Source organism: Syntrophomonas sp., from assembly GCF_028707975.1.
In the GTDB taxonomy this organism is placed as follows: Bacteria; Bacillota; Syntrophomonadia; order Syntrophomonadales; family Syntrophomonadaceae; genus Syntrophomonas.
This window is the reverse complement of the sequence record NZ_JAQVZX010000002.1, coordinates 1-57,671: the sequence shown is the minus strand read 5'-3', so window position 1 is coordinate 57,671 and position 57,671 is coordinate 1. Positions and strand designations below refer to the sequence as shown.

Sequence of the window (57,671 nt, the reverse complement as noted above, 5' to 3'; positions counted from 1 at the left end):
CCAGCCTGGTCGGACCCTTTTTGCTATCCCAGCCTACCAAGGACTGCTCGATTTGCCCCTCTTCGTTAAGCAAAAAGCTGGTAGGCAGGAACTGAATCCGGTAGATTCTGCCCGCTTCACCCCCTGGGTCCATTAACACGCTAACTGCCTCCAGCGGGTTCTCCTCCAGAAAAGCCTGCATATCCTCGGCTGCATCAGAACTAACCAAGACCACCTGGAAGTTGTCTTTTTGACTCCACTCCTTGATTAATGGCTGCAACTGCAGCACTTCGTCCACACAGCCGGGTCATCCCAAAGAGAAGAATGTAAGCAGGATCTTTTGCCCCCGGAAATCAAGCGGGAAATCCGTCTCTTCCCCGCTCCCCAATTGAGACAGGGTAAAAGCCGGAGCCTCCTCCTGGCTCTTCCCCTCTTTATCCTTTGGCAGTTCCTCCTGCTGCTCACCGGTCGGCCCCGGGCTTGAGTTCCCGCACCCGCCAAGAGATAGCAGCGAGAAACAAAATATGAAGATAAGCGTCAAGAGGGTAAAAACTTTTCTTCTCATGTTAATAAGCTTCCTTTCATAAACGAACAGACACCAAAAATAAAGCATTTTCTTTTTAATCTGTATTTCTGGGGGATTAATAGCGGTACCAGTTTACCATCGGCTTATCTTTTTCGCCTTCTGATAAAAATAAGTGTTGAGGAATAGGATAAGCGTCCGGTCAGCTTATCTCTCCGGCCACTCCATTCTTGCCAGCAACGCTTCATCCCTGCGACCAAAACTTATAGCCCGGCCCGGGCAGTTGTCTCTGCAGCGCAGGCAACGGATGCATTCCGGGCTGTTCGGGTCTTCCCGCACATTTATCTCTACCGGGCAGACCTGGCTGCAGCAACCGCAATCAATACAGTCTTCGGGGTTAATTTCCAGGCGCCACCAGCTAACCCGGTTAAACAAAGCATAATAAGCCCCCAACGGGCAAAGGCTGCGGCAAAAGGGGCGAAAATATATAATAGACAGAAACAAAATCAAAAATAAAACCGCCGCTTTCCAGGCAAAAAGACTCCCCAGGAGAGCCCGCAATTCCGGCCGCCCCAAACCCAGAGGAAGCCCAGCCTCCAATGTTCCAGCCGGACAGATAAACTTGCAGAAATAAGGACTCCCCAGCCCGGCTTGATTGACCCACAGAACCGGAAGCACTACGGTTAAAAGTAAGACCAGATATTTTAATTTTTTTACTAGCTCTGGCAAATGAAACTTGCGCTGGGAAAACCGGGCCAGTAGCTCCTGAACCAGGCCGAAAGGACAAAGCCAGCCACAGGCCAAACGCCCGCTGGCCGCGCCGACCACAGTTAATAAACCCGCTACATAAAAGGAGAACTGCTGCTTGTACCCCCCCAGGAGGGATTGCATGGAACCCACCGGGCAGGAACCCAGAGCACCGGGACAGGAATAGCAATTTAAGACCGGCACGCAGACTCTCTTACCCACTCCCTGATATATACTCAAGCTGGCAAATCCCTTGAAATAAGCATTGGAGATAATAGCGGAGAACCATTGCACCAGACGGCGGGTATCCATCAGCAAGCATCGCTCCTTCCCATCCTCCAGAAACCCCGCTCATACCCGCTTGCATTCTTACGCTAGGTTTGTAGCATTCACCAATATGTTGATAAGAAAAGTGACGGGTTAGGAAGTAAGGGGTTAAGGTTTTTTTACTACATCATACTATTCCAAATACCTAAAAACTCACTTTTCATCAGTTGTACCCCTCGGTCATGGGGGGTTGATAGTCAGTGCTTGTGTCCTCTGGGTATGGAGGGTTTAACAACTAATTGCCTGGCAGCGGGCTAATATTATAGGCCTATGCATTCCAGGCAGATGCGGGCCCCTTTAAGGAAAACCTGTCCCGCCTCACCACGCCAGAGCCCGTAAATCAGGGCCACAAGACCGGCGAAGATTAGTGATTGGGTCACTTTTCTATGTCTCAAGCTCATTCCCCCATACTGAGAATTCCCTATCCTCAATATTTCTTATCCTATGCTCTATGCTCTTCAACTGGCAGTACTTCTCATGAATATTTTTTTCCTCGAGCCCACGGCATTGCCCCCACGGGCATTTCATTTAAGCCGTCTTCACCGCGGTTCCGCTGGCGGCCACCATCAACATCCCATCGCGAATAACCTCGTAATCAATGTCAATTCCAACCACGGCATTGGCCCCCAGACGGCGCGCCTGTTCCTGCATCTCCCCTATGGCAATGCGGCGCGCATCACCCAGCTTACTCTCATAGGCCCCGGATCGTCCTCCCACAATATCTGTAATACTGGCAAAAATGTCCCTGACTACATTGGCGCCCATGATTGCTTCTCCGGTTACCAGGCCCAGGTATTCAAGTATCCTTTGCCCCTCGATGTTCGGGGTTGTGGTCATAATCATCGCTCACTACCTCCTTCTTGATTTACTCAATATTATCATAAATACCTTCGACAAAAGGACCACATATTATACTGAAGGCAAATATCTTGCTTTCGTGACTTTTTTGTATTGAACCGAAAGTAAACTGACCAGCCGAGCATGATGCTAGCAATAAAGTAAGACTTGCCTCAGATGGAGTTTTAACTCCATCTGAAGCTTAGCCGCACTTATCCAGGGGCTTAGTCGCTCTTACTCCTGCCTATAGAGGCGGGAGTCTTAGAGCGAGTTAGTCATCGGATGAATAAATTACTTTGACACGGCTCCCCCCATAAGTTATGCTCGTATTAGCTAATTTAGCTAAACTAGCTAACAAAGGAGATGACGCTGTGAAAGTCAACTCAACGGAACTACAAAACAACTTCGGAAAATATCTGATGCTGGCGGCCCGGGAAGACATCATCATTACCCGGAACGGTACGGAGATAGCAAAATTATCGGCCTTAAGCGATGTACCGGCAGAGTACGACCCGGAAACCGCTGCCACCATAAGGGAGAGGGCGGAAGAATACCGTTATGGCGGGAGAAAGGCTTCCTACGAGGAGTTTTTGGAACTGAGCCAGAATTCCGAAGAAAGATACGAATACATTGACGGTGAAATCTACCTGCTGGCCTCACCCAAAACCGCGCATCAAAAGGCTTTGACCGAAATCCTTGTTCTTTTTTACAACTGGTTTCAGGGGAAAAAGTGCACCCCTATGATCGCCCCTTATGACATTACTCTCAGACGAAACCCGGAAAATATCAATGTTGTCCAGCCCGATATCATGGTAATCTGCGATTTGGAGGAAAACCTGAATGAAAACGATTATTACATGGGGGTCCCTTCCCTGGTCGTGGAAATATTGTCGGCCGGAACCCGCAGCAAGGATTTGATAAAAAAGCTCGACCTTTATATGTCCTGCGGGGTGAGGGAGTACTGGATCGTAAACCCGTTAAACAAAGAAGTAAGCGTTTATCTTTTTGAAGACCAAAATATCATCGACAACATCACCTACCGGAAATCCGAAACCGCGCAATCATTTATCTTCCCGGGATTATCAGCCGAGCTCGACCAAATCCTGAAATAAATAACCTTAAACGCCGGCTCGCAGCTTAAGCAGTTGGGTAATTTGCATCTTTTATCGACTGTACTAATTCTTACAATTCCCGTTGTCGTTTATCCGCTTCCGCCTGCAAGCGGCGCAACATGGTAGCCACAGTAAGATCGCGCCTAGGCCCACGCTCCCGCTTCACTAATACCAAAGAGGTTGGAATTCAACCCCTCGTTCCTGCCTACCAGGCTATGCAAAAAAACCGTCTTCCAGGTATATTCATAGAGGGGATACCCAGCTGGATGGGGATTCCTGACATCAGCCTGTTGGGCGTTGCTGCGTCCGCCCTCCAGGTCTTGCGTATCAATGCTGCCCACATCGGCATTCAAAATAAACATTAGATTGGAGCTGCCCGTGCGGCCCAGCAGTTCGTTCACCACCCGATCCGAACGCATATCCAGGTGACAGGCATGAATCATCGGCACCGCAGCCTGTTCCAACCACAGGTTGCGCACCACCAGGGCCAGAACCCGCAAGACGCCCCGGGTCCCTTGGAAGTTCTCGGCACTGGTCAGTTTGTGGGTAAGGAAATCAACCAGTGTAGGATGAAATGGATAATTGGCCCGTATGCGTTTATTCATATTATCACTGCTGGCTTCCTCGGGCAGACTGTGCTGGTTGCGTTTATAGAGCTGCAGGTATTCGTCAGCCGTAATGTGCGCTGCCTCGCGGTCAACCGATATAAAGAGCCGTTTGGCAAAGACCGAGGATATTTCAGCCGCCTGAACCGGAGTCACCTGTACGGCATCGCGGGCCACCACACTGCTTATCCCTTTAACCGCCTGCTCCCCTAAACCTAATGCGGCATCCTCGCTGACCTCTTCGCCCTTGACCTGACTAATCAATAGCGCCAGCTGGGCGGTTTGCCGGGCAAAGGCGTCCGCCGCACTGGCTAATGTGAGTATGACAGCGATGCCTGGATTATTTCGGGCATAACCGATTAAGGACATTAGAAAGGCGGCTAATTGTTGTGCTCCTTCCGGATGGGCTGCTTCCAAGCGGGCGGCATATTGAGCTAACTCATCCAACATAATAAGTACCCGTCTACCGCTAAAAACCCTTTCTAAATAAGGTAGCCCCGGGGCAGCGTGGGAGGCAGCTTCCGCCTCAACTTCTTTGTACAGGGTCTCCCCACCGATCTGGTAGGCGATCTCCCCCCACAGGGTATAGGGTATGAGACGATCCCCCTGTGGTTTATGTACGGGTATTTCATCTCCGGCTATGCCCACTACATTTACTGACCCTGGGCTTGGAAGTAGCGATTCATCTATAATCCCGGCCACATCTGCAGCCAAATTAGTGCCCTGATAGGCTATATGGGTACAGGCAATCAGGGTGTGGGTTTTACCTCCGCCAAAAGCGGTTTCCAGCCGATGTATGGCCGGGACGGTCATATCACCACTGAGACGAGCAAAGACTTCGCTTAATGCCTGCTTTAACCCCTGGGTAGGATAAGTGGCATCTTTGAAAAAAAGGCTGGCATTGGTATAGACGTTGTCAACCCCGCTACCACCCTGTGCATAATACTTAATAATCGGGCTCAGTGATACGGTAAAAACTTCCGGATTAAAGGTTCCTGCCAGAATCTCCGGTCGTGGCTGGCAGGTTTCCAGTATGGACAACATATTATCCCCCCAGTATTAATTTTTTCCTGTTCACAACACCGCCTGGTATCCGCAAATATTTATCAATTAATCAAACTGATCCGGATAAGGAATCATGAATCTTATCAAGATTCTGGACTACACTAAGACAAACAATACTTTCTCCTGGTAAAAAGGCTTATTTTATTTAATTCTTCTTATATTTGGGTAATTCCTTCCGTCTTATAATATGTTTCCATTATTTTTCTGCCAAAATCCCTTCGGCTTCCTTTCCTAAAACCACTCTACCCCCCATAGCCGAGGACCGCAACCACCGATAAAAGTTGGTTAGACGCCGGACGAGCAATCACTCCTCCCCTTCCGTCTTCCGTCCTCCGCCGCCCAATGCTACTTATGATACGGTTCACCCTTTAAAATCTTGAAGCCCCGGTAGATTTGCTCGGCAAGGATTAGCACTGCCATCTGGTGGGGAAAGGTCATTCTTGAAAGAGAGATGGTTTCCTGGGCCTGTTGCTTTATTTCGTTGGCCAGGCCATGGGCAGCACCGAGCAGGAAAGTGACCCGGCTTTTCCCGGAAGCATTCCATTTCTCCAGTTGCCGGGCTATTTCTTCCGAACTACGAACTTGGCCTTCCAGGTCCAGCACCACCAGGATTTCATCTTTATCGAGCCATCTCTTGATTTTTTCCGCTTCTTTTTGCAGGATGGCTTGAACCTCTTTTTCTCCGGCCCGGGGGCCTATCTTTTCTTCCAACCCATCGATAAGCTCAATGCTGGTGTAAGCACCCAGCCGTTTCAAATATTCCCTAACTCCCTCCAAATAAAAGGGCTCACGAATCTTTCCCACGGAAATAATGCGGTATTTCAAATAGTATTCCTCCTCGCAGCTTGCTTCCAGTGTTCTGGGTTGGATAAAGGATTTTCCTGCTCTGCACTATATCATCTAATGGTTGTATAAAGTAAGACTTGCTTCAGGTGGAGTTTTAACTCCATCTGAAGCTTAGTCGCACTTATCCAGGGACTTAGTCGCTCTTACTCCTGCCTATAGAGGCGGGAGTCTTAGAGCGAGTTAGTCATCGGATAAACATATATTTCCTGCTCTCTTTACTGAACACTTTCTGGTCATTTCCCATAGTATAAACCAGCATTGGTAATATGTTCACCAAAAGGGGGAATATTAATGGCTGTACCTGGACAAAAACCATTAAACTTTGTTTCTTCAGTGCCGGCCAATGGGGCGCGTAATGTTTCTACCCGCCTCAAAGAAATTAAACTGGTTTTTGATAAGAATGTAGTGAACGACCTGGTTTGGAGTAATAATCGCAAACAAATAAGAATGTTTAAAGGAAGTGAAAGAATTGCTATCCGGGTAAGGAGGATTCCCGATACCGTAGATTTTAGCAAGCGCCGGAATATCTATGTCAAACCGGTTAACGCTCTGGCACCCAACACCAAATACACTGTAGTAATACTGGCTGATCTCGCCTCCAAAGCCGGAGAAAAACTAGGTAAATCTGTGGTAATTTCCTTTACCACCGGGAAAAAAGCGGCGGTTACACCAACAGTGGTAGTGCAGGAATAAACTTTTTGCCAAAACATAAGGGAGGAGTGAAATGTTAAACGCATTTCATTCCTCCCTTCTTGGTAGCGTGACAAAGCGAAAGGGTGCTTTGATTCACCTTCTATTTCGTTTTTACTTGGGCCCCAAGTTGGCTGAGCTTTTCTTCAATGTTCTCATAACCCCGAAAAATATGAATGGCATTTTCGATGGTGGTTTCTCCCCGAGCAGCCAGTGCTCCCAGGATAAGGCCAGCTCCAGCCCGCAGGTCGGTGGCTTTGACCCGAGCCCCAAAAAGGGTTTTCACCCCTCTTACCACGGCGGTATGTCCCTCCACCTGTATACTCGCACCCATACGCTTCAGTTCATCCACAATTTGAAAACGGTTCTCAAAAACATTCTCTACTATGACGCTGGAACCCTCCGCCAGAGACAGCAAGGCCATCATCTGGGACTGCATGTCGGTAGGGAATCCTGGATAGGGTAAGGTTTTAATGTCTACCGGTAGAACCTGCCGGCCCGCTCTCACCCGTACGCCCTGGTCGGTCTCTTCTACCATAGCTCCGGTTTCCTGCAACTTGGCCACTATAGGATGAAGATGGGTAGGGATTACATTTTCCACTTGCACATCTCCCCCGGAAATAGCTGCCCCCACCATATAAGTCCCGGCTTCAATCCGGTCAGGAATAATAGCATAACGACAGGCCTTGAGTTCCGGTACTCCTTCAACTTTTATCAGATCAGTTCCGGCTCCCCGAATCCGGGCCCCCATGGAATTGAGGAAGTTAGCCAAATCCACGATTTCCGGCTCTTTGGCCGCATTCTCGATCACGCTCTGTCCTGGTGTGCGGGAGGCCATCATCATTATGTTTTCGGTGGCCCCTACGCTGGGGAAATCCAGGTATACCCGAGCTCCCGACGGCGTTTTGCTGCGGGCATAAATAAAACCGTGTTCTATATCCACTTCTGCTCCCAGGGCTTGAATCCCTTTTATATGCAAATCCATAGGCCGCGAGCCGATATCGCAACCTCCCGGCAAGGAAATAACTGCTTCCCTTTCCCGACCCAGTAGTGCACCCAATAACAAGTTAGAAGCTCTTAATTTTTTGGATAATTCATATGAGGTTTTGACCTTCATGCTGCCCAGTGGCGGCGGGCAGATAGACAGACTTCCATCCTCATTCCAACGCGCATTAACCCCAAGCCCATTGAGAATCTGCACCATCACTTCAACATCCCTTATCCGGGGCATGTTATCCAGTATAGTCTCTCCATCAGCCAATGTACTGGCTACCAGTAATACCAGTCCGGCATTTTTAGCGCCGCTTACCCGAACCCGGCCATTCAAGGGATGCCCTCCCTCGATAATTAAACAGTCTTTCAAGAACTACACCTCTCGCCTTATTTCTTTTGCAAGTACTGGTAAAATCCTTGCTCAAATCCCTGGTAACTTGTTCCCAGGCAAATTTCCAGAGCAGTGTTCAGGCTGCTCCCCTTTCCTTGCTCCGCCAATACCGCAAACAACTTTTCTTCCCCATATATATCAACTATATACTGTACTGCCTGCAAAGATTCCCAATAAGCAATCTGTTGATCAACTTCATCAAATTTTTGCTCCAGGGTCAAAAGTTCATAATACTCCAATTCTCTCCCCCGGGCAAAAGGGTCAGCAAATTCAAAGCCTGTGATCTTCTTCTCTAAATACTGGGCAATTCCCTCTGTCCACCAGCGATTATAGTTCCCCTTCGTGATTTCGTCAACCATCAGGTGGGTAAACTCGTGTACCATGGGTCCTTCCTGTTTGAACTGTTTCTCCAGTTCATCGCCTTTTATCCACTCACCCGGCGACAGGATACGGATGGAACCTGCCCAGTATACTCCCATAGCACTCTCATTCCGGTTCCAGCCAATACTACCGGCCAGGCTGGCGGTATCAGGATAAACCACCACTATGGTTTTTCCGGCCGGTTCCCGGCCAAATTTTTCCACTACAGCCGAATAGGCTTCTTCTGATACCTGGGCAATCATTTCTATATGAGCACTATCTTGGGCCATGTATCTGATATCAAAATGTTCGCTTTGTAACTTTTCAAACCCGGCGGTCTTTAACTTGACTTCTTGTCCTACCATTACGCGCATGATGCCATAGCCATGCTTATTTATCAGCAGCGTAAGCAGCAAGGCCAGCAGGAGAAGCAAAATAAGACCCTTGCCAGCATCAACCGACTTTATTCCCCACATTTCCCCCTCTCCTCTCTGAGCCTCATTATACTATGGGCTTGATGGCAGAGGGGCAAGCAAATAGTGGTTTCTATTCCTGCAAATACTCACTTACGGCTATTCCTGCCAGAGCTCCTTCCCCAACGGCGGTTGCCACCTGCCGTTCCTTTTTGGCGCGTACATCACCGGCGGCAAAAATTCCGGGAATAGAGCTCATCATATTATCATCGGTTACTATGTACCCCTCCCTGCTCTCCAGCATGCCGCCAAGCAGCTCAGTTCCTGCTACCAGTCCTATGCTAACGAAAAGCCCTTCTACCTCCAGCCTTTCCTCTTCCCCGGTTTTTAGATTCTTTAGCAGTAGGCTTTTCATCAGGGCATCGCCTTCTACCTGTTTTACCACCCGGTTTAATCTGAGTTCTATCTTCTCGTTATTCATCATTTTCTCCAGGGCTGTCTGGTTGGCTCTAAAGCCTTCTCTACGGTGAATAAGATAAACCTTGGAGGCAATTCCGGCCAGATATAATGCTTCTTTTACTGCCGAGTCTCCACCCCCGACAACCGCTACCGAGGTCCCTTGAAAAAAAGCTCCATCGCAGGTGGCACAGTAAGAAACGCCGCGCCCCAGGTATTCCTTCTCTCCATCTACCTCCAGTTCCCGGCGCTTCGCTCCCATAGCTATAATTACGCTTTTGGTCTGGTATTCTTGCATATTTGTTACCACTGTTTTTATTGCTCCAGACGCATTTTGCAAATCTATAACTTCCTCCATGCGGAGTTCAGCCCCGAATCGTTCCGCCTGAAGCCGAAAGTTCTCCATTAAATCTGCCCCACTTATGCCAAAGGGAAATCCCGGATAATTATCAATATGATCGATTAAAGCCGCATTGCCGCCAAAAACCGATGATTCCAATACCAGGGTTTTTAATTTGGCCCGGCTGGTATAAATAGCTGCCGTTAAACCGGCGGGACCGCTGCCAATTATCACCACATCATACGGGCATGGGGACGGTTCTTTTACCCGCATTATTGCCACATCATTCATAGCTATTACCCCCCTAAAAAATAAAAACCCCGACCCTTACGGTCAGGGTACAAGCCTTCTTAAGGCAAGTAGTTCAACGGATTTTGAAAAGACCCACCGGACAGTACTTCAAAATGCAGGTGAGGACCGGAACTTCTCCCGGTGGAACCCACTGCACCAATCACTTCTCCCCGGGAAACACTCTGTCCTTCAGATACTGCTATACTGGAACAATGTGCATAGCGGGTGACCAGACCATTATTGTGGTTGATAACAATGAACTTACCATATCCTCCTTGATAGCAGGCCGAAGTTACATAACCGGCATCCGCGGCTCTTATACTGGTCCCACTACGAGCTCCAATATCTAATCCCGTATGGCCTCCTCCGCGATAATACTGGGTGATTGGGCCATAGCTAGGCCATTCCAGATTTCCTGAGCCGGAACGGGAAGCAACTTGTACTACCCGATTGCCTTTGATAATTATCTTATCCACAGCTGCCTGCAAAATCTTTTCGCTTTTTACATCCTTTTGCTGGAGTACGCCATTGAGCTTGGTAGCCTGATAAACCACTTGTTTCTCCCCGTTTTTACCCTCCTGTTTGACCCGCACCGCAGTACCGGCTGCGGTGTCCACTACCACCTTGGTCTGGAAAGGAATGGCCTCCACTCTTTCCCCTTTAACCTGAGTCATTACCGTTATATAGGGCTTGCTTTTAACCAGCAGTAATTCCTGTCCCAGAGATAGCTTGTCGGAATTCAGGTTGTTGGCCACCACAATATCATTAACATACATATCATTGCGCCGGGCTATCAACCAGAGGGAATCCCCCTCTTTAACCAGGTATTTCTCCGGATTATTAGTGCCAATCTTAATCAATTGATAAGCCTGTGGGGGTTCAATTATCTCCTGGGAAGGCACTTTGGTATCTCGCAATTCTACCTTTTCCGCAAAGGTAACTTCCAGCAGTTCTTCCCCCTCATCCAGCCAGGAATATTCCCTTTTTAAATTGTTCAATATTTTTTGCGCCAGTTCCCGACTTTTAAGTGAAGCTATAGCCTGGCCATCTACCACAATGGCGGTGGCCTGGGCTTCAAACTGCAGGTTTTTACGAAGCTCTTTTTCCACTTCTTCCGCCGGAATAATATTCTCCCGGTTGGCAAAAACCTTTTCTATTTCCACCTGGTTAACCAGGTCTATGTCCTGCTGACATCGGTTTCTTTCCTGAGCTATTATATGTACCAGCGCCAGATTAACCGCCTCGGGGTCATCGGTTTGGAACTTTTCCTGCTGGTCAATATAGACTGAATAAGCTGGCATCTGCACTCCCAGTGAGGACATCACAAAAAGGAAAATAAGTCCACCTAAAATCAGTCCCAAGGGCGTGTAACGGCGATACTGCTGCAAAAATTTCCACATTTTAAATCTCCAATTAATATTTTTCTTTTTTATCTTGCTATTGCTTCGACCAATCGGCTATAAATTCCTGCTTTTTTACCCTTTTTTTCTCCCGGCGGGATTTACTGGCCTGATTTCCAGGGCTCCCTTCCACAATATATTGTATGTGGCCTTGGCATCTTAGGCATATTTTGTTGTCCGTGAGAAGATGTCGAAATATTTAAAAATATTTATATTAAAGGCAACTTTTTAAACAAATCTAGATAAATAGCCCCTTCGATTCTCTTTTTATGCATAATACAGCTAACTTCATGAGGTTTGCTTATATCACCCTGAAAATAAGCCCCGGCATGGCAACCGCCCCCACAGAAATACCGAGCCCAGCAATTTCGGCACTCTTTATTAACCAGTTGGTTATCTTCAAAGATGTGGCGAACCGAGTGGTCTATTTCAGCATTTTCTATATTACCCATGAAAAAACGGGGTTCCCCCACAAATTGGTGACAGGGATAGAGATCCCCTTCCGGGGTTACTACCAGATACTCGATTCCGGCGCCGCAACCGGTGACTCGTTTAGCCAGGCAAGGGCCTTTCTGCAGGTCCAGGTTATAATGGAAAAAATGAATATCCTGCCCTGGTTCCCGGTATTCCAGCAAGATATCCGTCAGGCGGTCGTACTCCTTTAGTACCCGGGGCAAATCGTCATGGCTAATAGCCAGAGGGTTGTCCGCTCCCACCGCCGGTTCCAGCGAAACACAGGTAAAACCCAGTTCCAGCATATGGCGCAAGTCCTCGCTAAAGTCCAGGTTGTCCCGGGTGAAGGTACCGCGGACATAATAGCTGACCGGTTCTTTCGCCAGCATTTCTCGTATTTTTGGTAAAACCAGCTCATAGCTCCCCTGTCCGTTATGGATAAGCCGGTGCCGGTCGTGGGTTTCTTTCCGGCCATCCAGGCTCATTATTAGCCCGATACTATGATCAATGACAAACTCCTGCACCTCTTCGTTAAGCAAGAGACAGTTAGTGGTCAGGGTAAAACTAAATCTTTTGCCTGTTTCCTGTTCCCTTTCCCGGGCATAGGCCACCAATTCCTTAATAACCGGAAAGACCAGCAAAGGCTCACCACCGAAAAAGTCCACCTCCAGGTTTTGCCTTTCCCCACTTTGCTCCAATAAAAAATCCAGGGCCTTTTGGGCCGTTTCCAGCGACATCAATGCTGGTCTTTGCCCAAAATTGCCCTGGCTGGCAAAACAATAGCTGCACTTCATATTACAGGAGTGAGCCATATTAAGACATAAAGCTTTTACAGATAACCGGGAAAGCTCCACTAAGGGAATTGCAAATTCACTGAACAGGCTGCCGCTTTCCCAGGCATCTTCAATTTCCTGGGCAGCCTCAGCAATCTCTTCTGCCGGGAACTCCGCTTCCAGCTCAGCTAAAGCCCTCTCCCAATCACCCTGAAGAACGGCCAGTTTTTCCAGCAGCTGATAGGCCAGCTCATCCAGCAAGTGAATAGCCCCCGAGTTTACATCCAACAGGATATTCTGTTCTTTATAGCGGTACAAATGAATACCTGCCGCAAAATCATATTCCCTCAAACTCCGCAAGTGTTTTCCTCCCCCATGCTATCTCCCGTTTCCGGGCATAAAAAAAGGGGCTTTCGCCCCTTTCGCCAGGACTACTGTTTCTTACAATGCTGATTGCCTACTGTACAAGAAGTCTTACAGGCCGACTGGCAGGAAGTAGCGCATTCGCGGCAATTTGTTTCCTCCTGCTCTCGGCAAAAAACCGGCTTTACCACTGTCACCAGATGCTTCTTCATAGTTCTAACCTCCCCCTATGTAAAAGAAAAATATCAGGTAGCAGAAATCATCGCTTGCGTTAAATAATTGGAGCGGGAAAAGGGGTTCGAACCCTCGACACCCGGCTTGGGAAGCCGGTGCTCTACCACTGAGCTACTCCCGCATCAACGTCATTATACACTATTGAAATTAAATTTGACAGAAGTTTTGACAGAAGTTTTAAATGCACTGATGCATCCCGATAAAAAAGCCTCCGTCCGAGGCGCGGAGGCTTTAATACGATTGATATTTACTTCACCAATACTACATTAATAGCTTTAATCAAAGCAGTTGCCGTATCCCCTTCTTTAAAGTCTACCTGTAGCAGTGAATCGGTAGTCATTACTGAGGTAATTTGATTATCCCCTACTTGGATTACAACTTCGGACATTATATCGCCTGTTTTTATTTCTATTATGCTGCCGCTTAATTTATTGCGTACCCCTGCCTGCATATTTTCACCCCCTTTTGACACTATTATACTAGTATTTAACATTTACCACAAAATTGGCTAAAGACATATAACATAATATTATGATTAGTATGCAGGTAAATTTATCTATAACGAGAATTAATATTGATAATAGCTCGGTGTATTTACGGTTAAAAAAGGGGATAAAGACATGAAGCGGGAGGAAATTCTGGAGGCACTGGCCCAGGCGGTAGTGGTGATGGACGAAGAGGATGCTGTAAGGATCTCAAGATTGGCGTTACAGGCTGGAATAAGTGCCGAAGATGCCATCGAAAATGGACTTTCACAGGGAATGGCCAAAGTGGGCGAGCTATTTGACAGCAATGAATATTTTATTCCTGAAGTTGTGGTCTGTGCTGACACCATGTACAAAGGTCTGGAGGTTTTAAAAACGGCTGTCACTAAAGCACCGGAACCAAAGGGGCGAATCGTAATCGGTGTAGTAGAAGGCGACACCCATGACATCGGCAAAAATATCGTTGCAATGCTGTTGGAGTCAGCCGGTTTTGAAATTCATGATCTGGGCCGCAATGTACCCGCAGCGCAATTTGTAGATCGAGCTTTGCAGGTTGACGCTGACATCGTTGCCATGTCGTCACTTATGACTACCACTATGGAAGAAATGAAGATTGTTATCGAGAAGCTTAGAAAAAATGGTGAGGGGCAACGACCTTATTGCATGGTGGGAGGAGCACCCATTTCCAAGTCTTTTGCGGATTCGATCGGAGCTGATGCTTACGCAGCCAATGCCCCGGCAGCGGTAAAGATGGCCCGGCAGCTGATGGAGCGAAAAGGAGAAACGCGATGCGACTGATTGATTACATTTCCGGAAGAGACCGCTATCTTAACTTTCCCTGGATGGCCACGGCCGGTTTGCGTCTTTGTGGATGCACCCTGTATGATGTCTATCTTTCTCCGCAAAAACAGTTGGAAATAGCCCTGCGGATGGATCAGGAGTTCGATGCCGATTTTACGTATCCCATGGATGACGGGGTTATTTTTGTCGATACCCTGGGTCTCCCCTTGCTCAAACCGGATTTTGACTTCCCCAGTGTTTTGGAGAATCCAGTTAAAAGCATCCCGGACCTGGAATTGCTTCATGTCCTCAATCCCTATACAGATGGGCGCATGCCCCTTCACCTGGAAGCCCTTGAGCTCATTGCCAGCCGGATTGATAAGCCCCTGGCACTATCAGTTCAGGGACCTTTTACGCTGGCCGTTGAGTTGGTTGGAGCCACGGACTTTGTGCGGGCGATTATCCGCAATCCGGATTTTGTAGAAAAAGTCCTGGATTTTACGACCCGGGTCGTAGGTGAATATGTTCGAGCTACAGTCAATATGGGTACAAAATTCTTATGTATTTGCGAACCGACCGCAGTTATTTTATCTCCCGCGCGTTTTGAAAAGATGGTGGCCGGCAATCTCCGGGAGATATACAACAGCCTGGGCCCGGATGTTTGGAAGGTGCTGCACATCTGCGGGGATACCAGCTTGCTCTTGCCGCAGATGCTCAACTGTGGGGCTGAGGGCTTGAGCCTGGATCAGGTTATGGACCTCCCAGCGGTAATGGCAATGGTTCCTGAGGATATGGTTGTGCTCGGCAATCTCGATCCCATCCATGTCTTGCGGGAGCTTTCCCCCGGCCAGGTTCGGGAGCGCACCCTGGAGCTCCTGCGCAGTATGAAAGGCCGGCCCAATTACCTGTTTTCCTTCGGCTGCGACTGCACTCCCGACACCCCGCTGGACAATATCCGAGCCGCCATGGAAGCATCCCGGACTTGTTTCAGCAATTTGTAAGCTTTAGCAATAACACTTGAACAGAATTTGATTAATCTATCTATGCAGGATACTATCATTTGCATTTGTTCAACCACAAAATAAGAACAGGAGGGTTTAAGATTAAAAAGGAATAGAAGTCTCACATTCCATGCTATGTTTTACCGGTTGCGGCACAAAAGACAATCAGGCCGACCCTGCAAAAGAAGCCGGTGCTAACAAATTGGCGGGCATCCGCATCACCGTTCTCCTCCCGCCCTGGTATGAATTTTCTCCAAGCGGAATCAAAGTAGATCTCCAGATTATGGACTGGGATTGGGTCAGAAAATTCGGGGCGGCTGGCTGGTGTGAGCCTCTAAATGATCATTTTACAAGTGATTTTTTTGAGGACATTAGTACCAAAGATCTTTTCAAGTACAAGGATCACTATATAACCATTCCCATCTACAATGATTTCCCGGTTACCTACATAAACAAGGATTACAAGTTCTTTAACCCTGCTCTTATCGCATTGATTGTGCTTTGGTCCCTGCTGCCGGTATACTGGGGCCTGCGTACCAGCCTATTGCCGAAAAGCGAGCTTATGCTCAATCCTCTCAAATATCTGCCCTTATTTTTAGTACATATTTAACATCTTCCCTGTTCTTTTTGATTGCTTTGTAGAAGATCATTGGATCTACAAGAGAAGTTATTACCGTAAACGGCCCCCCCACATTGAGAGCCACGATTTCCCCGGATTGGCTCAAAGCCTCAACCGCATCAAGCACCTCCTTGATCCTGCCGGAGGCAAAATCCATCATTCCTATTTCTTTAAGCTCTTCAATGCTGTTATTGGAAAAAGTGCTAATCCGGGGTCCTGCCTTTTCATTGCCGAGATTCACATGGGCACCAAGCGCTTCAGACTCCACCGTCAAACAGAACGGCAGCATGCAAATGGTGTTTTTACTATGCTGTTTGATCTTCCTTGCCAGCCTCGCCATTTCTTCGCAGCTGTTATGAATCTCGGGAAAATTAAATCCCCCGGTTCTCAATACTTCCCCGGGTATTTCAAGCGTATCTCTTCCCGCGCAAATAAAATCGATTCCGCTAACCGTCATATTTTCACCTCCCCTTCTCCCGACCAGAGCTCAAATAGTTGTATTATACCTTCCATCCTAAAGGATTAGCCCTTTTATGATTGCCCAGGAAAAAGCAATTAATCTGCACCCAGTTTGTTCTAGATAGATGACATTGACTCATACAATTACCCAATTAAAAAGATCCTCGGCTTTATTTGCCATAAGTGTGGAAGCCAGATCTTCCTTAACTTCTTGGAGTCTTATTGCTTCCTCTTCAGTAATTGTTTGGGCAGTTGCTTTTCTCGATAGAATCATGAATTCTTCGGGAATAAGTCCATCTTTCAAAGCAATGGCAATTTTAGTCCCATCGTAAACTAACTCATAATAATACTTGCCTCCATTAGGAAGGTCAGGGGCAGGAATCCTTGGTACTAGACCAGCATCTGCAATAAATTTGCCTCTAGTCCAGGTTCTGGTTATCATCTCTACCGCGTCAATTACCCCCATTCCAGCCAATCCCATCGCTGATGCAAAGCTGATTTTTTCTCGTGCAGGAATCTCCCCCGGTGTCAATTTGGCAAATGCCAGTTCCAGAACTTTATAAGCTATAGCTACGCCACCAATGTAGTAACGTCCGTGATATTTGATCATATCATCATAAGAAATGTTTAAAGCAACATTTCTGTCCTTAATATTAAAACTATTCATTACACATATCTCCTTGCTGTGCTTCATTATTGCTCAGCCAAAAATCTGCTATTGTTGGCTAATTGTCTGGATAAAGCTATATTGTACGAGCCCAATTTAGAACATTGTCAAGAAATTTTTGAGTCTTTTTAACAACTCCATACCCTGCATGAACCTCAGGGTCGAGGGTTGTGGCTAGAATCCTTCCCTTAAAATTTTTTGCATCCAGGTAGATTATGTCTCCTTCCTCCCCGTATTTTAATAAGACATCGGTATTATCGGCGGCATGAAACATTCCATGAAAATGCCATTGCAGGTCTTCTATCTCCAAGCCCTTAAATAAAGGATGTTTAGGAATCATCATTTTATAGGGCTTACCGTCCAGTTCACCCTTATCCCACCTGCTCTTACCATCATACATAAACCGAGGGTTTTTATCTTCCCATGTACATTTGGGAAGCCAGGGCCTGGTTACTTCCCCAAAGGATATTACTGTGCCGCCATTATCAAGGAATTGAATGATTTCGTTTTTTATCAACAACAGCATTTCTTGATTTGATTCGCGCGGTACTACCAGCACATCGCAATTGGACAGGGATTCTTTTTGCAGATTGCAGGCATGAATTACAGTATCAAAATAAGGGCGGTATTTTCCTGAATAAAACAGATCATATTGCCATTGACTTCCGGAATATACTGCAGCGATTTTTCCCATACTAAGCAACTCCTCTCGTTCTTTCGCCTTCTGTCCTTACCCAATCCAAAATATTATCAAATAGAAGCTCTGCAGCTGGAATTCCATGATAAAGATGGCAGTCGGCATCTAATTGACTCAAGGCTAAGATTAAGCCTTTGGTTGATTCGCTATCGACATATACTATGGGATCTCCGATTTCGTTGGTCACCAATACTTCTGAAGTGAGCGATTTTTTGAAATGACCATGGCAGCACCAACCGGTTACTCCCTTATGCCAGTGCAGGTCGTCAGCACTCAAACCTTGAAGAATTGGATGTACTTTAGTAATTACCAGGGGGCCATCATCCTCAGGTATCACCCCGTCCCATTCGCAAGCTGGCAACCATGGTTTAGTGACTTCGCCAAAAGAAATCAGAATTTTTCCTGCATCAAGAAAATCTTTGATCTTTTGCTGAATGGCAAATACCATCTCTTGATCGGTGCCTCGTGGGAAAACCAGGGCATCATAACTTAACAGATCTACATCTGCCAACAAGCAAACCGGAATAATGTTTAACTGCTTTTGATATTTTTCTTTATCCAGCAGTCCACTCTGATAGCTTATTCCAGAATACACAAAACCTATATTGACTGGGGAATTTACTTCTTTCATCTTTCGATACCTCCCATTAAAAATTAGCTATTTTTTTATTGAAATCTATTGGAACAACAGTTTTTATTTCCATTCCTTCAAAGATTAAAGAAACTATTTTTACGTCAACAGCAAAGAAGTTTCGAAGGTTTTGTTCAGTAATAACCTCATCCACCTTACCAAAAACATGTTTTTGACCTTTTCCCAGCATCAAAGCCTTATCTGCAATACGCAGAGCATGGTCTGGATAATGAGTATTAATTATGCAGGAAATCTTATTTTCCTTAGCCAATCTTTCCAATATTCGAAGGATCAACATCTGATTTTTGAAGTCCAGGTGTGATTCGGGCTCGTCCAGAACCAGTACATCAGGCTCAGACGCTAAGGCTCTGGCAATCAGAACTAGTTGCATTTCTCCACCGCTTAACTCTGAACAGGGCTTGTCAGCCAGATGAGATATTTCTATTGTTTCGATTGACTTTTTAGCAATCTTCAAATCCCTGGATGAGGGCATGGCAAATAAGGACAAATGCGGGGCCCGTCCCATAAGCACCATTTCCAATACAGTGTAGGCAAAGACCACCTCGTGGCTCTGAGGAACATAAGCAATATTTTTCCATACATCTGCCATTTTCATGGATTCCAGTTCCTTTTCATTAATTACTGTCTTCCCGGATCTCCACTTCAAGATAGAAATTATGCATTTGAGAAGAGTGGTTTTCCCAGCTCCGTTGGGCCCAACTATAGCCAGAATCTCTCCCTCTTTTAATGTAAAAGATAAGTTTTTAAATAGATTTTTCTGATTGGCATACCCAAACTCACCGGATAAGACCTCAAGTTTCACATCCAGCTACCTCCTGACTTCATTAATAGATAAGCGAAAAAGGGTGCCCCGATTATAGCCGTAAGTATTCCAATAGGTATCTCCGCAGCGGTGGCGGTCCGAGCAATAATATCGATAAAAACCATAAATGATGCACCTAATATAGTGCTTACCGGCAGTAATATTTTATGATCGGGCCCAACCAGTAATCTTCCGATGTGGGGAATTACCAGGCCGACCCATCCAATTATGCCTGAAACAGTAACCGCCGAGGAACACACCACGCTTACAGCGCCAATAAGTAACCACTTCAATTTCTCGATATTAATCCCCAGAGATTGGGCCTCTTCATCACCCAGAGACAAAATATTTATTCTCCACCGCAAAAGCAATAAAAAAACTATTCCGCTTATAATTGGCAAGAAAACCAGCCTGAGATCGGAATAAGAAGTGCTAGCAAAACTTCCCATTAACCAATAAGTGATGGTTGGTAATTTATTGAATGGATCTGCAATATATTTTATAAGCGATATCAAGGCGGTAAATACTGATGACACCACGATCCCCGTTAATACCAGGTATAAACGGGATGCAATCTGCCGATTTCTATTCATGGCATAGATCATAAACACACTCAATAATCCAAACGGTAAGGCAACAAATGGGATGATTGCTAATTGCCCGAACAGGAGTAGTGCCAGTATGGCCCCAAAACTGGCACCCTGGGTCACACCAAGTATATCAGGACTTACAATCGGGTTCCTGAAGAGCGCTTGAAACGTTGCTCCCGATACTGACAAACCTGCCCCTACCAACATAGCTAATAGAACTCTTGGCAGTCTTTGACCGAGAACAACGGATTTTTCTATGTCCAATATTCCCGGTTCAAGTGGAAAAATGGGAGAGAGAAGAATCTTGAACACATTCTCGATTGAAACCTGGTATCTTCCCAAAAAAAGACCCAGAAATAATGCTACCAGAGGTAATAGATAAATTAGAGCAAGTTTTATTGAAAATACGGAACTGGAATTTGTTTGCACATACGTTTTATTAAGCATTAATTATTTGTCCCCTATGCTCTAAATTCTTCATTGTAATTTATTCCAATTGACTACTACTTGGAATGATGCCTTATCAAAGAAGGAAGGGAGCGACTGTTTGGTTACAGCCCCTCCTTATGTCCATCATCGATGCGTTGATTATTGCTTAGATATATTTAGGATTTCAGCGGCCTTTTCGTTAGAAAGATCATATTTATAGAAAGTAGAACAGAAGTTTTTCAACTCATCGACCATGGAATAATCCTTAAAAATATCTGAGTACTGCACTTGCGCCAACCATTTTAACATCAGCGGTGATTCAACCGAGGGAGCATCCCATCTATAGCCTGCTAGAGGAATCTTATAGACTTTTTTGTTTTTAACAGCATCTATTTTGCTCCAGTCCTGCCCCTTGATCTTGTTTTGAAGAATATCGTCAGGTTGCAGATCAGTGAAATTGCTGATTAGGATTATATCCGGATTCCATGTTTGTAGCTGTTCCATATTAACATTCGGAAATCCATTGAGACTTGCGGCCACATTTTTTCCGCCGGCAATACCAATCCAGTTATTATGGTGTGTACCTGTACCTGCCGTTTGCAGATTTTCATTTAGAAAATAATAGACTTTAGGTTTCTTTTCAGCGGGAATACTGGAAGTTTTTGACTTGATGTCGTTGATGGTTTTCTGCTGAAACGCTATTAGTTCTGAGGCTCGGTCTTCTTTATTAAGTATTTGCCCAATAATTTTTATCCAACCTTCAAGGTCACCCTGGGTTCCCTGTGTGAGTGCTATTACGGGTAAACCTGCAACTTCCATTTTTTTGATTTCTTTTTCCTCGGTACCCCATTGAATTACCACATCCGGTTTAAGTTTAAGCAATTCTTCAATGTTAACCGTAAATCCCTCTTGAACAAAAGATGTAGGTGTCTTCTTTAATTCGGGGGCAAGGGTAGCCAGGATTCCGGTATTAAGAGCTTTTGCAGAGGTAGGGTGCATGCCCACAACCTTACTGCCACTCCCATCTACGGCATAGATAATTGAAGGCAATGGCATAGGCAAAGTAACAATTCGTTCTACTTTATTGGGTATTTCAACTGATCTACCTAATTGGTCAATTATCGACTTTTTATCATTAACTTGACTTGTCTGGGTTGTTGTCTTGCTACAACCTGCGCCGACAAATATCAACCCGATAAGTGCAATAAATAAGATTAAAGTCATTGGTTTACTTATCCATTTCATTCGTTATCAGCCTTTCTTTTTTAATTATTATTTAAATTATCTTGACTCACATAATGACCAATTAAAAAGATCCTCGGCAGCATTGGTCATAATTAAGGAAGCAAGGTCTTCCTTTACTATTTGGATTCTTATCGCTTCTTCTTCCGAAATTGTATTGGAAAGTGCTTTTCCCGATAGAATAATAAACTCTTCAGGAATAAGTCCTTCCTTTACTGCAATTGCAATCATCGTCCTATCATAATTCAACTCAAAATAATACTTGCCGCCATTAGGAGCATCAGGAGCTGGGATTTTGGGAATTATTCCAATGTCTGCAATCAACTTTTCTCTGGATCTGGCTCTAGTAACCATTTCCACTCCATCTATTACTCCCATTCCCTCCATTCCCATGGCTGTCGCAAAGGTTATTTTCTCTCGCGAAGGAATCCCCAAATGAGGTAGCTTAGCAAAGGCAAGCTCCAAAGCCTTATAGGCCATAGCTACTCCTCCGATATAAAAACGACCGTGGTATTTAATCATATCCTCATAAGATATATTTAAAATAACGTCCCTGTCTTTAATAGATATAGTATTCATAGTGCCTGCCCCCATGGTGTTGATTTACTCAAACAGATTTAGGGATTATTTTACTTCAGCTATTAAATCTTCAATATTTATAGTTTTGGTTTGCATTTTTGTATTGATTAAAAAGTCCTGTGTGTTTTTTAACTCTTGTATATCACTTGGCTTTATGGTCGGGTCAAAATCATACCAGGAATACATTCGCTTCACCTCGTCAACGGTAATTCCCAATTGTTCAGCTCCCATTTTATATGCCTCTTCAGGATTATCTTTAATAAACTGTAGACTAGCTAAGTGAACCTGTTTGAATCGTTTTACAAAGTCAGGATGCTCTTTAAGAAACTTCCCGCTTACTGCAACTACGCTGGCCCCATCTACAAGTCCTTCACCATTAATTAAAACCCGTCCTCCAGCCTTAATGGCTTGCTCAGCAGATCCGCCGGCAGCCAAGACAGCATCAACGCTACCATTAATCAAAGCTGCCACTGCTGCAGGCTGTTCCATCGCAACATGTTCAACATCTTCCGGTTTTATATTGTTTTTTACTAATGCGGTTAAAAGCATCTGATGAAGAACCGTACCTTTTGGTCCGGCTACTTTTTTACCTTTCAGATCAGCTATCGTCTTTATGTTGGGGGACTTGGTTATTATCATAAACGCCTTTGGAGCGCGGCTATACATGCTGATAATTTTAAGATCAACCCCATTGGATGCAGCCAAAATACAGGATGTCCCCCCAACTGCGTTACAGATATCGACAGAACCGGCTGCAAGAGCCTCCGTCTGCTTGGCACCCGAGGTTATTTCCGGATAATTAATTTGCAACCCTTCTTTTGCAAATTCTTTTTCGACAATTCCTTTTTGTTTTTCTACAATAGAAGGAACATTTAGCGGGGATTTTACATAGGTAATGTTTATTGCACTCAATTTACTGGATTTATCTGTTGCTGGGTTGTTGTCTGATGTCTTAGAGCTTTTTTGACATCCTCCGGCCAAAAGAGCGAACGCAAGCAAACAGGTTAATAAAATTACAGGATACTTTTTGCCTTTCAACATGAATAGAAACCCTCCTAATATATTACTTTCACTAAAATGTCTGTATGGACTGACAAGTTAAACATTTGCCATCAACTCAAGCAATAATAGCTTTATAAATACCTTCCGTAATATTAAGGAATTCTGGCGAGTTTGTCTTTCGAGGATAAGGCAGTTCAACCGGTAATTCTTGAACTATCCTGCCTGCCTCCAGAACAATAACTTTTTCGCTCAAGTAGACCGCTTCTTCAATATCATGGGTAACAAATACAAACGTCTTTTTTTGGTTAAGAAATAGACTGACCATTTCATTCTGTAACTTTTTACGAGTAAAATAGTCCAGGGCACCAAACGGTTCGTCCATCAGAATTATATCGGGATCATAATAGAGGGCACGCCCCAAAGCGGTTCTTTGAGCCATACCTCCGGATATTTGCCAGGGATATGCATCCTTAAATAGCTCCAACCCCAGTGTTTGCAGGTGCCGATCGGCATCCTTCTTTATCTCCTTTTGCTTGGGGAATAATGAAAAAGCAATGTTCTCCCTTATGGTAAGCCAGGGCATCAGACGGGGCTCTTGAAACATTATACCTATGCGCATTTCATCTGAACCATTGCTTTCGCTACCACGGTTGATAAATTTAATGTCGCCGGAAGTCTTTTCTTCCAACCCACACAATAGTCGCAACAATGTTGTTTTACCACATCCGCTTTTTCCAACAATTGCTGTAAAACTTCCATCCTCGATAAATAAATTCATTTTTTCAAGAGCAAAAAATGCCTCCTTTCCAATTACATACCTTTTACTCAAACCTGTTATTCTAACCCCAGCCATTCTGTGTCTTTTCACCTTCTTTCCATATAACAAATACATTTGTTATTCTAAAAAAGACAAAGTCTATAAGCGTCCCTAAAATGCCTATAGTAAGTATCCCTACTATCATGATGTCAGGTCGGGACAATAGCTCTGCATCAAGAATCATATAACCAATGCCAGCGGTGGCGGCTATGATTTCTGCACCAATCAAGGCTCTCCAACTGTATCCAAGCCCCAGCCTCATGCCCATGAGTATATAGGGGAAAGTGGCGGGAAAAATTATGTATTTAAACCTGTCCCTAGCTGCAAACCCGAAAGATTCTCCTACTTCCAGTAAATGCTCATCACAGCGTAGGACTCCATCCAGGGTATTAAGAAATATTGGGAAAAATGAAGCCAATACGATTACAACTAGTTTAGAAATCTCACCTATTCCGAACCAGAGTATTAACATGGGAACCGTAGCCAACGGTGGAACATGGCGAACAAATTCAATAATAAGTTCGAAATAGTCTATAAGCTGTCTTTTCATGCCCAGAATTATTCCTAATGGAAAAGCCAATAAGAAAGCTAACGCAAATCCGGCAAAGACCCGATAGAGACTTATCAATACATGTTTAAGCAAAATACCGGAAGTAATTAAGTATTGCCCAGTTTCAAAGGTTTGAACGGGAGAAGGAAGAATAAATGAATTCCAAATTCCCGACTTTGATCCGGTATACCAGATTGCCAATACCACGAAAGGAATTAGTAAACCCTTTAAGAATCTCAAATAATACTCACCCCTTTTCCTGGCGGTTTCTCTCGTATTTAATCAAACCCCAATACAAGCCCACCCACTCATACTTGGATTAGAAGCTAACCGGGAAATTCATATTCTCCACAAACATCTTTTCAAACCCCGGACAGGATTCAAGTTCAATATAGCGAACCCTTTGAGCTGTTTCCTCCATACGAGAACGGGTGCTGCTTGATAAGAGAGCCATAACGGCACCCATCCTGGATGTGTTGCCAACAAAAATTATGCGATCACGCCAGTTGTCAGGAAAAAACCCCAGGCGAATCAGGCTGGCCGGCTTGAGATAGGCACCAAAAGCCCCGGCAACATATACTTTGCTTACCATGCTTTCATCCAGTTCGGTCTGTTCCATCAGGATTTTTATACCCGTGACTATGGCGCTTTTGGCCAGCTGCACCTGCCTGATGTCGGCCTGGCTGATAAATATCCCGTTGGGGCAATTTCCTGAGGGTGGTATCAGCCAATATCTTCTCTTTCCAGCTATTTCATCAATCTGACCGGCTAGAGGATTCTGCGGATAGATCGATGCGAATCTATTCTTGTCAGTAATTCTTCCGTTCGAGTTGAGCAAACCACAGTCCAGCATAACCGCCACCAGATCCAGTAGTCCACTGCCACATAAACCAAGCGGCGGGGCATTGTCAATGGTTCGCCACTCTATGGATTTTCCCTGAATCCATACCTCTTCGACCGCTCCGTTTGCGGCGCGCATCCCGCAGGCGATATTCATCCCTTCAAGAGCCGGCCCGGCTGCAGTTGAACAGGCCATAAGCTTTCCATCCCTGCAGAGGACCATCTCTCCATTGGTGCCTAAATCCAAAAACAGCACGGTTTCTTCTTCCCGGCCCAAATTGCTGACAACGATCCCAGCTACAATATCAGCCCCCACAAATCCGGAAACTGATGGCAGGCAACATAAACTCGCAAAAGGTGATACCTTAAGTTCCAGGTTATCTGCCGCTAATACTTGTCCCTGTCGAAATACCGGATGATACGGTGCCCTTCCCATCGGCACAGGACTGACTCCCAGCAGCAGGTGCATCATTACCGTATTTGCTGCCACCGCGATTTTGTAAATATACTGGGAATCTATCCCGCTTTGACAGCAGAGATCCGAAATCAATCCGTTGAGGCAGTCAATAATTAGACTATTCAGCTTATCGAGATTGTTCAAACCCTTGCCGGCGTACTGAATTCTGCTAAGGACGTCCAGACCATATTGGGTTTGAGGATTTAGGGCCGAAGCTATCGCCAATTCTTTGCCATCAGCAAGGTTATGAAGCGAAGCTACAACGGTGGTAGTGCCAATATCGACTGCGATACCGAAACAATTTGCTGTGGTATCACCATGCTCCAAGCCAATAAGCTTGTTATCGGCGACGATTGCGGTTGTATCATCCGGCTTGAACCTGGCAATCAAACGGAGAACATCAAGCGAGTCTGGAACAGATTGTTTTATGTTCAATTGCTGTAGGATATTCTCAAGTAATGATGGTTTTTGTCCATTCTGTACCATGGTCAATAGGTGTTTGCTTACTTCGACTTCTATCTTGAAATCAGCAAGCATACCTTTTTCCAGTATCCTGAGATCTTTGGCGGCATTTTCTACCGACAATATAACCTCGCCCTGCACCAGACAATGACAGGCTAGACGAATCCCTTTATTGAGATCCCGGGATGACAATAATTCCACTTCTTCGGGTCCGGGAGGCAGACATTTTCCGCCAATAATCCGGACCCGGCACTTGCCGCAGGTGCCATTACCTGCACATGAGCTTTCCAGTTCAATACCGGCACTATCCAATATATCCATAAGCAGTTGCAGTTCGCCATTGCTGTTGCAGACTACATGTACCCCATTCCGATCATTAAGCTGTTCAGTCAAAGCATAATACCTCCCGGTTCAGGTAATCAAAGTCGTGTACTGCTGATACCATTGCCTGGAGGTTGGCCAGCGGGGTGGCGGTGCTGATTCCACAGGCAGGTGACAATACCGCCACGCCTTTTTGCAGGCAGTTCAAGGCAACGGCTTTGACCCGGTCGGGCTGACCATTTTGCAGCAGCAAGGTGCTGACATTGCCGACAATTATTTTGTTATCCAATGCAGCTTTAAGCTTGGTTATACTGGTCGTTGAATCTATGCTTATCGCTTTTGTTTTCAACTGGTTGATTTCCGCGAATATGCTCGACAAGCGGCCGCAGATATGTACCATACTGGCTTGATAACTGCCTTCTAAATCAGCCAGGATGAGGTTTATATAGGGCAGGGCAAACTCCCTGAAGCGATGTGGCCCCAATATTTCTCCGGTTCCGCTGGGGTCGGCTATATTTATAATCTGGGCCCCGGCATTAAGCAGGCTCCTGCCAAAGACAATCAGATTATCAGTAATAAAGGATAAAATTTCGTGGACTATTTCCGGTTGTTTGCCCATGGCTTTAAAAAAGCTCATGGGCTCGATAAGTGAACTGGCCAGGCTGACTGGCCCGGTTAGATTAACAATTACCGGCATATCAGGATTTTGGGTGGTCAAAATTCCGACTGCTTCAGCAAGCACAGCGCTTCTTCCGCCTTCCAGTCTTATTTCAGACAGGCGTGGCCAATCCTCAAGCTTCAGCAGGGGGTATTCAATTACCCGTGGTTCATTTTCCAGAGAGCCCAGGACAATCTTTGCGCCCATGGCCTCGGCTTCCACGGTCATACAAAAAGGCACTCCCAAATTCTCTATCCCGGTCAAATTATGTACTCCCAGGGCCAGCCTGGCCATCTCCCGGGGATTACGATGAGCTTCCGGCCACATGCTGCCTACTTGCTGCATAACATCGGTAGTGACCATATTCATCATGCCGCCCGGACAAATACAGGGGGGGCGGTCAACGATTTCCCCTTTTAGGGCTTTGATTAATCTATCTTTGGCTGTATACACCTATATAGCCACCCTTTTCTCAGATAATAAGCGTTTGGCATCTTTCACAGCTCCGATAGCATTTTCCGAGTAAGCATCGGCACCGATGCGGTTTGCAAATGCCTGGGATATGGGACCCCCACCGATCATAACCAATACCTGTTCCCGCAAACCTTCTTTTTTGAGCAATTCGATAACATCAGCCATTCTATCCATAGTGGTAGACATCAAGGTAGAGAGACAGACTATGTCGGCACCAACCTCTTTGACTTTGCTGATAAAATCCACTGCAGGAACATCGCGCCCCAGATCATATATCTCAAAGTCAGCAACCTCCAGCATAAGCTTGACCAGATTCTTGCCTATGTCATGGGTATCACCCTCGACTACGCCAATAACTACCTTCTGCTTGCTCTCCGCCGTATTTCTCTGGATATGGGGACTGAGCACATCCAGGCCCGCATACATGGCATCCGAGCACAATAAAAGCTCCGGCACGAAATATTCCTCTTGTTCATATAAAAAACCGGCCTCATTCATCCCAACCACAAGTCCCTGGTTTATAGCGGTCAATGCATCAATCTTGTTTTCCAAAGCCTCATACGAAGCCTGTACCGCCAACTCTTCATCCATTTCCCTGACCCCTTCGGCCAGACGATCCAATATCTCCTGCTGGGAATCCAATTTATAACACCTCCAAATGTACTAATTGTCCCATCTATCTGGCTCAATTGGATATTTTCCGTATATCCTGGCCGCATCCATAAGGGCTATGATATTTTCCGGTGGTGTATCGAGAGCAATACCACAACCGGATGATAATATATAGCCTTTGGGGCTATCGTAGGTCTTGCGCAGACACTCTTTGGATTCAGCATATACCTGTTCCCGGTTACCTTTCATTAAGGTATCGATCGGTTTAACATTACCTGCCAGACATGCCTTGTCCCCAACCATGTTTTTGGCCTCTTCCAGATCTATAACATTGTCCAGGCTTAGAATAGTCGCCCCGAGTTCAACCATTTCAGGCCATATCCGACTGCTGTTGCCGCAAATATGCAACATCGGACCGCTACCACAACGCTCTTTGATGCGATCCGCATAGATTTTCAGATAGGGCTGGGCAAATTCCCTAAACTGCTTGGTACTGATCAAGGTTCCAGACGCAGTAGGTTCTGATATGCTGGGTTTGAGGCCCAGTTCGCAAACTGCATCAATATAGCGCAAAGCACTTTCGGTAACCAGTTTCAATAGACGATGTGCCATTTCCGTATTCTTGCGCAGGTCTTTTAGGAATCTTTCGGTTCCCCGTATTGACGCGGCTGCTGTAAAGGGACCTCCCACCGAGCTTCCAACTCCTACTTCATCTCCGATGGCATCTTTTATTATTTGCAGAGCTTCGAGATACAAAGGCAACCTGCCATCCTTATGAGGGTCAACTGGAGCCAGTCGTTCAAAATCATTCCAATCCGTTAAAACCGGTTCAGATACATACGGCATTCCATCCTGGGGAAAGGTCAATTTGGTACCCATTGCCTCGGCGATTCCAAAAAGGCCCGGCCCTATACCGGCCGAATCGGTACGATAGGTTTGGAAAGCCTTGATCTGTGCTTCTGCCATCAATCGGGCCGAATGACTGTAGCTTGATACGGTCGCACCAATCAAACGGCAAGCATGTTCGCCAACCAACGGCATGCAAGGAATCCGGTCGTACGCCTTGCCTGCGGCAAAAGCGGCCATCCTTTCTTTGGGTGTCATTTCATCCTTGGGTATAGCGTTCATTTGATACACCTCTAATCCATAAAACTATAAATATAAGTACTATAATACAATATATTATTATATAAAGTATAACTAATTATTGTATTTTAGTCCCTTAATCCCAAAGATCTTCGCAAACTGGAAAGTAAATTAAGCAACAGAAACCTCTATTTCAGCCAGACTGGGAATGATAAAAAGCGCTTTTGTCTTAAGCCCTGTAGTGATGACGGCTTTCCCGAGTTTCGTAAGATAGTATTTGTGGGTTCGCACAACTTTTTGATCTGGCCATGAAGCAAAAGTCGCTTCAATATCCTGGAGACGGAAACCGGGCTCAAGTCGGGGATAAATTACGGGTCATCCAGAACTCTTTACCCCAGCAGCTTAAGGTGGTTTGAAGCCTACACCGGCAAGCCGACTCCGAGGGGCCCTCCCTCATCTTCTGTACAGCACCACACTATCTAAAGTGTGCTGATCTATTATTAAAATCGTTTTTCTGGCTATCCGGCATTTTTATATTGCTGGTCTTACTGGCTATCATTTTGTATCTAATCTGGCGCGGGGGACCTTATATCAGCAGCCAGTTTATAGTGGGCAGCCCGGCTGGAACTCCGCTGGGAAGTGAAGGGGGAATATTTCCGGCGATAAAAGGAACCCTGTGGTTGGTTCTGCTGGCCCTGGTTTTCTCCATAGTGCCGGGGCTGTTAACAGCAGTCTATCTGAGTGAATACGGGTGTAACGGGCGATTAGCGGAGATGGTAAGCCTGCTGGTACAGAGCATGTCCGGAGTACCATCCAGGAGTAATACCCGGGGTTCTTTCAGGCCCGTCGTATTGCAGATGAGACTGTATTTATGTTTGTATATGCTGAATTTAACAATAAATATAAAGGTGATGTTACTGCAAAAAGTTATAAATATGCATTAGAGTGCATATTTATACCGCTCGCAGTCTACGCATGGGCAACACTTGCGGCTTGTCTCGCGAGGGGTACTGCGCTAATCTCCCATCCTGGTCACAACCTTAATAGTGACACCCGCAGGGTGGAACACCAGTAGTACCCGCAGGGTGATAGCGCTCTCGCGACATCCTGTCAATCCCCAATTTTCCGCCCTAACGGAATATGATAAGGAAGAACACTATTATCGCAAAGTATTGAATGTTACCAATCTCAAGCCGGGAGATAAAGTATTGGCGCATATTATTGGATTGGCCAACGGACAAGGGCTGGGGGTTAAGGATACAGGTCCACTACGTCCCTTCGACGCCATCTTGCAATATAACTGTCTGTATGATAGCGTATAATAAATAATCATTTAAACTAAATTAAACGGGCAGCTGATTAAAAACCTTATAGGAGGGAGTGGTGCGCTCCATCTTGATTAAGGATAGGATAATAATTTTTATAAAAAAGGGGAATGGGTTAACAGTGAAAAAATTTATATGTTTGGTATTGTCATTGGTTTTGGTATTTAGTCTGGCTGGTTGTGGAGCCAAAACAGATACAAATAAAGATAATGGTGATGTTAAATCAACTGGTTATGTGGGACAGGATTGGTCATCCGAATATTATGATGAGTCAATGAAGGGAACGACTTTAAATCTTTATGGTGTAACCGATAATGTAAGACCGATTGTTGATGTTTTTCAGGAAGATACCGGTATAAAAGTTGAACATCTTACGATGCAAAATGGAGAGATTCTGCAGAGATTGGAGAACGAAGGCAAATCAGGTGTTTCCATTGCTGATTTGTGGTTTACAGGTGGTGCGGATACATTTATCAATGCATCCCAGAAAGACCTTTTGCTTCCTTATAAATCTCCCAGCGGAGAAGTTCTGGATGCTGCCATGAAAGATGCTGATGGATACTGGCATGGTACCTCCCTTACGCTCGTTAACTGGGTAGTTAATAAAGATCTGATTGCCCAAAAAGGCTTGAAAATGCCGGAAACCTGGGATGATTTGCTGCAGTCTGGTCTGAAAGGTGAAGTATCCATGCCCAATCCCGCTTCTTCAGGTACGGCTTATAATGTGGTTACCGCCATGCTGGAGGTTAAAGGAGAAGATAAGGGATGGAATTATCTGGATAAACTAATTGACCAGGTTCCATTCTTTACCCCGCGCGGCAGTGATCCCGCGAATCTAGTGGTACAGGGAGAAGCAATAGTAGGGATAAATGCCAGCAATGGAGATAGAGACCTGGAAGCAAATAATCCTCATGTTGCCCTGGTATATCCCACAGACGGAACAGGTTGGTGGCCGCAGCCGGTAGCTATTGTTAAAGGTACCAAGAACGAAGATGCGGCTAAAGTGTTTATTGACTGGATACTTTCCAAAAGAGGCATGGAAACCATTGCCAAAGAAAGAAATGCAGCCGTGGCCAGAACCGATGTGGAGCGACCGGAAGGTATTATAGATATTAATACAGTTAAGCTTTTTGCGACAGATTTCAAAGCAAATGCTGAAAAAAGGGATACTATACTGGCTAAGTGGTCTGAATACGTCACTGCAGCCGGTAAATAGTCGATAATGCTTTAATAGAGAGCCAGAGTAGCGCAGTTATTCTGGCTCTTTATTCTTGTTTGATATCTGGTTGAATTAGAAAAACGCTGTAAATTAAGGAATTATGATAATGCAAAGCAGACCAAGTTTTATATTCAAGCTTTTCTATATATTGATATCGCTTACTATCATCTATTTCGTATTATTGCCCATCGTAAGTGTGTTTGTTTATGGACTGTTATCGGGCAGCAGTGCTGATTTGTCCAATCAAATACTGCCCCAGGTATGGAAATATATGAAGAATAGCCTGCAGGTGGCCTTGTTTGTAACGATAGTGTCGACTTCATTCGGCTTGCTGGCATCCATTACATTGTGGCGCGTGAAGTTCTGGGGCCGTAAGCTGATGCGGGTATTAGTGCTTATGCCCTTGATCAGCCCGCCCTTTGTAGGAACGGTGGCCTTTATCATGTTATTTGGCAAAAGGGGCCTTATTACTCATTCACTCCTGGGCCTGGAGATTAGCCCCTATGGGTTCCATGGGATTGTAACCATGCAATCCATCGGACTGGCTACTTTGGCTTATTTGCTTATATCCAGTGCAATCAGAAAAACGGATGTTTCCCTGGAAGAAGCTGCAAGGAATCTGGGGGCATCGGAAAAGAAGGTTTTCTTGACTATAACCTTGCCGTTAATGATACCTGAAATAACCGTAGCAGCCATGCTGGTTTTTTTGACTTCAATGGCGGATTTTGCAACGCCGATAATTATTGGGGGCGCCTACCAAACCCTGGCCTCGGATTTATATATTCAGATTACCGGCTTGTATAATGTGCAGATGGCTTCAATTACCGGCATCTTTCTCTTTATTCCCTGTTTTGCCGCCTTTTTTATTCAGCGTTATTATTCCGGTAAAAATCTGGTCTACAGCCAGTACGTTACTCCTGAAATGATTGAATACCGGCAGGTGAAACCGATTATAAAATTCATGCTGATTGGATTAAGCAGTCTGTTTGTTATATTTGTGGTTTTTCAATATGCATTTATTGTTATAGGTGCATTTACCGAACATTGGGGCTACAATTATGCCTTTACCCTGCGGCATTTGGAAAATATTCTAAACAAAAACCTGGCTTCATTTGTAAATAGTGTTAAATTGGCCGTTACAGTCGGTTTTATTTCCTCTTTGCTGGGAGTTTTGCTGGCTTATATTATAAAAACGAAGGATTATCCCCTTACCAGGCAGCTCGATTTGGTGGTAACTTTACCGGCCGCTACGCCAGGAATACTGCTGGGTATCGGTTATCTGGTGACTTTCAGATATCCCCTGCTGGGTATCGGCAAATATGTTTTAACTGGCTTTGAACCGGTAATTCTGCTTGGTACCGGCATTATAATTTATTTAATTTGTATTTACCGCTACATATATATTGGGATGAAAGCAGGCTACGCTTTGATGGAACATGTAAATCCCAATCTGGAACTGGCCGCGATTAATCTGGGTGCGAGTGAGCGCAGGGTCTTTTTCGATATCATGTTCCCCCTGCTGAAACCGGCATTTAATGCCGCCTTTTTGAAGAATTTCACTTCCACCATGACAACATTGGGGGCAATCGTTTTTTTGTTATTGCCCAAGAATAAAGTAGCGGTGCAGCAAATCTTTCAAATAATGACCAGCAGTGAAATCGGTGCAGCCGCCATGATGGCTTTATTGCTTTCATTGCTGTCACTTGTTTTCCTGGCTGCATTTCAACTGCTCCTTAATTATGAAGAAATATTCAAACGTTTAAGGGAGGCCCGGCAATGGGTATCGAGCTTAAGGAAATAACTCAGAAATACGGTGATTTAATCGCAGTCAATAATGCCAATTTATTTATTGAAGATGGGGAAATGATTGCTCTCCTGGGACCTTCCGGGTGTGGCAAAACAACTTTGCTGAAAACAATTGCCGGGCTGCTTCCATTGCATCAGGGGTCAATCTTGTCCAATGAGAAGGATATAAGCAAACTGCCGCCTCAGGCCAGAAATGCCGCTATGGTTTTTCAAAACTACGCTTTATTTCCGCATATGACAGTAGCAGAAAATGTTGCTTACGGGCTCAAAATAAACAAATGTGAACCATCGCTAATTAAAAAAAAGGTTGAAGAAATACTGGACAAAGTTGAGCTGCCGGGATTAAATCAGCGAAAAATCAGTGAATTAAGCGGGGGGCAGCAACAACGAGTTGCTTTAGCCCGAGCCCTGGTTATTGAGCCTGCCATGCTGCTGTTTGATGAGCCATTAAGCAATCTGGATCAGAATTTACGGGTTTCAATGCGGCGAATGATACGCAAGATTCAACAGGAATACAGGATTACCAGTATATACGTTACCCATGATCAAGAAGAAGCCATGTCCATTTCGGACCGAATTGTGGTAATGAAAGATGGTGTTATCCAGCAAATAGGCCTGCCCGGCGAAGTCTATCTGAAACCTCGGAACAGATTTGTGGCGGAATTTATGGGAACGGCCAACCTTTTGGAATTGAATGAACACGATAGGATTATTCAGCTGCTGGAATGCGGAAAGTGGGCAAGTTCCAGAGATAATTGCCCGGTCGGCGCGTCAAATAACAGGCAAAAGCGTTGTCTGCTATTCAGGCCGGAAGATGTTGAAGTTGGCGCAGAGGGCAGATTCGAAGGGACTGTCATCTGGCATGAAACGATTGGCTCCGTAACCCGGGTAACCATTGACTTTGCAGGCAATGAGATTATTGCCGAAATTAGAAATTACTATAAAAGCGGCATCAATTGCACAACCGGAGAAAAAATCCGCTTTAATATAGATTTAGCTGGTGACAGCCACATTGTTCCGAATTAGGGACAGGTTCATTGTCCCCCAGGGAGATGCGGATAGGGACATGGCACCAGGTTCGCTCTCCCGGCAATTGATACCAGGCTATGGACAATATATGACTATACTCTGGCTCTGTTCTTTATAAAAAACTTGTTGAGTTTAAAATATGCGCAGGCAAAGAATGTTCCCACTGGTGCTTAAGAAAGGGTGTGTTAATTATGAAATGCGGTTAATACCTGTAAAAACAATTGCAGGTACACAGAAACAGGTGAGATTGCACAAAAAAGTATTGGAGAGGGGAATATAATGATGAAAAATTGGAAGCTGTTAATACTGGCAATGATGCTGGTAATGGCTCTTGCCCTGACCGGGTGCGGCAAGACCGAGCCCGCAGAGCAGGGAAAAACGGATGAAAAACCTTTTGCCGGGACTACCCTGGAGCTATTGGTAGCCTATGGGGGAGCAGACAAGTCTTTTGATGCTTTTACAGAAGCCACTGGTATCAAAATAGAGTGGCTGGAGATGTCAACCGGCTCCGCTTTGGCCAAGCTGCAGGCTGAAGATGGAAAAACTACCGCAGACATTTGGTTTGGCGGCGGGGTAGATAGCTATCTTAATGCCAGGGATTTGGGATATCTGGAAGCATATAAATCTCCGGAACTTTCCGCGATTGATCCTCAATATGTGGATAAAGATGGCTATTTTTCAGGTTTAGCCCTTGTGCCAGCAGGTTTTATTGTTAACGAAGATATTCTAAAAGAAAAGGGCCTGGAAGCCCCCAAGACCTGGGAAGACTTGGCTGATCCTAAATATCGCGGCGAAATAAGCATGCCCAATCCAGCTATTTCAGGTACCAGCTACGCTATTGTAAGCGGCTTGATTCAAGCCTGGGGTGAAGAAAAAGCTTGGAAGTATTTCGAAGCATTTGACAGTAATATTGATTTTTATGCCAAAGGCGGCGGGGAACCTCTTGAAAAGGTAGGGGCCGGCGAATTCGCCGTTGGTGTTGTAGCCATTACTGGAGGAACCTTCAATGTAGGAGAAACCAGACCAACCAGGGTGGTATATCCGCAAGATTTGATTCCCTGGACACCGGCACCTATTGCTATATTTAAAAATACAAAAAATCTCGATGCTGCTAAGGCTCTTATCGACTGGTACCTTTCCTATGACGGACAAAATATTTTAAGGGAAGCCGATGCCAGAATAATGGCCAGAAGTGATGTGGATGCACCTGAAATCATGAGCGGTTTGGATAAAAGCAAACTGGTTAAATTTGATCTGGAGCGTATGGGAAAAGAACGAGTAGTAATTCTGGAAAAATGGAAAGGCCTTGTTGGCGAAAAATAATCAGGGAGGTTCCATTATTGTCAGGATAGGAAATCCGCAGGATTTGATTTTGGGGATACCGACTGTTTATTATATTGTGGAGTACAGGGGAAGAGAGATAAGTCATTCATGCGATGTCCAAGGAATATGACGTTACTGAAAAATAAAATCATATGGAAGGGAAGAGGGAATAAAAGCCCTCTTTCCTTCGATGTATTAATCGATAGGGTTATACTTTTTCTGGTAGTAGGGAGTCTGCTCCTCTTTATCCTGTATCCTATTTTCATGGTTATTTCCACCAGTGTTTATCGGCATGGTGTTTTTTCGCTCGATAATTATCGGGATTTATTAAGCCCGGGGAATTTGAAATTAATCAAGAACAGTCTTTTCGTTTCCACATTATCCTCGGTACTGGGGACTTTTTTTGCGCTATGTATTGCTCTTTATACCTTCCTGCAAAAAGAAAGGATAAGAGCATTAATTTATCGTCTCTTGATGATTACCTTGATTTCCCCTCCTTTTGTGTCAGCTCTAGCACTTATAATGCTGTTTGGCAGGAGGGGGCTTATTACTTATAATCTTTTAGGATTAAGTGTTAATCCTTATGGATGGCAGGGAATTGTTCTTCTCCAAACCCTGGGTTTGATTTCTCTGGCTGCAATTATGTTGATATCTACCTTGAACGCAATTGACAAACGCTTGATTCTGGCCTCCAGAGACCTTGGTGCAGGTACGCTTCAAACCCTGCACAGGGTTATTCTTCCGTCTATCTATCCCGCTATCTTGTCGGTTTTATTTTTGCTGTTTACGATAAATATGGCGGATTTCGGGACACCTATTATTATTGGCGGAAAATACAAGGTTCTGGCCACTGAAGCCTATATGACGATTTTTTCCGCAGCAGATTTGGGCAAGGCAGCAGCCATGTCGGTGCTGTTGATTCCGCCGGCTATTATTGCCTTCTATTTTTATCGAAAAAATTTGGAGAAAAACAATTCCCTGGCAGATGGAGTAAAAGCTCTGGGAGGAGAAGGCTTGGATTTTAGATTGCCGCTTTTTATCAGGATTGCTCTGGGAATAATAACCGGATTGTTCTTTTTCCTCATGTTATTAAAATATGGAAATATATTTTTGTCAGCAGTAACCATAAATGTTTCAGGAAAATTGACCTTTACCTGGAAACATATCGAAGCATTCCAATTTGCTTATCTGCCGGCGGTTTATCGCAGTTTGCACATAGCGGTTATAGCAGGAATACTGGCTTCTGTTATTGGAATTCTTTTGTCCTATTACACTCATAGGCGGCAGCTGCCGCTGATGAAACCCATAGAATTTATCGCTTCTTTGCCCTATATAATACCAGGGATATTTTTTGGCTTGGGTTATATTGTTGGATTTAATAATCATCCCCTGTTGTTGACTGGAACAACCGCTATTTTGGTACTTAACTGTACCTTCAGACATATTTCGGTAGGAAATAAGGCAGCCAATGCCGCTTTCGAGAATCTCGACCGGCGCCTGGAAATGGCTGCCCGGGATTTAGGGGCATCGCCGGTAAGAATTTTAACCACGGTTATTTTCCCGCTGCTCAAATCAACCTTCCTGCTAAGTTTTATCAATACCTTTACCGCTTGTATGACCACGGTGGGGGCCATTATTTTCCTGGTTTCACCCCGAAATGTAGTTGCCAGTGTATTGATGTTTAAAGATATAACTAATGGACATTACGGTTTAGGTGCTGTTGTAGCCAGTGTTCTGATTATTGTTACGGTAGCGGTTAATTTAGCAGCCATAAAATATCTGGGTCGGGAAGGGGGCAAACAATATGTTGCTTGAACTCAAAGGAATAACCAAATTGTTTGATAAAGACAATGGCATAAGGGATTTTTATTTAACGGTAGCGGAAAGAGAATTCATCACCCTGTTAGGGCCATCCGGTTGTGGAAAAACCACCACCCTGAATCTTATCGGAGGTTTTCTGCAGCCAGACCGAGGAGAAATATGGATCGAGGGGAGAGATATTACTCATTTGCCGCCGGAGAAGCGGCCTGTTTCCACCGTGTTTCAAAGCTATGCTCTTTTTCCTCACCTGAATGTGCTGGAAAACGTGGCCTATGGAATTCGTTTTTATAGAAAAGAAAAAAAGAAACAGGCATTAAGCCTGGCCCGGGAGTATATAAATATTGTTCGCCTGGAGGGATATGAAAAAAGCAAAGTTGGCAATCTCAGCGGCGGTCAGCAGCAGAGAGTGGCTCTGGCCAGGGCGATGGCCACGAATCCCAGGATACTGCTGTTGGATGAACCATTAAGTAATTTGGATGCCAGTTTACGTCAAAGTCTCCGCGAAGAGTTAAAAAGTTTGCAGCGGCAATTGGGTATTACGATGATCTTCGTAACACACGACCAATCTGAAGCATTAAGTCTTTCGGATAGAATAGTCGTAATGGATAAAGGATATGCCATCCAGATTGGAACCCCGCGGGAGATATATTTCTACCCCATAAGTGATTATGTGGCCGGTTTTATAGGAAAATCGAACATTTTAACCCGGGTAGGGGAGACTATTATGGTTCGACCGGAAGATATTAAAATGGCAAAAAATGCTCAAGGCGATTATACCATATCATCTATTATCTTCATGGGTCAGCATACCGAATACATCATTTCAGCTGAAGATACCACCCTGGAGGTAGTTGTCGTGGGCAAAGAAAACAGTAAATTCATGCAGGGCGATCGCGTCAATGTGACCATCACCCATCAGTTGGGACAGACGGGACAGGGGGACAGGTTTGTTGTCCCAGAATTAAAATAGGAGCTTAAAAAGTCTCATGACAACAAAACCAGGTTTTGTTGCGGCATTTACATTTTTTTAAAAGTCAAAACCCGTCCCCGCTTGATGGGGAGGATTATTCTGTAAGGAAGGATGATAATAATGATTATTGATACCCATATTCACGCCTATCCAACTTCGGACGATAGTAAGATGACATTGGCGGAAATCGTTGCCCAGGCCAGGATTATTGGTCTGGATGGCATCTGCATAACCGATCATGATAGCAAGGAAATAATGACCAGGGCGCATGAGTACAGGAAACAGATGGGTTATCCAATCTTTGTTGGTGCGGAGGTTTTTACTTGGGAAGGTGATGTGATTGTATTTGGTCTGGAACGCCTTCCCGAAGAAAGAGTATCGGCCCGTTATCTGCTGGATTTGGTTAATAAAGCAAACGGCGTAGCGATAAGTGCTCATCCGTTCAGACAGAACAACCGGGGTATGGGCAATTCTATCCGGGAGCATAAAGACCTTCATGGGGTTGAAGCCTTTAATGGCAGTACCGACCATGCCAACAATATGAAAGCCTATGATTTGGCCATGGAACTGGGCATCCCGGTTTTTGGAGCCAGTGATGCTCATAACACGGAGGCACTGGGCAAGTTTGCCACCGTATTCCCGAATGGACTAAGAGATGAAAAAGATTTGATTGAGGCTATCAAAATGGGCAAAGTATACCCTGTAGCCTATAACCATTCCGCGGATGTAAAATGGACAGTTATCCCGCCAATTGGATAGGAGGGCCAAGGGGCTCTGAATCACCAATATTTAGGCAAAGCTTCCCCCCAAAAGTCGCATTATAAAAAATATTTTGATAGAAAGAAATTTCGTAATGATGAGGCAGTGCGGAGTTGAAGATTTTTTAAGAAGGCTCTTCCACAAAACATAACTTAAACTAATTACATTTTTTTATTTTTGCAGGAAAGAGCTCGTTTTTCGTTGAATAAGACAATTATCAGATAGAATAACGGGCAATTTGTCCTACTTTTTCCAAAGGATTCTATTACAAACATAGGTATTTAGCCTTTTTTTGCACTTTCATCATAGCATTCATCATAGCATTCATCACCAAGCTTTTATTAAAACATCGCTCCCGGTGTAATAACCTTTCAAAGAATTTAATAATCCTTAAAAGAACTAAAAAGCGGGGACTTTAATATGGAAAATAAAGACAAGCCATCGATGGCTTTGCTGAATGAGATTACGAAATTGCAAAAAGAGTTAGAACAGGCCAGGGAAAACTGTCAAAACCTGCTCAGGGAACAGGCCCAGTACCAAGAGCTAGAAAAAGCCCTGCAGGATTCCAGGCAGCAATTAAGAAACATAATCGATTTCCTGCCTGATGCTACCTTTGTGGTAGATAAACAGGGGAAAGTCTTTTCCTGGAACCGAGCCATGGAGGATTTGACTAGAGTAAAAGCAGAAGATATTATCGGAAAAGATAATTATGCCTACAGCCTTCCCTTTTACGGTGAACGCAGGCCCGTGCTGATTGACCTAATTCTCAACCCAGAGATTTCGCTTTCCGGCCGATATGATTGCTTGAATAAAAAAGATGAAACCCTGACGGCGGAAGCCTTTTGCCCCCATATTGGTGAGTCTGGCATTTTTGTGCGTATTTCCGCTTCCCCGCTCTATGATTATTCCGGTTCAAAAGCCGGAGCCATTGAGTCTTTTCGCGATATAAGTGATTTCCGCCAAACCCTGGAGGCCTTGCGGGACAGCGAAGCCCGTTTCCGCGGGCTGGCCGAATCATCTCCCGCCCTGATATTTGTCCTGCAAAACAACCGCTTGCGTTATGTCAATCCCCGATTTTCCGCCCTAACTGAATACGATGAAGAAGAGTACCTGGATATGGATTTTGGAGATTTTATTCATCCTGATTTCCGGGACTCGGTTATAAATAAAGCACTGGCCTGGCAAAGTGGGGAAAGCGAATTTGAAAAGTATGAAATGAAACTGCTAACCCGGAGCGGGAAAGAAATCTGGGTGGAAATATATGCCAACCCCATTCAATATGAAGGACAGCCGGCCCTTATCGGTTCCCTCTTTGATATCAGCGAACGCAAGCACTTTGAGGAGGCCCTGCGCCAGTCCGAAGTTCTTTACCGCACCATTTTTGAGACCACGGGAACGGCCATGATGATTTTTGATAAAGATTTAATGATATCCCTGGTTAACAGTGAGTTTGAAGAACTTTCCGGTTATAGCAAAGAAGAGATTGAAAAGAAAATGAAATGGCCTGTTTTCGTACACCCGGACGACCGGGAACGAATGATAGGATATCATCAACAACGGAGAATCGACCCGGAGCTTGGTCCTTCCCACTATGAATTTAAACTGCTGGACAAAGAACAAAAAATCAAAGATATCTTCATCACGGTAGATTTGATTCCTGGAACCAGCGACTCCGTAGTTTCCTTCATGGACATCACCGAGCGCAAAAAAGCCGAAGCCCAGGTCAAGTATTTAAGCTTTAATGATAAACTAACCGGACTATATAACCGGGCCTTTTTCGAAGAAGAATTAAGCCGCCTCGACACGGAAAGACAATTGCCCCTGAGCCTGATTATGGGTGATGTCAACGGCTTGAAGCTCATCAACGATGCCCTGGGACATGAAAGTGGCGACCGGCTATTGCGAAAGGCCGCGGAAATACTTAGAAATTCCTGTCGCAAAGAGGATATAATAGCTCGCTGGGGGGGGGACGAGTTTATAATATTGCTGCCTAAAACCAAGGCCCATTGTGCGGAAATAATATGTGAGCGAATTCAAGAAAAATCCCAAAGCAGCAGCGATTTTCCCATTCCCATAAGCATCTCCCTGGGGACTGCCAGCAAAAATGACCGCCTGCAGGATGTACAAACTATTATTAAGGAAGCAGAAGATAAGATGTACCGCAATAAATTACTGGAGAGCAAGAGTGCCCGTAGCTCCTTCCTGCTTTCCTTGCAGCAGACCCTCTGGGCCAAAAGCCACGAAACGGAAGAACATTGCCAGCAGGTAAAAGAGCTGGCCGAACAATTAGGTGCCAGGCTGGGCTTACCCGAGAGCGATTTAGACGATCTCAGGCTTCTGGCCGTCTTGCATGATGTGGGGAACATCGCCATTCCCAATGAAATCCTGAGTAAACCTGCTCCGCTTTCCCCGGATGAATGGGAAGTAGTTAAAAAACATCCCGAAACCGGTTACCGCATTGCTTTAACCCTACCCGAACTCGCACCCATTGCCGGAGCCATCCTGGCCCATCATGAACGCTGGGATGGCAAGGGTTACCCCCTGGGCTTAAAAGCAGAAGAAATACCCCTTATCTCTCGCATCCTGGCCATAATTGACGCCTTTGATGTTATGACTTCGGGTCGTCCTTATAAAAAAGCCATGAGTATTGCCGAAGCCCGCGAAGAAATAAGAAAATGTGCCGGTACCCAATTCGACCCCGAGTTGGTTAAAACTTTTTGCAAACTGATGTAATTTTGCTCCCTGCAGTCGCTATTAAGTTAATAAGAAAATTTGGGTTTAGACGCAGAAGGACGCTGACCCTTCGGGCGCAGCAACCTTAATAGCAACCGCAGGGAGCATCAGTGGTACCCGCAGGGTGATTAACGCTGATACTATCTTATAAAATCTTAATAAATCAGCGATAATCAGCGTCAAAAAAATTTGCACTTGTTGCTTCCCCTATTTTCATCGGTGGTTGTGGCCCCTGAACCATAGGTGGTTAGTAAGAAAAGTAAGGGGTGAGGGGTTGCGGTGTCAAAAGGACCGTCCCCTTGACACCGAGGGGAGGTGCTATTTGCAGGCAGCCGTTAGAATACCCGCAGCATGTGAGTGGTGCTGGTCTGCCACTTCGGATGTTCGATCTCGGTAGGAAACACCATTAAGGTGTATTTATTATCCAGCAATACTACTTTTACTTTTTCCCCCATACGAACATATTCACTATCGCAGATATTTTCAAAATCCATATTTTTAACTTGTTCTACATAGCTTTTATCTATAATTTCCTTTACTGAGGCTATATAGTCTTCCCCGGTACCTATTTGCAATTTTCCTCTAAACTGCCCATCATTTCCGGTGATGCGAAGTCCTGCTGCGGCTAGCGCCCCGATTATTCCTCGTCCACTACCATTTAATTCGAATAGATATAGGCCGGGCTTATTCTTGAATTTGAGTGTTTCATCCTTGCTTACCAATCCTTCTTTAACCCGGTAGGCATATTCGATCAGCTCATCAATATTTTCCATCAGCTCCGGGATAGCCACTACCAATCCGGCATTTGAATCAGGAGTGCCCGTGGATCTTACCAGTTTGCAGGCATAGTCAATAAAATCTGCCAGGTATTGCTCGTCAATGTCTGCCGAAAAACTGCGAGCGGTATTATGTTTTTTACAAGCTGTATCAGGATGAGGGTAAAGCCGGTGCCGGCTGGGAATGCTACATTTGCCCCAGCCATTTTCTTCTATGAATTTACCTAATAAAGAAGCGGTTTCTCCCGCTTTACCTCCATCAAGCTGCCGAGAGTCATCAATAGCTACAAAAATTTTCATTCGCGGCAACCTCCATCTTTTGAAATACTTGTTTTTTAACCATCTGTACAGCTATAGTATTTACACTGGGTATGATCCCCATAATCTAATAATGATGGCATTGCCAATAGTTCTAAATATACTCATTCCAATAACCTTAATAGCTTACCCAGGGAGTACCGGTTATGCCCGCAGGGCAAATGAACAACAGCTTCCGCTTGCAACCCTTATCAACAAAAGGGGTATTCGCAATAGAGTCAATAATTCTTCAGTTGCTTATTATTACAGCTATGCCAGGCTCCTCCCTGACGATAGACCAAAAGTATCCTTTTACCCTCAAGTAGAACGGTTTTAATTTTCTCACCAATTACCATTGTTTCGTGGTTAGCCAGTACCTGCCCGTCAATCGATTGTACTTCATCTATTTCTGTTTTCGAAATAATTTCTCCTACAGCAATTTTTTCTCCACTATTTCCCAACTGCATTCTCCCCTGGAACCTTCCATCGTTTCCAGTTATTCGCAATCCAATGCCGGCCAACGCCCCGATTATGCCCAGTCCGGTACCGCCGTGTTCCGAGATATGCAGGCCACAATGTTCTGCCGTCTTATAGGCTTCTGCCTTGGTTAATACTTCCTCTTTTGCCTTGTATCCAAAGCTCAGCAGTTCTTCCATGTTTTTTATATTCTCTTTTACGGCCACACATAATCCTGGATCCGAACCCGGTGCACTGGTCTCCTGGAGAAATTTGCCCGCGCAAGCAATGAATTCATCTAATTTGTCAACCCCCATAACGGCCTTAAAACACATGGCGCTGTTATGGGAAGTATACGGTATATCCGGATGCAATAATAACTGGTGCCGGGTTACCGCTTCAGTTTTCCCCCAGTTCCTGTCTTCAATGAGCCTGCGCAGTTCATTGGCAGATTGACCGGTAGCCCCAAGTTCCAGGCTGTCCGTATCGTCTATAGCAACATATATTTCCATCCAATAATTCCTCCCGATCTTCCAGGGTCGGACCTGAACATCGCCCTGCCCGTTGCCAATCAGCCCAACTACTCCCTGAAAATTCGGTATTCCATTGTTGTTGAGGCCATCGCCACGGGGGCGCCTTTCACTTATTTAGCTTGATCTGTTGAAAAAAAACCTTTATTTTCTTTATTTATTTACTGGGGACGAGCTATTCTCATCCCTTCACCAGCTATAATCCTGTCAACTACATCATCCGACAATTCCAGCCCGAAGAAATCCTTATAAAATGCTTTGGTCTCTGCCGCCATATCCAGGTCTAGAAATTTTTCCGGATACAGGGTCTTGGCCGTCCACAAAATTGCCAGGGGGGTTTCGGGCGAAGAAGGATGACCCCAGCGTGATATACCATTGGGTAACTGCCAGACCTTCTTGTTTTTTACCGCTTGCAAGGGTGACCATTGTTTATTGGTCAAGATATAATCAGCTACTCCCATTTCATTTACCAATATTACCTCAGGATTCCATAATAAAATCTGTTCCAGACTGGCAAAATACTTTCCCTCCAAGCTCTTCAAATCCTTATTTAAAGAAACATTATCAGCTCCGGTCGCCTCTAGCCAATCCGCCGAAAGACTCCCTTTTATATCAGTTCGGGTAGCTTCGTTAATGGAGTGGTAAACCTTTACCCGTTCTTCCTGGGGAATAGTTGCTACCCGCTTTTGCACGCGGTCGATGCAATTCTGATAATATTCATTGTATTTCTGGGCTTTATCCTCTGCCCCAATCACCAGGCCCATCATTTCTATGGCGTACTGCTGCCCTTTCATACTATTAAAATCTACTACCAGAAAGGGAATCTTGCTTTTGTTTAGTTTCTGAACTTCCGCTTCACTGCTGAAGCTGTCTTTCTTAACAAAAACTACATCGGGGTCAGTTTTTACCAATTCCTCAATATTTATTACCGCACTGCTCTTGGGTACCGGCAGGTCTTTTATCCCGGGATACATTTCCGTAAGGATAAGGTCTCTCTTAACCCCACCTACCACCGCCACCATTTTGTTTCCCTCACCAAACATGGCCAGAGCATAAGCTGATTCCGGGCAGAGGCAGGCGATCCGGCTTATTTGGACCGGGACTTTTACTTCTCGTCCTATACAATCCGTAATCATCCTGGTCTTAGTATCAGGTGGGGGCGGTGTTTCTCTGTTTCCCTCTTTACTGCAAGCACTGGATAACAGTAAACTCAATAGTAGGAATACAGTTAGCAAGCTACGCAAAGCAGTTTTATTATTATATTTTTCTATCATCTTAATTGTGTTCCCTTCTTCTTATTCTACCCCTCTATTTCATTTTTCCTCTTCTATAAAAGATATATCCCGCTCCGGCCACCAATACCACTCCGGCTATAGCTGCATAAACTGGAAAAGGACTCTTATCAGCTTCCTCTGTTTCTTTAAGCGGCGCTTTATCGGCGGATTCTGTTGGCTCCTTTACTGTCCTGTTCTCTTCGCTTTTTACCTCTTTATTATCCTCGCTTACCGTCTTGCCGCTATTTTCTGCTGCTGGCGCTTTATTCTCAGTCTCCGCAACCGGTTCCGTCGCTGCTTGGCTATCTCCAGAGCTTACTCCAGCATTATCTGTCAGATTGGCTGCTGGTTTTTTTACCTCAGCCGGATTTTTTTCAACCACCGGTTCACTCACCGGCTTTTCGACAGCCGCAGCCTTTCCTGCGGTAACGAAATTGACCGTTACCTCATGATCCAGACTGGTACCATTTTTCGCCTGCAACTGGGGTGAAATTCTTACCACATAGGCCGTTCCCGGATTAAGCTCTTCTAAAGGTCGCAGCGCAATATCCCTTCTTTTTTCGAATTCCAGCTGGTCATCAGCCATTATTACTTCAATCGGCACCTTGCTGCCATCAGCAGAGAACAGTGAAAAACAGGTTTTATTGGCCTCCCTTATCCCTAAAAATATTACATTCTTGTTAAAAGTAAGTTGTATGTCTCCCTTTACTGGAACATCCTTCTGTCCATCCGCAGGATTAGATGAGGCCAGTCCCAGCGGGACACCCTTGCCTCCGCCGCTACCATCGCCATCACCTTCTGCCATTGCCGGCAGCACCAATAGTGCACAAGCCAGCACCGCCAGCACTATAATGGTCCATAGGCTTGACTTGTTCTTCATTTTACTAATCACCAATAGCAACCCCCTTTAAATCTTCATGGCCAAATTTACCCAAAAACCCTGAAAATCAGATACCGCACTGGAGCTGATTTCCCCTTAAACTTACCTGTAAACCTATAAGATGCTTGGTACCCAAAAGTTTTGGTTTATTCATGGAAAAAATAATAATCCCCTTTCTATAATACCCCGGATTATAAAAGGGTCAATGGATAAATCATACCACAACTTGAAATAACTTTATTTCCCATTCCCGCATTCCACAGCGATAGGTAGCCCCACATCAATCTGATTTTTAGTGTTTGCACAGCTCATAAAAAAGGCGGCTAACGCCACCAAACTATTTTCGATTGAGTATTGGCTGGGAATAAGATAATAGATATCAACCTCGGTTTATGATTGTAGCAATCCCCGGCAGCATAAGTAGAGTTGTTTGTTAATCCTAAAAAATTATAATCTTCGTAGCAGGATTATCTCTTTAGGGAAAGAATAAGGTTTATCACAGGAATTGTTCGGATATAGATGCAAATATCACATTTAGAAAGGATATGTATAATGTCAAAATCATTGAAGAATATTTTTATCTACAGTTTTACTTTCTTGCTCCTGTTAATACTAACGGGAATTGCTACAGCTGCTCCGCAGCAAGAGGCAATCGTCACAGCATTCTATGATGTTAGCAGTAGTGATGCCAATCTTGTATATATAAACTATATGGCCAAACGGGACATTATCAGCGGATTCCCCGATGGCAGTTTTCATCCAAGTGAGGGTTTAACCCGAGCTCAAGCAGCAGTATTAGTAAGCAAGGTGTCAGGACAAAAAGCTAAGCCTGGCAACAGCAGCTTTAGTGATATAGACTCATCCCACTGGGCAGCAAATTATATTAATTCCGCAGTAGCAGCAAAATACATAGCTGGTTTCCCGGATGGCAGCTTTCATCCCGATGAAATCCTGACCAGGGCTCAGGGAATAAGCCTTCTTTTGCGTTTAAGCGAGCAGAGCCTAACCGAGGCCGAATTGCCCCAATTACAGGATGTAGACCCCAACCATTGGGCGGCAGCCGCTATAGCTACTGCCATAGCGGCAGGCATGATAGATACCGAAAACAATACCTTTAAACCCGACCAGGCATTTAACCGGGGAGACCTGACCCGGTCCTTGAGCCTGCTCTTAACCAAAGCCCCCGACTTGAACCGGCAGGAACTCACCGGTCAACTAATAATAAAAACCGGAACTGTAAAGCTTAAAAGAGATGGCAGTGAAAAAACTCAACCCCTAAACACAACTACTACGGTAAGAGCAGGAGATACCTTAATAACCGCCAATGATGGAGAAGCCGAAATAAACTATCCCGACGGAAGCGGTATACTATTGAAACCTAATAGTCAGCTTATAATTAAAACTGCCAGCGGCCGAGCCTATATAGTAAAAGGCGGAGAACCTGGAACGGCAGTAGACAAGCTGGAAATAGAACTGACTAGGGGCCAAGTGTTTGGCGCCCTGGCCAGTAAGTATACCGTCAGCAGCAAAGATATTGACGAAGAAAGCATAGCCGATAATAAATTCAGCAAAATAGCCAGTCGGGATAATCACTCTAAGCTGGCGGCGGCTCAATCAAGCCCCCAGCCCTGGTATAAAACCGCCGATAAGAAAAAAGACAAGATAAAAATAGCTATGCCCTGGGGAGTAACCGCTATCCATGGTAGCTTCTGGAGCAATCATACGAGCAGCAGCAGCGGCAGCATGAGCCTGTTACAGGGAGAAGCGAGCTTAACCAGCGGCGGTGTGACCCGAAACCTATCCCCCGGACAAAGTTCCGTGAGTGGTAGTGACAGCAGACCGCCATCGCTTCCCCACCTCATGAGCCCATCTGAAGCGCGCGGCTGGACTCAGCAGCGCAGCTGGTTAGGAGAACGCGCCGCTGAGATGCAGAGCCAGCAGGAAGCAGGCCAAACCGGCAGTGGGAGCCAAGAACAGGGGGCTGACCCCGGCCGTGACCTTCTGACCTATAAGCTTGACCAGGCCCTAGCCCAGGCAGAACAAACCGCTGCTGGCGCAGCCTCTGGAAGCAGTGGTGGGGGTGATAAACAAACCCCAGACTCATTTATAGACATGGAAAGCTTTCTTAAGATGGCCATTCCTTATATTACATTTGAGCAGGGAGAGGACCCTGGTTATATTGCCAAAAAACAGGGCTTCATAAAAGACGAACCCAGAGGAGAAGTTTATCGGGATGATATTCTTTATTCACTTTTGCGAATGACCTATGTCCCCATCCCCCCAGACGCTGATTTGCTACAACTGGCAAAAGAATATGGCATTATTTCTGAGAATGATAAAACCATACAGGAAGAAAACATTAAAATCACGGCAAATACTGCTCTTCAGATGATGATCAACGCGCGTAATGCCTGGTATGAAAGACTTGAGGCGGAAAAGCCCGCCGAACAATTGAACTTGATAAATTACTATATTTCAAACTCCACTTATACCTATCCTGAATTTATATTTTCTGATGACGGTCAGGTTCTATGGTATACAGAAAGAGGGGAGCTGAAAGCTATAACTGTATCAGACGCAAGCAAGTCTGATCAGGTTCCGAGTAACGGTTCTCCCAAAGAGGAGTACCCTGCCCAGGATGGCGAAAGCGCAATAAATATCTATGATAATTCCCAGGTTTTACGAGCTGTTTCCATTGAGCTTTCCAAACGCAGAAATTATGTTACTGATAAATATATTCTTTACCGGGAGAGCCCGGAAAAGCCATGGAAGCGTTTGATAGAATTCGACTTGTCTTTAACCCGGGATTATGAAATTATCGGCTTTACCGCAGATAATACAAAAATGATTGTGAAAACCAATTTCTATGATAATTATGCCAGCCTTTATCAAGTTGACCCAAAAACCATGAGCAGAGAATTGATCTACCATAATCCTCATGCTGATGTAGCCGTAGAACTGATCTCGGTACTTGCGGGCACTCCGGTTGTTAGCTTGAAAAATCCGGAAACAGGTGAACTTTTAACTGCTATATATATTGATGATAAAACCCGCTTGGTATGCTTAAGGGATGAAATGGCCAGCATCATGGATAATGTCCGGGCAGATTTGGGAGAAAACCAGTTCCCGGTGGCCATTAGTCCGGACTTTGACTATTTGGTATTGCTGCACCGGGATGACCGCGATTATGGCAGTTACAGGCTGTATAATGTTGAAAGCAGGAAGGATACCCTTCTTTTGTCATCGGATATACCGGTAAAGGATGTTGGGCATACCTATCCAGTATCTTTCAAAGCAAGTGATGGTCAAACCGTATTTGGATATCTGACCTTGCCACTGGGCAAAAGTCCGCGCAATCTACCATTAATAGTAAATGTCCATGGTGGACCTCAAGCCAGATATGTGTGGACCCCAAACGAATATGCCTTGTTGGTTTCAAACCTTGATATTGGGGTATTGTCTGTTGATTTCCGCTTTTCCATCGGATATGGTAACGAATACACCGATTCAGCCAGTCAAAATATGCTGCTAGCCCAACAAGATGTTTTCGAAAGTGTTAATTGGGCTATAAATAACGGCATTGCAGATCCTGAATGCATTGGAATTATGGGACACTCCTACGGAGGATATATTTCCTTTTATCAAGCAGCAGTTCATCCAGATGCCTACAAAGCGGTCATTTCTCTGATGGGCGTATGGGACTGGACGGATTTGGGGCTTGAATTAATAGAAGATGATCCTGTTCCAGATTATCATAGATGTTCTGCACCTGAACCTGGTACTGAGCTGGCCCAAGTATTGTCTCCGTCAAGCTACGCCGATAAACTCAAATCCCCAATTTTAATTATCTACGCCGGCCAAGATGATGCCGTATATCCCAGTCAAAATATAAGGGCCATCAAAGAGCTCACAGAAGCAGGGAATACGCCCCAGGTACTCTATCTACCTGATAGCGGCCATACCCCCGATACCTTAGAAAATATAACTGCAGTCTTTGAGGAAATAAAGAGTTTTTTAAATGAGCAAATGAAGGCTACCATGTCAGACGAATAACGGGTATAGACCCATAAATAATGTTTAAACAAATAAGAAACACCCTTTGGTTCTAACTTGTTGGCAATTTTGTTGGCAACTTTTTATTAATCTTTAAACAGATCAAGATAGTCTTTATAAGCATATTGACGATTTCTAGATGTCCCGCTTATATTAACTAATATCCCTACTTGTTCAAAAGAGTTGGTCAAACGATTTGCTGTTGAGTAATTGATATTAAACTCATCTTTGATATTATTGACAGTAATTATAGGGTTCTCGTAAAGGTATTCTAATAGTGGCAAAGAGTATGTACCTAACCCGTTGACTTTAGCTCTGTGGTCCTCTCTCATACGAATTATTAGCCTAGCTTTGTCGGTTGCTTCCTGAGAAACTTCATGAACACCGGTCAAGAAGAACTTCAGCCATTCTTCCCATGAATCATTGTCTCTTATAGATTGTAAGCGTTCATAATAGTATTTACGATGTTTCTTAAAGTAATAAGATAGATATAATAAAGGTCGCTTTAATACACCCATACTACATAACAAAAACGTGATTAATAACCGTCCCATACGACCATTTCCATCCAGAAAAGGGTGTATAGTCTCAAATTGAGCATGTGCCAGTCCTACTTTAATTAATAAAGGCATTTTTAGCTCATTATTATGTAAAAACAATTCGAGATCGCCCATTGCCTTATTCATATCATTTACCGGTGGTGGAACAAAAATAGCATCTTTAAGCATACATCCAGGCTCACCTATCCAATTTTGGCTAGTTCTAAATTCACCCGGATTCTTATTCGAACCGCGGGTATTATCGAGTAATCTAGCATGAATCTCTTTCATTAGTCTTAATGATAGGGGCAAAACTTGTAATCGCTCTAGACCATAATTAATAGCATTAATATAGTTTAATACTTCAGAAACGTCTTTAATTTGGCCCCTTTGATTTTTACTTTCATATTCAAGTACATCTACTAAAGATGCTTGTGTACCCTCTATCTGACTTGATAATACAGCTTCCTGTCTTATATACATTGTTACAAATAAATCGGGATTTGGTAAAATTTCTGTAATACCATCCAGTCTACCTAAGGCTCGATCTGCTTTAGACAATAATTCCTGTATTTCCCAGTCTATGTTTATAGGGTCTGGTGGTAACCTATTGGGAATAAAAGCTTTGTAACTCTCTATCTGACGAATATATGTTCCAGCCCGCATTTTAATTTACCCCTCTCTTATTTGCATGAAAACTAATAAAAAAGAGTTTGAAGTTCTTTATTTTCATTTTAAGCCTATTTTGAAAACAACGCAATCTTTATATTCATTGATGCAAATAAACCTATTTACAAATCGTTATAATCGGAATTTTATAAATTATTTATGAGATGATAACAAAGTGGTTCTAACTTGTGGGCAATTTTGTGGGCAAATGGCAAAATCCACTTAAAATATAAAACTAGCGGGGGCCTGCAACCCCCGCTATTACTTTACTTCTTATGGTGGGCGCGGAGGGTTTCGAACCCACGACTTCTACCGTGTGAAGGTAGCACTCTCCCGCTGAGTTACGCGCCCTTTATGTGATGAATTTTATCATTTTTTTCTTAGCAGTTCAATCAAGTGAAAAGCAGACTATTTACGATGGTCTGTTTCCTTTTCGGCCCAACGGCTATAATGGCAGCCTTCACCCCGGTTAGCTCTTCGATTTTAGCTACATAGGCCCGGGCGTTGACGGGTAAGTCCTCCATAGAGGAGGCTGCAGTTATATCCTCCTGCCAACCAGGCAATTCGATATATTCCGGCTCGCAGTCATCCAGAATCGTTATGTTGTTGGGGAATTCTGTAAGCAACTGCCCCTTATAGCGGTAGGCCACGCATATTTTTATCGTGGGGAAGCTATCCAAAACATCCAGTTTGGTTATGGCGAGGTCGGTCAGCCCATTTATCCGTACGGCATAGCGTAATATAACTGTATCCAACCAGCCACAGCGCCTGGGTCTGCCGGTAGTGGTACCGTATTCCTGGCCTTTGTCCCGCAAGATTTCTCCCTGGAAATCGTTCAACTCAGTAGGGAAAGGGCCTTCCCCCACGCGGGTAGTGTAGGCCTTGGCTACCCCCAGTACTTTGCTTATATTAGTAGGTCCGATACCGGTTCCGACACAGGCACCTCCGGCAATAGGATGGGAAGAAGTAACATAGGGATAGGTCCCATGGTCAATATCCAGCAAAGTGCCCTGGGCCCCTTCAAAAAGAACCTTTTTTCCCTCTTTTATCGCTGTGTACACCAGGTACGAAGTATCGGCCAGGTATTTCTTCAGTTGCTCCGCCTGCCCAAAAATCTCTTCCAGCATTTGCTGGTAATCAAAACCATCCTCTTGATATATTTCCTCCATAATCCGGTTTTTATATTCAATTTGAGCCTTGAATCTCTCCCGGAAACATTTACCACCGGTAAGAATATCGCCCATACGAAAACCTATGCGATTTATTTTATCGGCATAAGCCGGTCCTATTCCTCTTTTAGTGGTTCCTATCCCGGTATGGCGATCTTCCAGTTCATCAATTCTTTTATGATAGGGCATTACCACCGGGCTTCTGAGACTAATCCTTAAATTACTGGTGTCAATACCTCTTTTTTGCAGACCATCTATTTCCTCTATGAGTTTACCCATGTCAACAACTACACCATTTCCAATAACACAAAGGGTTTCCGGATAGAGTATACCAGAGGGTATCAAGTGCAACATGAATTTTTCCTGGCTCACTTCTACGGTATGACCGGCATTGCTTCCTCCCTGATACCTGACCACACAGTTGGCTTTCTCCGCCAGGAAATCAGTTATTTTCCCTTTGCCTTCATCACCCCACTGAGCTCCCACCAAAACTACGGCTGACATTACTCCACCCCCTGCTTTGTTACCTGGTACTTTTAGCTTATTGCCAAACTAATATTAGCAGAAGCACCAGGGTGTGTCAACTTAAGGCATCTCCCCATAAGACGGTACCTTCGGCCCAAAAAAAGGGGGAGTTAATCCACCATACCCATAAGCTTATATAGGGGCAATTCGCCGCCGGATTCTTCATTGCTTGGGCTAAAAACATGGGAGTATGCTTCCTTTATGTAACTAATGGCAATAATCTTCAAGCCCTTTATGTCTTCGGGAACATCCTTCAGGTTTTCCCGGGGAATGAGCAGTTTTTTTATCCCCGCCTGGCGGGCACCGGAGATTTTTTCATAAATCCCTCCCACAGCTTTGACGCGGCCCTGTATGGATACTTCACCAGTAATGGCTACATCCTGGCGCAGAGCCCTTCCCTTTATCGCACTCAATATGGCCAGGTAGATGGCGGCTCCGGCTGACGGTCCGTCCACATTGCCTCCACCCACTATGTTTATATGCAGGTCATAATTCTTCAGGTTTTCCCCGGTTTCTTTTCTAAACAAAGAGGTGGCATTAAAAAGGGAATCCCGGGCCATGGAACCGGCGGTGTCATTGAAACGAATATTCCCTTTCCCACGCTCTTCAGCCGGGAAGGCTATGGCCTCCAATTCTATCAAGCTGGCCTGGTAGCCGGAAACCCCTACACCAAAAATCTTGCCAACTTCGCTGCGGTCAGAGGCCCGGCTTAGTATCCTGGGAGTGATGCGGCTGTTGCGAATGGCCTGGTATACATGCTGGCACTGCACTTCCAGCGGGGTTTCCTCTTCGCTGCCTTCGTTTACTGCCAGAGCATAGGCATCAACCAGAATCTTATTGGCCCCGCGCCCCTCACTGGTATAATCAGCGGTAATATCGGCAACCCCGGCTTCAATGCTTATTTTAAGCTTTTGCGCTGATTTTACTACCATCTGTCGGATATGATCGGCTCTAAGCGGTTCAAAAAAAACTTCCATACAACGGGATCTGAAAGCCGGGTTGATTTCTTCCTTGCTTTTCGTGGTAGCTCCTATCAATATGAAATCTGCTGGCACCCCTTTTTCAAAAAGCTGTTTTATGTACTGGGGAATCCTCTCATTATGGGGGTCATAATAGGAGGATTCAAAAAATACCCGCTTATCTTCCAGGACTTTCAATAGTTTGTTTTGCAGCAATGGATCCATTTCCCCCAATTCATCAATAAAGAGAATACCGCCATGGGCATCAGATACCAGACCCAGCTTGGGTTCCGGAATGCCTTCTTCCGCCAGTTCTTTTTTGGCTCCCTGGTATATGGGATCGTGTACCGAGCCCAGAAGCGGATTGGTGGATTCACGCGGATCCCAACGCAAGGTAGTTCCGTCAACTTCAATAAACGGAGCATCTTCTTTAAACGGGTTCCCTTTCTGGCCTTTGACCATTTCCAGGGCCAGGCGGGCACAGCTGGTTTTGCCCACCCCGGGAGGGCCGTAGAGCAGAATATGTTGGGGATAGGGATTGTTAAGCTTGGATATTATCGAACTAAGGGCTTTCCCCTGCCCAATTATATCCTCCCGGCAGGATGGTCGGAGAATATCCAGAGCTGAGCAACTGAGATTGCTATGCTCCATTTTCTCCAGCCTGCCCAGTTTTTTTAGAGTCTGGGCGTTCTCCGGACTGCTGTTTTGCTCCTTTAAAACCTCTAATTTCAAATCCCGGATATATTCGCTGTATTTTTCATCCATCTTTTCCTGAATGCGTTGTTGAATTTTATCTTCAATGCTCTTTCTGGCGAAAATTTCCGCCACCCTTTCTTCCAAACGATCCAGAGCCAGTCCCAGATTGCCCGGCGGCTCTATTTCATTTATGGTCGGGTCTTCTTGCAGAATCCTTTGGAGGGCTACTATTCTTTCCTCCAAATCTGGCGAACCCATCAGATCGATAGCATCCAGTTTGCTGGCCCTCAGTACAAGCCCCTGGGTCCCGTAGATGTTCCCCAGGGTTTTGTACAAGCATTCAATTTTCCAGTGTAATTGTATTTCGCGGCTTTGCTCCGACTCCTGGTTAATCTCAGTTGTGACCGAATACTGCTTCACTTTTATCCTCCTAGCATCATTCTGCGGCAACTATCACCTTTATTTCCGCTTGCATGGAGGGGTAGACTTTTACTTTGACCTTGTATTCTCCCAGTTGCTTTATGGGATTGGGCAGTTCAATTTTCTTTTTATCGATGGCTACCCCTAATTCCTGCTGTAAAACCTCGGAAATTTCCCGCGAAGTTACCGCTCCAAACAAGCGGTCAACACCGCCAGCACGGGCTTTAACCGTTATGGATTTGCCCTGTAGCTTATCTTTGATTTTTTCGGCATCGCTTAATTCCTTATCCATTTTTCGTTGCAACTTTAACCTTTTTTCTTCGTTTTCCTTGACCTTGTCTTTGGTAGCTTCCTCCACAAAACCCCGGGGAATCAGAAAGTTCCTGGCATAACCATCGGATACCTCTTTAATTTCCCCAGCTTTTCCCAAGTTTTTTACATCCTGCTTTAATATCACTTTCATTTTTCAACCTCCCGTTCCAAAGCTATTTTTCTAAAATTAAGCAAGGAGTCGAACAGTCCCATCAGGCTTAAGAATATTATGGCTGATAACGGAAAAAACAGAGTCAAAATGATAAGCAATGTGGCAAATAGCTTGCTTTTGCTTTTAGAAGGAAGTCGTTTAAGTTCAAACATTAGTACGGCCAGGCCATAATAAACTGCGACCGGTGCCATAACAACCATAATATTCGAGCCAGTATAATACAGGGAACCCATCTCATCCCGGCCCCATAACCACAATGCCAAACCCGCAATTAATACCCATACCAATGGCCAGGGCATCATTTCCTCAGTATAGGCTTTCCTTTTTAGACGCTCATCCGGGCTTTTTCGGCTTAAGAAAGAGGCCAGAAGAAGCATGAAAAATACTTCCAAAATAGCCTGAACATAATACAGAGCCGGCAAGTGCCTGACTATGCTCCGGGTCATGGCCATAAAGCTCTTTTCGAGCTCCGCCCGACTTAATCCTTGGGCTTCATAGAACCTAATAAATCCAGAATCTTCATAGGCATTTAATGAATCCTGCACATAATTGTTTATCTGAGATTCCATTTGCTCCATAGCAATCTGCCCGCTATTCAAATAAAGTACAGCTAAAAACAATGAAACCCCTAGTATAGCAACGCCTACTCCCCATTTCTGTGAGGTATAATAGCCTTGATGGCGATTTAACATCCAGCTCATGACCAGAGCGGGCAAGCCAAAAAAGGCGGCATGAAAAAACAGGGTACTGGCTCCAGCAATCCCATAGAGCAGGGCGAAGTTTAGCAGGTAAATCAAGCCTATCTGGCGCTGTGAGAGAGATAAACTTCCCCTGATAAGCAGCGCACCCCAGCCAATGGCTATAATAAAGGTCAGGGAGGGGAGCAGGGCGGTCAAGCACAGGGCCAGGGAACTGATAAGGAAAAGCTTGATAAATGCCAACAAATTACCACCTCTTCTTGCTCTCAAGGTACTTAAATAATTCGGAAAGATCACCCGACCAACTACCTGTTTCCTCTGACTCCTTTATGCTGGTGCTTAATTTGTCTTTAATGGCTTGATCCAAAACGGAGTAAGTCACTCCTACCCGCCGTGTCAGCAAATAGGTAATAATAATAATGGTGCTGGCCGCATCCTGAATAGCATCATTTCCCTTCTGCAGTAGAGCTTTGAAGAGTGCTGCCATCGAATCCACCAGTTCTGCCTTGAGCCATTCGATAGTTTTTAAATTCTGGGCAATATCCAGTTCTTTAACCTTTCCCTTCAAGTTTACACCTCCTGCAGTACTTTTCTTCATTAAGCCGGTTTTTCCCTGCAAAAGCTGATCATATATCAACAGAACCGTCCCTGCGATAATCGAGTAGGAGGGGGTGACTAACCCCCGTCCTCTCACACCACCGCTCATGCGGTTCCGCAAGCGGCGGTTCGGCTAAAGTAAACTTGGCGCATGCCTTGCATGGTTTATCCTGCATAACTAAGCG

The 57,671-nt window shown here is 44.9% G+C and carries 55 protein-coding genes and 2 tRNA genes (1 of these 57 running past the window's edge); 16 read left to right on the top strand and 41 right to left on the bottom strand.

Annotation, left to right across the window (positions count from 1 at the left end; translation table 11 throughout):
• The 5 genes from PHP87_RS00685 to PHP87_RS00665 form a co-directional block, all read right to left on the bottom strand.
• Positions 1 to 277, bottom strand: the 5' portion of a protein-coding gene (locus tag PHP87_RS00685) for a peroxiredoxin (protein WP_299917251.1). It extends 20 nt beyond the left edge of the window; 277 of the gene's 297 nt are visible here — the first part of the coding sequence; its start codon is at positions 275 to 277; its stop codon lies off the left edge, out of view.
• Between the two features lie 9 nt (positions 278 to 286).
• Complete coding sequence (locus tag PHP87_RS00680) at positions 287 to 544, bottom strand: hypothetical protein (RefSeq protein WP_276620125.1); 258 nt, start codon at positions 542 to 544, stop codon at positions 287 to 289.
• A 165-nt stretch (positions 545 to 709) separates the two neighbouring features.
• Positions 710 to 1,561 carry a 4Fe-4S binding protein gene (locus PHP87_RS00675; RefSeq protein ID WP_299917247.1) on the bottom strand — a complete coding sequence of 284 codons (852 nt, stop codon included), beginning with the start codon at positions 1,559 to 1,561 and terminating at the stop codon, positions 710 to 712.
• Positions 1,562 to 1,836: 275 nt separating this feature from the next.
• The gene (locus PHP87_RS00670) at positions 1,837 to 1,971 is read right to left on the bottom strand and encodes a CD1871A family CXXC motif-containing protein (RefSeq protein WP_299917245.1); all 135 of its coding nucleotides are present in this window, start codon (positions 1,969 to 1,971) and stop codon (positions 1,837 to 1,839) included.
• A 133-nt stretch (positions 1,972 to 2,104) separates the two neighbouring features.
• Entirely contained in the window at positions 2,105 to 2,419 is a 315-nt protein-coding gene (locus tag PHP87_RS00665; RefSeq protein ID WP_276620129.1) for a YbjQ family protein, read from the bottom strand.
• Positions 2,420 to 2,784: 365 nt separating this feature from the next.
• On the opposite strand from PHP87_RS00665, the gene PHP87_RS00660 reads away from it, so the two are divergent.
• On the top strand, positions 2,785 to 3,525 hold the full coding sequence (locus tag PHP87_RS00660) for a type II toxin-antitoxin system prevent-host-death family antitoxin (protein ID WP_299917242.1): 741 nt from the start codon (positions 2,785 to 2,787) through the stop codon (positions 3,523 to 3,525).
• 143 nt (positions 3,526 to 3,668) lie between these two features.
• Here PHP87_RS00660 and PHP87_RS00655 read toward each other — a convergent pair whose 3' ends face one another.
• A complete protein-coding gene (locus PHP87_RS00655; protein WP_299917240.1) occupies positions 3,669 to 5,171 on the bottom strand; it encodes a DUF499 domain-containing protein in 1,503 nt (500 codons plus the stop codon).
• Positions 5,172 to 5,540: 369 nt separating this feature from the next.
• Complete coding sequence (gene rlmH / locus PHP87_RS00650; RefSeq protein WP_299917238.1) at positions 5,541 to 6,020, bottom strand: 23S rRNA (pseudouridine(1915)-N(3))-methyltransferase RlmH; 480 nt, start codon at positions 6,018 to 6,020, stop codon at positions 5,541 to 5,543.
• Between the two features lie 312 nt (positions 6,021 to 6,332).
• On the opposite strand from rlmH, the gene PHP87_RS00645 reads away from it, so the two are divergent.
• Positions 6,333 to 6,734, top strand: a complete 402-nt coding sequence (locus PHP87_RS00645; RefSeq protein ID WP_299917236.1) for an Ig-like domain-containing protein — start codon at positions 6,333 to 6,335, stop codon at positions 6,732 to 6,734.
• Positions 6,735 to 6,834: 100 nt separating this feature from the next.
• On the opposite strand, the gene murA is transcribed toward PHP87_RS00645, so the two are convergent.
• From murA to PHP87_RS00605, 8 genes are all read right to left on the bottom strand, one after another.
• Positions 6,835 to 8,094, bottom strand: a complete 1,260-nt coding sequence (gene murA / locus PHP87_RS00640; RefSeq protein WP_299917234.1) for a UDP-N-acetylglucosamine 1-carboxyvinyltransferase — start codon at positions 8,092 to 8,094, stop codon at positions 6,835 to 6,837.
• Between the two features lie 17 nt (positions 8,095 to 8,111).
• Positions 8,112 to 8,951 (bottom strand): peptidase MA family metallohydrolase, encoded by an 840-nt coding sequence (locus tag PHP87_RS00635; protein WP_299917227.1) that lies wholly within the window; start codon positions 8,949 to 8,951, stop codon positions 8,112 to 8,114.
• Positions 8,952 to 9,021: 70 nt separating this feature from the next.
• Positions 9,022 to 9,975 carry a thioredoxin-disulfide reductase gene (gene trxB / locus PHP87_RS00630; protein WP_299917225.1) on the bottom strand — a complete coding sequence of 318 codons (954 nt, stop codon included), beginning with the start codon at positions 9,973 to 9,975 and terminating at the stop codon, positions 9,022 to 9,024.
• A gap of 59 nt (positions 9,976 to 10,034) precedes the next feature.
• The gene (locus PHP87_RS00625; RefSeq protein ID WP_299917223.1) at positions 10,035 to 11,375 is read right to left on the bottom strand and encodes a peptidoglycan DD-metalloendopeptidase family protein; all 1,341 of its coding nucleotides are present in this window, start codon (positions 11,373 to 11,375) and stop codon (positions 10,035 to 10,037) included.
• Between the two features lie 209 nt (positions 11,376 to 11,584).
• Positions 11,585 to 12,961, bottom strand: coding sequence for a thioether cross-link-forming SCIFF peptide maturase (scfB, locus tag PHP87_RS00620; protein WP_299917222.1), 1,377 nt, complete (start codon positions 12,959 to 12,961; stop codon positions 11,585 to 11,587).
• Between the two features lie 71 nt (positions 12,962 to 13,032).
• On the bottom strand, positions 13,033 to 13,176 hold the full coding sequence (gene scfA, locus PHP87_RS00615; RefSeq protein WP_299917220.1) for a six-cysteine ranthipeptide SCIFF: 144 nt from the start codon (positions 13,174 to 13,176) through the stop codon (positions 13,033 to 13,035).
• Between the two features lie 68 nt (positions 13,177 to 13,244).
• Positions 13,245 to 13,319: transfer RNA gene (locus PHP87_RS00610), tRNA-Gly, on the bottom strand.
• Positions 13,320 to 13,445: 126 nt separating this feature from the next.
• The gene (locus tag PHP87_RS00605) at positions 13,446 to 13,649 is read right to left on the bottom strand and encodes a TOBE domain-containing protein (RefSeq protein WP_299917219.1); all 204 of its coding nucleotides are present in this window, start codon (positions 13,647 to 13,649) and stop codon (positions 13,446 to 13,448) included.
• Between the two features lie 169 nt (positions 13,650 to 13,818).
• Between PHP87_RS00605 and PHP87_RS00600 the strand changes: the two genes are divergently transcribed.
• The 3 genes from PHP87_RS00600 (at position 13,819) to PHP87_RS00590 (ending at position 16,074) form a co-directional block, all read left to right on the top strand.
• The gene (locus tag PHP87_RS00600; RefSeq protein ID WP_299917216.1) at positions 13,819 to 14,481 is read left to right on the top strand and encodes a B12-binding domain-containing protein; all 663 of its coding nucleotides are present in this window, start codon (positions 13,819 to 13,821) and stop codon (positions 14,479 to 14,481) included.
• On the top strand, positions 14,472 to 15,464 hold the full coding sequence (locus tag PHP87_RS00595; protein WP_299917214.1) for a uroporphyrinogen decarboxylase family protein: 993 nt from the start codon (positions 14,472 to 14,474) through the stop codon (positions 15,462 to 15,464). The genes PHP87_RS00600 and PHP87_RS00595 overlap by 10 nt, the downstream gene beginning before the upstream one ends.
• 130 nt (positions 15,465 to 15,594) lie before the next feature.
• Positions 15,595 to 16,074, top strand: a complete 480-nt coding sequence (locus PHP87_RS00590; RefSeq protein ID WP_299917212.1) for a hypothetical protein — start codon at positions 15,595 to 15,597, stop codon at positions 16,072 to 16,074.
• On the opposite strand, the gene PHP87_RS00585 is transcribed toward PHP87_RS00590, so the two are convergent.
• From PHP87_RS00585 to PHP87_RS00515, 15 genes are all read right to left on the bottom strand, one after another.
• Entirely contained in the window at positions 16,040 to 16,540 is a 501-nt protein-coding gene (locus PHP87_RS00585) for a uroporphyrinogen decarboxylase family protein (RefSeq protein WP_299917210.1), read from the bottom strand. The genes PHP87_RS00590 and PHP87_RS00585 overlap by 35 nt on opposite strands.
• 138 nt (positions 16,541 to 16,678) lie before the next feature.
• Positions 16,679 to 17,209: a hypothetical protein gene (locus tag PHP87_RS00580; protein WP_299917208.1), complete on the bottom strand. Its 531-nt coding sequence runs from the start codon at positions 17,207 to 17,209 to the stop codon at positions 16,679 to 16,681.
• A gap of 76 nt (positions 17,210 to 17,285) precedes the next feature.
• A complete protein-coding gene (locus PHP87_RS00575) occupies positions 17,286 to 17,903 on the bottom strand; it encodes a hypothetical protein (RefSeq protein ID WP_299917207.1) in 618 nt (205 codons plus the stop codon).
• Between the two features lies 1 nt (position 17,904).
• Positions 17,905 to 18,537, bottom strand: coding sequence for a hypothetical protein (locus PHP87_RS00570; protein WP_299917206.1), 633 nt, complete (start codon positions 18,535 to 18,537; stop codon positions 17,905 to 17,907).
• Positions 18,538 to 18,553: 16 nt separating this feature from the next.
• A complete protein-coding gene (locus PHP87_RS00565) occupies positions 18,554 to 19,360 on the bottom strand; it encodes an ABC transporter ATP-binding protein (RefSeq protein WP_299917205.1) in 807 nt (268 codons plus the stop codon).
• Positions 19,357 to 20,397 (bottom strand): iron ABC transporter permease, encoded by a 1,041-nt coding sequence (locus PHP87_RS00560; RefSeq protein ID WP_299917203.1) that lies wholly within the window; start codon positions 20,395 to 20,397, stop codon positions 19,357 to 19,359. Before PHP87_RS00560 ends, PHP87_RS00565 begins: the two co-directional genes overlap by 4 nt.
• Before the next feature lie 141 nt (positions 20,398 to 20,538).
• The gene (locus PHP87_RS00555) at positions 20,539 to 21,624 is read right to left on the bottom strand and encodes an ABC transporter substrate-binding protein (protein ID WP_299917201.1); all 1,086 of its coding nucleotides are present in this window, start codon (positions 21,622 to 21,624) and stop codon (positions 20,539 to 20,541) included.
• A gap of 36 nt (positions 21,625 to 21,660) precedes the next feature.
• Positions 21,661 to 22,200 (bottom strand): hypothetical protein, encoded by a 540-nt coding sequence (locus PHP87_RS00550; protein ID WP_299917200.1) that lies wholly within the window; start codon positions 22,198 to 22,200, stop codon positions 21,661 to 21,663.
• Positions 22,201 to 22,245: 45 nt separating this feature from the next.
• Positions 22,246 to 23,241, bottom strand: coding sequence for an ABC transporter substrate-binding protein (locus tag PHP87_RS00545; protein ID WP_299917199.1), 996 nt, complete (start codon positions 23,239 to 23,241; stop codon positions 22,246 to 22,248).
• A 76-nt stretch (positions 23,242 to 23,317) separates the two neighbouring features.
• On the bottom strand, positions 23,318 to 24,055 hold the full coding sequence (locus PHP87_RS00540; RefSeq protein ID WP_299917197.1) for an ABC transporter ATP-binding protein: 738 nt from the start codon (positions 24,053 to 24,055) through the stop codon (positions 23,318 to 23,320).
• Positions 24,042 to 24,809, bottom strand: coding sequence for an ABC transporter permease (locus tag PHP87_RS00535; protein WP_299917195.1), 768 nt, complete (start codon positions 24,807 to 24,809; stop codon positions 24,042 to 24,044). Before PHP87_RS00535 ends, PHP87_RS00540 begins: the two co-directional genes overlap by 14 nt.
• 79 nt (positions 24,810 to 24,888) lie before the next feature.
• On the bottom strand, positions 24,889 to 26,721 hold the full coding sequence (locus tag PHP87_RS00530; protein WP_299917193.1) for an ASKHA domain-containing protein: 1,833 nt from the start codon (positions 26,719 to 26,721) through the stop codon (positions 24,889 to 24,891).
• Complete coding sequence (locus tag PHP87_RS00525; RefSeq protein ID WP_299917192.1) at positions 26,714 to 27,760, bottom strand: methylcobamide:CoM methyltransferase MtbA; 1,047 nt, start codon at positions 27,758 to 27,760, stop codon at positions 26,714 to 26,716. The genes PHP87_RS00530 and PHP87_RS00525 overlap by 8 nt, the downstream gene beginning before the upstream one ends.
• The gene (locus tag PHP87_RS00520; RefSeq protein WP_299917184.1) at positions 27,761 to 28,423 is read right to left on the bottom strand and encodes a corrinoid protein; all 663 of its coding nucleotides are present in this window, start codon (positions 28,421 to 28,423) and stop codon (positions 27,761 to 27,763) included.
• Positions 28,424 to 28,444: 21 nt separating this feature from the next.
• Entirely contained in the window at positions 28,445 to 29,521 is a 1,077-nt protein-coding gene (locus PHP87_RS00515) for a uroporphyrinogen decarboxylase family protein (RefSeq protein ID WP_299917182.1), read from the bottom strand.
• Positions 29,522 to 30,015: 494 nt separating this feature from the next.
• Between PHP87_RS00515 and PHP87_RS00510 the strand changes: the two genes are divergently transcribed.
• The 10 genes from PHP87_RS00510 (at position 30,016) to PHP87_RS00465 (ending at position 42,464) form a co-directional block, all read left to right on the top strand.
• Positions 30,016 to 30,423 (top strand): hypothetical protein, encoded by a 408-nt coding sequence (locus PHP87_RS00510; protein ID WP_299917180.1) that lies wholly within the window; start codon positions 30,016 to 30,018, stop codon positions 30,421 to 30,423.
• Between the two features lie 141 nt (positions 30,424 to 30,564).
• Positions 30,565 to 30,801 (top strand): hypothetical protein, encoded by a 237-nt coding sequence (locus PHP87_RS00505; protein WP_299917178.1) that lies wholly within the window; start codon positions 30,565 to 30,567, stop codon positions 30,799 to 30,801.
• A gap of 124 nt (positions 30,802 to 30,925) precedes the next feature.
• Positions 30,926 to 32,020, top strand: coding sequence for an ABC transporter substrate-binding protein (locus PHP87_RS00500; RefSeq protein ID WP_299917177.1), 1,095 nt, complete (start codon positions 30,926 to 30,928; stop codon positions 32,018 to 32,020).
• Between the two features lie 109 nt (positions 32,021 to 32,129).
• The gene (locus PHP87_RS00495; RefSeq protein WP_299917176.1) at positions 32,130 to 33,824 is read left to right on the top strand and encodes an iron ABC transporter permease; all 1,695 of its coding nucleotides are present in this window, start codon (positions 32,130 to 32,132) and stop codon (positions 33,822 to 33,824) included.
• Positions 33,800 to 34,855 carry an ABC transporter ATP-binding protein gene (locus tag PHP87_RS00490; protein ID WP_299917174.1) on the top strand — a complete coding sequence of 352 codons (1,056 nt, stop codon included), beginning with the start codon at positions 33,800 to 33,802 and terminating at the stop codon, positions 34,853 to 34,855. The genes PHP87_RS00495 and PHP87_RS00490 overlap by 25 nt, the downstream gene beginning before the upstream one ends.
• A gap of 285 nt (positions 34,856 to 35,140) precedes the next feature.
• Entirely contained in the window at positions 35,141 to 36,181 is a 1,041-nt protein-coding gene (locus PHP87_RS00485) for an ABC transporter substrate-binding protein (protein ID WP_299917173.1), read from the top strand.
• Between the two features lie 126 nt (positions 36,182 to 36,307).
• Positions 36,308 to 37,996, top strand: coding sequence for an iron ABC transporter permease (locus PHP87_RS00480; RefSeq protein WP_299917171.1), 1,689 nt, complete (start codon positions 36,308 to 36,310; stop codon positions 37,994 to 37,996).
• Positions 37,986 to 38,972, top strand: coding sequence for an ABC transporter ATP-binding protein (locus PHP87_RS00475; RefSeq protein WP_276620147.1), 987 nt, complete (start codon positions 37,986 to 37,988; stop codon positions 38,970 to 38,972). Before PHP87_RS00480 ends, PHP87_RS00475 begins: the two co-directional genes overlap by 11 nt.
• Positions 38,973 to 39,092: 120 nt before the next feature.
• The gene (locus tag PHP87_RS00470; protein ID WP_276620149.1) at positions 39,093 to 39,731 is read left to right on the top strand and encodes a PHP domain-containing protein; all 639 of its coding nucleotides are present in this window, start codon (positions 39,093 to 39,095) and stop codon (positions 39,729 to 39,731) included.
• Between the two features lie 420 nt (positions 39,732 to 40,151).
• Positions 40,152 to 42,464 carry a PAS domain S-box protein gene (locus PHP87_RS00465; RefSeq protein ID WP_299917164.1) on the top strand — a complete coding sequence of 771 codons (2,313 nt, stop codon included), beginning with the start codon at positions 40,152 to 40,154 and terminating at the stop codon, positions 42,462 to 42,464.
• 335 nt (positions 42,465 to 42,799) lie between these two features.
• Here PHP87_RS00465 and PHP87_RS00460 read toward each other — a convergent pair whose 3' ends face one another.
• From PHP87_RS00460 to PHP87_RS00445, 4 genes are all read right to left on the bottom strand, one after another.
• Complete coding sequence (locus PHP87_RS00460) at positions 42,800 to 43,540, bottom strand: hypothetical protein (protein WP_299917163.1); 741 nt, start codon at positions 43,538 to 43,540, stop codon at positions 42,800 to 42,802.
• A 236-nt stretch (positions 43,541 to 43,776) separates the two neighbouring features.
• On the bottom strand, positions 43,777 to 44,505 hold the full coding sequence (locus tag PHP87_RS00455) for a hypothetical protein (RefSeq protein WP_299917162.1): 729 nt from the start codon (positions 44,503 to 44,505) through the stop codon (positions 43,777 to 43,779).
• 179 nt (positions 44,506 to 44,684) lie between these two features.
• Positions 44,685 to 45,797 (bottom strand): ABC transporter substrate-binding protein, encoded by a 1,113-nt coding sequence (locus tag PHP87_RS00450; RefSeq protein ID WP_299917160.1) that lies wholly within the window; start codon positions 45,795 to 45,797, stop codon positions 44,685 to 44,687.
• A gap of 34 nt (positions 45,798 to 45,831) precedes the next feature.
• Positions 45,832 to 46,689 carry an Ig-like domain-containing protein gene (locus tag PHP87_RS00445; protein ID WP_299917158.1) on the bottom strand — a complete coding sequence of 286 codons (858 nt, stop codon included), beginning with the start codon at positions 46,687 to 46,689 and terminating at the stop codon, positions 45,832 to 45,834.
• Positions 46,690 to 47,229: 540 nt separating this feature from the next.
• Between PHP87_RS00445 and PHP87_RS00440 the strand changes: the two genes are divergently transcribed.
• Positions 47,230 to 50,730 carry an alpha/beta fold hydrolase gene (locus PHP87_RS00440; RefSeq protein ID WP_299917157.1) on the top strand — a complete coding sequence of 1,167 codons (3,501 nt, stop codon included), beginning with the start codon at positions 47,230 to 47,232 and terminating at the stop codon, positions 50,728 to 50,730.
• Positions 50,731 to 50,816: 86 nt separating this feature from the next.
• Here PHP87_RS00440 and PHP87_RS00435 read toward each other — a convergent pair whose 3' ends face one another.
• The 7 genes from PHP87_RS00435 to PHP87_RS00405 all read right to left on the bottom strand — a co-directional run bounded on the left by PHP87_RS00435 (position 50,817) and on the right by PHP87_RS00405 (position 57,457).
• On the bottom strand, positions 50,817 to 51,935 hold the full coding sequence (locus PHP87_RS00435; RefSeq protein ID WP_299917155.1) for a Fic family protein: 1,119 nt from the start codon (positions 51,933 to 51,935) through the stop codon (positions 50,817 to 50,819).
• 279 nt (positions 51,936 to 52,214) lie between these two features.
• Positions 52,215 to 52,289 (bottom strand) — tRNA-Val (locus PHP87_RS00430).
• A 41-nt stretch (positions 52,290 to 52,330) separates the two neighbouring features.
• The gene (locus PHP87_RS00425) at positions 52,331 to 53,611 is read right to left on the bottom strand and encodes an adenylosuccinate synthase (RefSeq protein ID WP_299917154.1); all 1,281 of its coding nucleotides are present in this window, start codon (positions 53,609 to 53,611) and stop codon (positions 52,331 to 52,333) included.
• 131 nt (positions 53,612 to 53,742) lie between these two features.
• Complete coding sequence (gene lonC, locus PHP87_RS00420) at positions 53,743 to 55,707, bottom strand: Lon family ATP-dependent protease (RefSeq protein ID WP_299917152.1); 1,965 nt, start codon at positions 55,705 to 55,707, stop codon at positions 53,743 to 53,745.
• Positions 55,708 to 55,723: 16 nt separating this feature from the next.
• Complete coding sequence (gene rplI, locus PHP87_RS00415; protein WP_299917151.1) at positions 55,724 to 56,170, bottom strand: 50S ribosomal protein L9; 447 nt, start codon at positions 56,168 to 56,170, stop codon at positions 55,724 to 55,726.
• Positions 56,167 to 57,132 carry a YybS family protein gene (locus PHP87_RS00410; protein ID WP_299917149.1) on the bottom strand — a complete coding sequence of 322 codons (966 nt, stop codon included), beginning with the start codon at positions 57,130 to 57,132 and terminating at the stop codon, positions 56,167 to 56,169. Before PHP87_RS00410 ends, rplI begins: the two co-directional genes overlap by 4 nt.
• A gap of 4 nt (positions 57,133 to 57,136) precedes the next feature.
• On the bottom strand, positions 57,137 to 57,457 hold the full coding sequence (locus PHP87_RS00405) for a MazG-like family protein (RefSeq protein ID WP_299917148.1): 321 nt from the start codon (positions 57,455 to 57,457) through the stop codon (positions 57,137 to 57,139).
• Between the last annotated feature and the right edge of the window lie 214 nt (positions 57,458 to 57,671).

Bases quoted from the DNA above. Each gene is read 5' to 3' on its own strand.
- PHP87_RS00425 (WP_299917154.1), bottom strand. From the start codon at position 53,611: ATGTCAGCCGTAGTTTTGGTGGGAGCTCAGTGGGGTGATGAAGGCAAA.
- PHP87_RS00490 (WP_299917174.1), top strand. From the start codon at position 33,800: ATGGGTATCGAGCTTAAGGAAATAACTCAGAAATACGGTGATTTAATC.
- PHP87_RS00600 (WP_299917216.1), top strand. From the start codon at position 13,819: ATGAAGCGGGAGGAAATTCTGGAGGCACTGGCCCAGGCGGTAGTGGTG.
- PHP87_RS00585 (WP_299917210.1), bottom strand. From the start codon at position 16,540: ATGACGGTTAGCGGAATCGATTTTATTTGCGCGGGAAGAGATACGCTT.
- PHP87_RS00625 (WP_299917223.1), bottom strand. From the start codon at position 11,375: ATGTGGAAATTTTTGCAGCAGTATCGCCGTTACACGCCCTTGGGACTG.
- PHP87_RS00560 (WP_299917203.1), bottom strand. From the start codon at position 20,397: ATGCTTAATAAAACGTATGTGCAAACAAATTCCAGTTCCGTATTTTCA.
- PHP87_RS00475 (WP_276620147.1), top strand. From the start codon at position 37,986: ATGTTGCTTGAACTCAAAGGAATAACCAAATTGTTTGATAAAGACAAT.
- PHP87_RS00570 (WP_299917206.1), bottom strand. From the start codon at position 18,537: ATGAAAGAAGTAAATTCCCCAGTCAATATAGGTTTTGTGTATTCTGGA.
- PHP87_RS00680 (WP_276620125.1), bottom strand. From the start codon at position 544: ATGAGAAGAAAAGTTTTTACCCTCTTGACGCTTATCTTCATATTTTGT.
- PHP87_RS00675 (WP_299917247.1), bottom strand. From the start codon at position 1,561: ATGGATACCCGCCGTCTGGTGCAATGGTTCTCCGCTATTATCTCCAAT.
- PHP87_RS00480 (WP_299917171.1), top strand. From the start codon at position 36,308: ATGACGTTACTGAAAAATAAAATCATATGGAAGGGAAGAGGGAATAAA.
- PHP87_RS00605 (WP_299917219.1), bottom strand. From the start codon at position 13,649: ATGCAGGCAGGGGTACGCAATAAATTAAGCGGCAGCATAATAGAAATA.
- PHP87_RS00435 (WP_299917155.1), bottom strand. From the start codon at position 51,935: ATGCGGGCTGGAACATATATTCGTCAGATAGAGAGTTACAAAGCTTTT.
- PHP87_RS00545 (WP_299917199.1), bottom strand. From the start codon at position 23,241: ATGTTGAAAGGCAAAAAGTATCCTGTAATTTTATTAACCTGTTTGCTT.
- PHP87_RS00575 (WP_299917207.1), bottom strand. From the start codon at position 17,903: ATGGGAAAAATCGCTGCAGTATATTCCGGAAGTCAATGGCAATATGAT.
- PHP87_RS00485 (WP_299917173.1), top strand. From the start codon at position 35,141: ATGAAAAATTGGAAGCTGTTAATACTGGCAATGATGCTGGTAATGGCT.
- PHP87_RS00665 (WP_276620129.1), bottom strand. From the start codon at position 2,419: ATGATTATGACCACAACCCCGAACATCGAGGGGCAAAGGATACTTGAA.
- PHP87_RS00635 (WP_299917227.1), bottom strand. From the start codon at position 8,951: ATGTGGGGAATAAAGTCGGTTGATGCTGGCAAGGGTCTTATTTTGCTT.
- trxB (WP_299917225.1), bottom strand. From the start codon at position 9,975: ATGAATGATGTGGCAATAATGCGGGTAAAAGAACCGTCCCCATGCCCG.
- PHP87_RS00465 (WP_299917164.1), top strand. From the start codon at position 40,152: ATGGAAAATAAAGACAAGCCATCGATGGCTTTGCTGAATGAGATTACG.
- scfA (WP_299917220.1), bottom strand. From the start codon at position 13,176: ATGAAGAAGCATCTGGTGACAGTGGTAAAGCCGGTTTTTTGCCGAGAG.
- PHP87_RS00645 (WP_299917236.1), top strand. From the start codon at position 6,333: ATGGCTGTACCTGGACAAAAACCATTAAACTTTGTTTCTTCAGTGCCG.
- PHP87_RS00590 (WP_299917212.1), top strand. From the start codon at position 15,595: ATGCTATGTTTTACCGGTTGCGGCACAAAAGACAATCAGGCCGACCCT.
- PHP87_RS00580 (WP_299917208.1), bottom strand. From the start codon at position 17,209: ATGAATAGTTTTAATATTAAGGACAGAAATGTTGCTTTAAACATTTCT.
- PHP87_RS00515 (WP_299917182.1), bottom strand. From the start codon at position 29,521: ATGAACGCTATACCCAAGGATGAAATGACACCCAAAGAAAGGATGGCC.
- PHP87_RS00455 (WP_299917162.1), bottom strand. From the start codon at position 44,505: ATGGAAATATATGTTGCTATAGACGATACGGACAGCCTGGAACTTGGG.
- PHP87_RS00450 (WP_299917160.1), bottom strand. From the start codon at position 45,797: ATGATAGAAAAATATAATAATAAAACTGCTTTGCGTAGCTTGCTAACT.
- PHP87_RS00550 (WP_299917200.1), bottom strand. From the start codon at position 22,200: ATGAATACTATATCTATTAAAGACAGGGACGTTATTTTAAATATATCT.
- PHP87_RS00495 (WP_299917176.1), top strand. From the start codon at position 32,130: ATGCAAAGCAGACCAAGTTTTATATTCAAGCTTTTCTATATATTGATA.
- PHP87_RS00540 (WP_299917197.1), bottom strand. From the start codon at position 24,055: ATGGCTGGGGTTAGAATAACAGGTTTGAGTAAAAGGTATGTAATTGGA.
- rplI (WP_299917151.1), bottom strand. From the start codon at position 56,170: ATGAAAGTGATATTAAAGCAGGATGTAAAAAACTTGGGAAAAGCTGGG.
- PHP87_RS00460 (WP_299917163.1), bottom strand. From the start codon at position 43,540: ATGAAAATTTTTGTAGCTATTGATGACTCTCGGCAGCTTGATGGAGGT.
- PHP87_RS00470 (WP_276620149.1), top strand. From the start codon at position 39,093: ATGATTATTGATACCCATATTCACGCCTATCCAACTTCGGACGATAGT.
- PHP87_RS00440 (WP_299917157.1), top strand. From the start codon at position 47,230: ATGTCAAAATCATTGAAGAATATTTTTATCTACAGTTTTACTTTCTTG.
- PHP87_RS00595 (WP_299917214.1), top strand. From the start codon at position 14,472: ATGCGACTGATTGATTACATTTCCGGAAGAGACCGCTATCTTAACTTT.
- PHP87_RS00555 (WP_299917201.1), bottom strand. From the start codon at position 21,624: ATGAAATGGATAAGTAAACCAATGACTTTAATCTTATTTATTGCACTT.